This is a genomic window from Oleiagrimonas citrea (assembly GCF_012395255.1).
GTDB lineage: Bacteria > Pseudomonadota > Gammaproteobacteria > Xanthomonadales > Rhodanobacteraceae > Oleiagrimonas > Oleiagrimonas citrea.
The window spans coordinates 1-57671 of the sequence record NZ_JAAZQD010000007.1 but is presented as its reverse complement, the minus strand read 5'-3'; the positions used below and the strand labels follow the sequence as shown (position 1 = coordinate 57671).

Annotated in this window: 43 protein-coding genes (1 of these 43 running past the window's edge); 37 read left to right on the top strand and 6 right to left on the bottom strand. The window is 60.7% G+C overall.

Annotation, left to right across the window (positions count from 1 at the left end):
• The 6 genes from der to tadA form a co-directional block, all read left to right on the top strand.
• Positions 1–1371, top strand: partial view of a ribosome biogenesis GTPase Der gene (gene der / locus HF690_RS14700; protein WP_168609988.1) — the 3' portion only. It extends 27 nt beyond the left edge of the window; the window shows 1371 of its 1398 coding nt (coding positions 28–1398); its start codon lies beyond the left edge, outside the window; the stop codon is at positions 1369–1371.
• A gap of 125 nt (positions 1372–1496) precedes the next feature.
• Positions 1497–2363, top strand: coding sequence for a bifunctional methylenetetrahydrofolate dehydrogenase/methenyltetrahydrofolate cyclohydrolase FolD (gene folD, locus HF690_RS14695; protein WP_113064902.1), 867 nt, complete (start codon positions 1497–1499; stop codon positions 2361–2363).
• A 76-nt stretch (positions 2364–2439) separates the two neighbouring features.
• On the top strand, positions 2440–4041 hold the full coding sequence (locus HF690_RS14690; protein ID WP_168609987.1) for a sulfotransferase: 1602 nt from the start codon (positions 2440–2442) through the stop codon (positions 4039–4041).
• Positions 4042–4115: 74 nt separating this feature from the next.
• Positions 4116–5570, top strand: a complete 1455-nt coding sequence (gene guaB, locus HF690_RS14685; RefSeq protein WP_113064904.1) for an IMP dehydrogenase — start codon at positions 4116–4118, stop codon at positions 5568–5570.
• A 125-nt stretch (positions 5571–5695) separates the two neighbouring features.
• A complete protein-coding gene (guaA, locus tag HF690_RS14680; RefSeq protein ID WP_168609986.1) occupies positions 5696–7255 on the top strand; it encodes a glutamine-hydrolyzing GMP synthase in 1560 nt (519 codons plus the stop codon).
• 90 nt (positions 7256–7345) lie between these two features.
• Positions 7346–7828, top strand: coding sequence for a tRNA adenosine(34) deaminase TadA (tadA, locus tag HF690_RS14675; RefSeq protein ID WP_168609985.1), 483 nt, complete (start codon positions 7346–7348; stop codon positions 7826–7828).
• A 12-nt stretch (positions 7829–7840) separates the two neighbouring features.
• On the opposite strand, the gene HF690_RS14670 is transcribed toward tadA, so the two are convergent.
• A complete protein-coding gene (locus HF690_RS14670; RefSeq protein ID WP_146742305.1) occupies positions 7841–8086 on the bottom strand; it encodes a hypothetical protein in 246 nt (81 codons plus the stop codon).
• Between the two features lie 134 nt (positions 8087–8220).
• Between HF690_RS14670 and pxpB the strand changes: the two genes are divergently transcribed.
• From pxpB to HF690_RS14655, 3 genes are read left to right on the top strand one after another with little or no spacing between them, the layout of a single operon-like run.
• Positions 8221–8931, top strand: a complete 711-nt coding sequence (pxpB, locus tag HF690_RS14665; RefSeq protein ID WP_240151798.1) for a 5-oxoprolinase subunit PxpB — start codon at positions 8221–8223, stop codon at positions 8929–8931.
• Positions 8928–9902, top strand: a complete 975-nt coding sequence (locus tag HF690_RS14660) for a 5-oxoprolinase subunit C family protein (RefSeq protein ID WP_168609983.1) — start codon at positions 8928–8930, stop codon at positions 9900–9902. Before pxpB ends, HF690_RS14660 begins: the two co-directional genes overlap by 4 nt.
• Positions 9899–10660, top strand: coding sequence for a LamB/YcsF family protein (locus HF690_RS14655; protein WP_168609982.1), 762 nt, complete (start codon positions 9899–9901; stop codon positions 10658–10660). The genes HF690_RS14660 and HF690_RS14655 overlap by 4 nt, the downstream gene beginning before the upstream one ends.
• A 28-nt stretch (positions 10661–10688) precedes the next feature.
• Here the strand turns inward: HF690_RS14655 and HF690_RS15175 are convergent, their stop codons facing one another.
• Positions 10689–10796 carry a hypothetical protein gene (locus HF690_RS15175; protein ID WP_425495917.1) on the bottom strand — a complete coding sequence of 36 codons (108 nt, stop codon included), beginning with the start codon at positions 10794–10796 and terminating at the stop codon, positions 10689–10691.
• A gap of 333 nt (positions 10797–11129) precedes the next feature.
• On the bottom strand, positions 11130–11489 hold the full coding sequence (locus tag HF690_RS14650) for a hypothetical protein (protein ID WP_168609981.1): 360 nt from the start codon (positions 11487–11489) through the stop codon (positions 11130–11132).
• Positions 11490–11545: 56 nt separating this feature from the next.
• Between HF690_RS14650 and HF690_RS14645 the strand changes: the two genes are divergently transcribed.
• Positions 11546–11845, top strand: a complete 300-nt coding sequence (locus HF690_RS14645; RefSeq protein ID WP_113064914.1) for a 7(1) septoil knot domain-containing protein — start codon at positions 11546–11548, stop codon at positions 11843–11845.
• Here the strand turns inward: HF690_RS14645 and HF690_RS14640 are convergent.
• On the bottom strand, positions 11825–12394 hold the full coding sequence (locus HF690_RS14640; RefSeq protein WP_168609980.1) for an SPOR domain-containing protein: 570 nt from the start codon (positions 12392–12394) through the stop codon (positions 11825–11827). The two genes, HF690_RS14645 and HF690_RS14640, sit on opposite strands and share 21 nt — an antisense overlap.
• A gap of 260 nt (positions 12395–12654) precedes the next feature.
• Between HF690_RS14640 and HF690_RS14635 the strand changes: the two genes are divergently transcribed.
• Positions 12655–13665 carry a sigma-54 interaction domain-containing protein gene (locus HF690_RS14635; protein WP_113064916.1) on the top strand — a complete coding sequence of 337 codons (1011 nt, stop codon included), beginning with the start codon at positions 12655–12657 and terminating at the stop codon, positions 13663–13665.
• A gap of 51 nt (positions 13666–13716) precedes the next feature.
• Here the strand turns inward: HF690_RS14635 and HF690_RS14630 are convergent, their stop codons facing one another.
• Positions 13717–13926: a hypothetical protein gene (locus tag HF690_RS14630; protein WP_168609979.1), complete on the bottom strand. Its 210-nt coding sequence runs from the start codon at positions 13924–13926 to the stop codon at positions 13717–13719.
• A 452-nt stretch (positions 13927–14378) separates the two neighbouring features.
• Between HF690_RS14630 and tssC the strand changes: the two genes are divergently transcribed.
• The 17 genes from tssC to HF690_RS14545 all read left to right on the top strand — a co-directional run bounded on the left by tssC (position 14379) and on the right by HF690_RS14545 (position 38005).
• Positions 14379–16745 carry a type VI secretion system contractile sheath large subunit gene (tssC, locus tag HF690_RS14625; protein WP_168609978.1) on the top strand — a complete coding sequence of 789 codons (2367 nt, stop codon included), beginning with the start codon at positions 14379–14381 and terminating at the stop codon, positions 16743–16745.
• Between the two features lie 35 nt (positions 16746–16780).
• Positions 16781–17347 (top strand): Hcp family type VI secretion system effector, encoded by a 567-nt coding sequence (locus HF690_RS14620; protein ID WP_113064919.1) that lies wholly within the window; start codon positions 16781–16783, stop codon positions 17345–17347.
• Between the two features lie 35 nt (positions 17348–17382).
• Positions 17383–17775 (top strand): GPW/gp25 family protein, encoded by a 393-nt coding sequence (locus tag HF690_RS14615; RefSeq protein ID WP_168609977.1) that lies wholly within the window; start codon positions 17383–17385, stop codon positions 17773–17775.
• Positions 17772–19592, top strand: a complete 1821-nt coding sequence (gene tssF, locus HF690_RS14610; RefSeq protein ID WP_168609976.1) for a type VI secretion system baseplate subunit TssF — start codon at positions 17772–17774, stop codon at positions 19590–19592. The genes HF690_RS14615 and tssF overlap by 4 nt, the downstream gene beginning before the upstream one ends.
• The gene (gene tssG, locus HF690_RS14605; RefSeq protein ID WP_168609975.1) at positions 19556–20680 is read left to right on the top strand and encodes a type VI secretion system baseplate subunit TssG; all 1125 of its coding nucleotides are present in this window, start codon (positions 19556–19558) and stop codon (positions 20678–20680) included. Before tssF ends, tssG begins: the two co-directional genes overlap by 37 nt.
• Positions 20677–23262, top strand: coding sequence for a contractile injection system protein, VgrG/Pvc8 family (locus tag HF690_RS14600; protein ID WP_168609974.1), 2586 nt, complete (start codon positions 20677–20679; stop codon positions 23260–23262). Before tssG ends, HF690_RS14600 begins: the two co-directional genes overlap by 4 nt.
• Positions 23263–23269: 7 nt before the next feature.
• Positions 23270–25861, top strand: coding sequence for a DUF2169 family type VI secretion system accessory protein (locus tag HF690_RS14595; protein WP_168609973.1), 2592 nt, complete (start codon positions 23270–23272; stop codon positions 25859–25861).
• Entirely contained in the window at positions 25858–26925 is a 1068-nt protein-coding gene (locus HF690_RS14590; protein WP_168609972.1) for a pentapeptide repeat-containing protein, read from the top strand. Before HF690_RS14595 ends, HF690_RS14590 begins: the two co-directional genes overlap by 4 nt.
• Complete coding sequence (locus HF690_RS14585) at positions 26925–27479, top strand: DUF3540 domain-containing protein (protein ID WP_168184698.1); 555 nt, start codon at positions 26925–26927, stop codon at positions 27477–27479. The genes HF690_RS14590 and HF690_RS14585 overlap by 1 nt, the downstream gene beginning before the upstream one ends.
• A 7-nt stretch (positions 27480–27486) precedes the next feature.
• Positions 27487–27885: a DUF4150 domain-containing protein gene (locus HF690_RS14580; protein ID WP_113064927.1), complete on the top strand. Its 399-nt coding sequence runs from the start codon at positions 27487–27489 to the stop codon at positions 27883–27885.
• Positions 27885–28358, top strand: a complete 474-nt coding sequence (locus HF690_RS14575) for a hypothetical protein (protein WP_168609971.1) — start codon at positions 27885–27887, stop codon at positions 28356–28358. Before HF690_RS14580 ends, HF690_RS14575 begins: the two co-directional genes overlap by 1 nt.
• Positions 28359–28367: 9 nt before the next feature.
• Complete coding sequence (gene tssK, locus HF690_RS14570) at positions 28368–29786, top strand: type VI secretion system baseplate subunit TssK (RefSeq protein ID WP_168609970.1); 1419 nt, start codon at positions 28368–28370, stop codon at positions 29784–29786.
• A gap of 9 nt (positions 29787–29795) precedes the next feature.
• A complete protein-coding gene (locus tag HF690_RS14565; protein ID WP_168184699.1) occupies positions 29796–30572 on the top strand; it encodes a DotU family type IV/VI secretion system protein in 777 nt (258 codons plus the stop codon).
• Positions 30569–34522, top strand: a complete 3954-nt coding sequence (locus tag HF690_RS14560) for a type VI secretion system protein (RefSeq protein WP_168609969.1) — start codon at positions 30569–30571, stop codon at positions 34520–34522. The genes HF690_RS14565 and HF690_RS14560 overlap by 4 nt, the downstream gene beginning before the upstream one ends.
• Positions 34523–34547: 25 nt before the next feature.
• Positions 34548–35765, top strand: coding sequence for a type VI secretion system protein TssA (gene tssA, locus HF690_RS14555; RefSeq protein ID WP_168609968.1), 1218 nt, complete (start codon positions 34548–34550; stop codon positions 35763–35765).
• 76 nt (positions 35766–35841) lie between these two features.
• Positions 35842–36909, top strand: a complete 1068-nt coding sequence (locus HF690_RS14550) for a GNAT family N-acetyltransferase (protein ID WP_205300847.1) — start codon at positions 35842–35844, stop codon at positions 36907–36909.
• Entirely contained in the window at positions 36899–38005 is a 1107-nt protein-coding gene (locus tag HF690_RS14545) for a hypothetical protein (RefSeq protein ID WP_168609966.1), read from the top strand. The genes HF690_RS14550 and HF690_RS14545 overlap by 11 nt, the downstream gene beginning before the upstream one ends.
• Before the next feature lie 126 nt (positions 38006–38131).
• On the opposite strand, the gene HF690_RS14540 is transcribed toward HF690_RS14545, so the two are convergent.
• Complete coding sequence (locus HF690_RS14540; RefSeq protein WP_168609965.1) at positions 38132–41272, bottom strand: alpha-amylase family glycosyl hydrolase; 3141 nt, start codon at positions 41270–41272, stop codon at positions 38132–38134.
• 1370 nt (positions 41273–42642) lie between these two features.
• Between HF690_RS14540 and HF690_RS14535 the strand changes: the two genes are divergently transcribed.
• The 9 genes from HF690_RS14535 to HF690_RS14495 form a co-directional block, all read left to right on the top strand.
• Complete coding sequence (locus tag HF690_RS14535; protein WP_168609964.1) at positions 42643–43410, top strand: thioesterase II family protein; 768 nt, start codon at positions 42643–42645, stop codon at positions 43408–43410.
• 85 nt (positions 43411–43495) lie between these two features.
• Positions 43496–44350 (top strand): 3-hydroxyacyl-CoA dehydrogenase family protein, encoded by an 855-nt coding sequence (locus tag HF690_RS14530; RefSeq protein ID WP_168609963.1) that lies wholly within the window; start codon positions 43496–43498, stop codon positions 44348–44350.
• Between the two features lie 23 nt (positions 44351–44373).
• The gene (locus tag HF690_RS14525; protein WP_168609962.1) at positions 44374–44625 is read left to right on the top strand and encodes an acyl carrier protein; all 252 of its coding nucleotides are present in this window, start codon (positions 44374–44376) and stop codon (positions 44623–44625) included.
• Positions 44537–45901 (top strand): acyl-CoA dehydrogenase family protein, encoded by a 1365-nt coding sequence (locus HF690_RS14520; protein WP_338042931.1) that lies wholly within the window; start codon positions 44537–44539, stop codon positions 45899–45901. The genes HF690_RS14525 and HF690_RS14520 overlap by 89 nt, the downstream gene beginning before the upstream one ends.
• Positions 45898–46596 carry a 4'-phosphopantetheinyl transferase family protein gene (locus HF690_RS14515; protein WP_168609961.1) on the top strand — a complete coding sequence of 233 codons (699 nt, stop codon included), beginning with the start codon at positions 45898–45900 and terminating at the stop codon, positions 46594–46596. Before HF690_RS14520 ends, HF690_RS14515 begins: the two co-directional genes overlap by 4 nt.
• A 59-nt stretch (positions 46597–46655) precedes the next feature.
• Positions 46656–48482 (top strand): fatty acyl-AMP ligase, encoded by a 1827-nt coding sequence (locus HF690_RS14510; RefSeq protein ID WP_168609960.1) that lies wholly within the window; start codon positions 46656–46658, stop codon positions 48480–48482.
• Between the two features lie 55 nt (positions 48483–48537).
• The gene (locus HF690_RS14505) at positions 48538–49647 is read left to right on the top strand and encodes an HAD-IIIC family phosphatase (RefSeq protein WP_168609959.1); all 1110 of its coding nucleotides are present in this window, start codon (positions 48538–48540) and stop codon (positions 49645–49647) included.
• Between the two features lie 81 nt (positions 49648–49728).
• A complete protein-coding gene (locus HF690_RS14500) occupies positions 49729–51426 on the top strand; it encodes a cyclic peptide export ABC transporter (protein ID WP_168609958.1) in 1698 nt (565 codons plus the stop codon).
• 82 nt (positions 51427–51508) lie between these two features.
• The coding region (locus HF690_RS14495; RefSeq protein ID WP_168609957.1) for a type I polyketide synthase at positions 51509–57671 on the top strand (6163 nt) is incomplete at its 3' end.

The following is a 57671-nucleotide window of genomic DNA, read 5'->3' as shown; positions in this document are numbered from 1 at the left end:
CGCCCGAATGTCGGCAAGTCGACTCTTTTCAATGTCCTGACGCGCAGCCGCGAAGCGCTGGTGGCCGATCTTCCGGGTGTGACCCGGGATCGCCACTACGGCGTCTGCCGGCTCGGCGATGCGCCGTTCGTGCTGGTCGATACCGGTGGTCTTTCCGGTGATGAGGACGGCCTGGATGGATTGACGGCTCGTCAGGTTCGCCTGGCCATCGAAGAAGCCGACGCCGTGGTGTTCCTGGTCGACGGACGCGACGGCCTGGTTGCCCAGGACCATGCCATCCTCGACGAGCTTCGTCGCACCGGCAAGCCGATGCTGCTGGCCGTGAACAAGACCGATGGCCTGGACGAATCCGTCGCGATGGCGGATTTCGCCGCGCTCGGGTTCGCCGACATGCTGCCGCTCGCCGCCGCGCACAGCCGCGGCACCGACGTGTTGCTGAAGGCGTTGCAGCCGTTGCTCCCCGAGTACGTCGAGCCGGACGAAGAGGAGAGTGACGACAGCATTCGCGTGGCCATTCTCGGCCGCCCCAATGCCGGCAAGTCGACTCTGGTCAATCGCCTGCTGGGCGAGGAACGCGTCATCGTCTCCGATGTGGCCGGCACCACGCGCGATTCGATCCGCGTCGCGTTGGAGCGGGATGGTCGCAAGTACACCCTGATCGACACGGCCGGCGTGCGCCGGCGAGCACGCATCGAGGAAGCGGTCGAGAAATTCAGCGTCATCAAGACGCTTCAGGCCATTGCTGCGGCACAGGTCTGCGTGGTCATGGTCGACGCGCGCGAGAATCTGGCCGACCAGGATCTGACCCTAATCGGCCACGTGCTCGACGAGGGCAGGGCGCTGGTGATTGCGGTCAACAAGTGGGACGACATGGAAGCCTACGACCGCGAACAGTGTCAGCGTGCGCTGGATCGCCGGCTCGAGTTCGTCGGCTGGGCCAAGCGTGTGTTCATCTCCGCACTGCACGGCTCGGGTCTGCGCGAGTTGATGCGTGCCGTCAACCGCGCGCATGCTTCGGCCAACTACACGATGACTTCCTCGCAGCTCACGCGCACGCTGGAGAAAGCCTACGAGGGTTATCAGCCCCCGCTGGTGCGCGGCCATGCGCCGAAATTGCGCTATGCGCATCCCGGCGGTCACAACCCGCCGACCGTGGTCATTCATGGGACGCGAACCAAGCATATTGCGCCGGCGTACCGTCGCTATCTGGAAAATACCTTCCGCAAGCGCTACCGCTTGGAGGGTACGCCGATCCGGATCGAGTTCCGCGACAGCGAGAACCCGTACGCAGGCCGTCGCAACGAGCTCACCGAATCGCAGAAGCGCAAGCGGCAGCGCATGATTCGCAACGCCAAGCGCCGCAAGCACTGAGTCACATGCGTTCTACATGCGCCGGCAAGACGACCGGCGCATGCGGGTGTGCGCCATGTGGCCGTCGCATTTGTGCGATTTGTTCCGAACCCGGATAATGCGCGCTTTCCCGGCACGCATTCGATATGACCGCACGCATTCTCGACGGCAAACGCATCGCACAGGAAGTTCTTGATCGCGTCGGTCGGCGCGTGGCGGAACGCGTCGCTGCCGGCGACACGCCCCCGGGTCTGGCCGTGGTACTGGTCGGTAGCGATCCGGCGTCGGCCGTGTATGTGCGCAACAAGCGCCGCGCCTGTGAGCAGGTCGGGTTTCGTTCCTACGATTACGATCTTCCGGCCGAGACCAGCGAAGCCGAGCTGTTCGCGCTGATCGACAAGCTCAATGCCGATCCCGATGTCAGCGGCATCCTGGTGCAATCACCGTTGCCGGATCACGTCGATGAGGACGCGCTGGTCGATCGTATCGATCCGCGCAAGGATGTGGACGGTTTTCACGCAGTCAATGTGGGGCGACTGGTCCTGCGGCGCCTCGGACTCCGTCCCTGTACGCCGAAGGGCGTGATGACCTTGCTCGGTCACACCGATCGTCCGGTGCGCGGGCGTCATGCGGTCATCGTCGGCGTGTCCAATCACGTCGGCAGACCCTTGGCTCTGGAGCTTCTGATTGCCGGCGCCACGGTGACCTGCTGCCACCGTTTCACGGCCGACCTCGCCGCACATGTGCGTCAGGCCGACATACTGGTTGTGGCCGTCGGCAGGCCCGGCCTTATCAAGGGCGAGTGGATCAAGCCGGGCGCCGTGGTTGTCGATGTCGGCATCAATCGTCTCGAGGACGGACGTCTGGTCGGCGACGTCGAGTTCGACGTCGCGGCAGAGCGCGCATCATGGATCACGCCGGTGCCCGGTGGAGTCGGTCCCATGACGGTCGCGACCTTGATCGAGAACACGCTGGAAGCGGCCGAATCACGCCAGGCGCGATCCGTGGCCTGAGTGCTTCCGGACCGTGGTCCGGTGACCGCTTCGATGCATTCGGACTGAAACGAACGGAATCGCAAATCGCCTCATCATGCAGCGAAACAAGACACCGTCCTCGCCATTGAGCGAAACCTTGCCGTCCGCAGCTCAGCAACGCCTCGCGCAGGCCATGGATGCCTTGCGGGGAGGACGACCCGACGAAGCGCTTCGGTCCCTGTCGGGAGCGCTGGCGATGGCTCCGAACAGCATGCGCATCCGCTATTTCATGGGCGTCGCGCTGCACATGCAGGGTGATTTCGCTTCCTCGATGCGCTGGTTCGAGGAAGTCGTGGCGCACGAACCGGAAAATGCCGCCGCGTGGATGGGACTCGGTGTCGCGCGGCACGACCTGCATGCCGACGAGGAGGCGCTGAACTGTCTGCAACGCGCCTGTTCGCTGCAGCCGGATTCGATTCCGTACCGGTACAACCTCGGCAAGGCCATGCACGATCAGCGGAAGGCGCCTGCCGAAGTCGGCCGGGTCATGCTCGATGTGCTGCGCAGTGCGCCCGAGCATATCAACGCACGCGTCACACTGGCGGATACCCAGATCAGTACCGGATGCATCCGTGAGGCCGTGGAAAACTACCGCGAAATCCTTCGGCGGCAACCGACGCATGCCAAAGCCTGGCTGGGGCTGGCCGACATCAAGACCTTCTCCTTTTCCAGCGAAGATCTGAAAGGTCTGCGCGACGCGTGGCGACAGACGCCCGAGCGGGCCGAGAGCCGAATCACGCTCGGGTTCGCGCTGGCCAAGGCTTACGAGGACCAGGCCGATTACGCTTCGGCTTTCGAGACCTTGCGCAAGGCCAATGCGGCCGTGCATGCGCGTGAACGGTGGAATGCCGAAGCCGAGCGCGCATATGTGAAGGCCATCGAGCGCGCATTTCCATCCGGGCAGGGAGGCGATGCGGATCCTTCCCGAGGGGAGGAGATCATTTTTGTCGTCAGCCTGCCGCGATCGGGGTCGACACTCGTGGAGCAGATTCTGGCTTCCCACCCGGAGGTCGAGGGCGGGGGAGAGATTCGTGATCTGCAAGCGGTCATCGACGAAGAATCGGCGCGGCGCGGCCATGCATTCCCGGACTGGGTGCCGCACGCCACACCCGAGGACTGGGCACGGCTCGGACACGTCTACCTTGAACGTACCGGATACTTGCGTGAGAAGCGTAGCCGTTCGACTGACAAGAATCTGCTGAATTGGAAGTTGGTCGGCGCAGTCCGGGCCATGCTTCCGGGCGCGCGGATCATCGATGTGCGACGCGATCCGCTGGAAACCTGCTTGGCCTGTTATCGCCAGTATTTCCGGCAGGGGAATCATTTCAGCTACGATCTTGAGGACATGGCCGGTTTCTGGAAGAACTACGACCGATTGTCCCGTCATTGGGCCGCCCTGTTTCCGGAGTCTTGCCTGCCGTTGACTTACGAGAAACTGCTGGACGCGCCCGAAGCGACGATTCGGCAGTTGCTGGACTTCTGTGGTCTGCCGTTCGATCCCGCCTGCCTTTCGTTCCACGAAACGGAGCGCGTCGTGCGCACGGCCAGCGCTGCGCAGGTCCGTCAGCCCCTGCAGCGCGATACAGCCCGCGCCCATCATTACGCCGAGGCGCTGGAACCCTTGCGCACGCTGCTGAAGGTGGAGCACGGAACATGAGGGTCGTTGGCGATCTGGCCCTGCGCTAGGGCTATCCAGTACAATAGGCTGATTTACCTGCGGGACTACACGCCATGCGCATTCTTGCCGAGGCTCTCACCTACGACGACGTCTACCTCGTCCCCGCCCACTCGACCGTGCTGCCGCGCGATGTGGACACCTCCACGCGACTGACGCGAAACATCCGTCTGAACGTGCCCATCGTCTCCGCGGCGATGGATACGGTCACCGAAGCGCGCCTGGCCATCACCATGGCGCAGTGCGGTGGCATCGGCATCATCCACAAGAACATGACGCCGGAGCAGCAGGCTGCGGAAGTGCGCCTGGTGAAGAAGTTCGAGGCCGGCGTCATCCGCAACCCGATCACGGTCGGGCCGGACACGTCCATCGACGAAGTCATGCAGATCACCCGCGCCAATAGCATTTCCGGCGTGCCGGTGGTCGAGGGCGACGCGCTGGTCGGCATTGTCACCAGCCGCGATCTGCGCTTCGAGAAGAAGCACGACGACCCGGTCCGCAATATCATGACCCGCAAGGACAGGCTGGTCACGGTGGGCGAGGAAGCCAGTCACGACGAAGTGCTGGACCTGCTGCATCGCAACCGCATCGAGAAGGTGCTGGTGGTCAACGATGCCTTCCAGCTGCGCGGACTGATCACGGTCAAGGACATCCAGAAGGCACGCGACAATCCGTACGCGGCCAAGGACGCCCATGAGCGCCTGCGCGTGGGTGCGGCGGTCGGCGTTGCCGGCGACACCGAAGCGCGCGTCGAGGCACTGGCCGAGGCCGGCGTCGACGTGATCGTGGTCGATACCGCGCACGGACACTCGCAGGGCGTGATCGATCGCGTCTCGTGGGTCAAGAAGCACTACCCGGATCTGCAGGTCATCGCCGGCAACATCGTTACCGGCGATGCCGCACTGGCGCTGCGCGATGCCGGTGTTGATGCGGTCAAGGTCGGCGTCGGCCCCGGTTCGATCTGCACCACGCGCGTGGTCGCGGGCGTGGGCGTGCCGCAGATCACCGCCATCGACATGGTCGCCACGGCGCTGAAGGACGAGATTCCGCTGATCGCCGACGGCGGCATCCGCTATTCCGGCGATGTGGCCAAGGCCATTGCGGCCGGAGCCTCCATGGTCATGCTCGGCTCGATGTTCGCCGGCACCGAGGAAGCGCCGGGCGAGGTCGAGCTGTTCCAGGGCCGTTCCTACAAGAGCTATCGCGGCATGGGTTCGCTGGGCGCCATGCAGCAGGGCTCGAAGGACCGCTACTTCCAGGACGAGGCCGACGCCGACAAGCTGGTGCCGGAAGGCATCGAGGGCCGCGTGCCGTATCGCGGTCCGCTGCGCAACATCGTGCATCAGATGATGGGCGGCCTGCGCGCCTCGATGGGCTACTGCGGTTGCGCCAGCATCGACGAGATGCGCAGTCAGGCTCAGTTCGTGCGTGTCACCGGCGCCGGTGTGCGCGAGGCGCATCCGCACGATATCCAGATCGTCAAGGAAGCGCCGAACTACCGGCTCGACTGATATCTCCGCCGGCGTTCGGAACTCGGGAACCGAACGTCGGCGGCGCGACGCGATCCAATCGTGTCGGGTACTTCATCCACGCAGCGTGACCGGGAGCCCGAGTCCCGGGCCAACCCGAGTCCCGCATGCAGAATATCCATAGCGACAAGATCCTCATCCTCGACTTCGGCTCGCAGTACACGCAGCTGATCGCACGCCGCGTACGTGAGATTGGTGTCTACTGCGAGATCTGGGCATGGGACCACGATCCCGCCGAGATCGCGCAGTTCGCGCCCAAGGGCATCATTCTTTCCGGCGGTCCCGAGTCGGTGACCGAAGCGGATTCGCCCCGTGCGCCGCAGGCCGTCTATGATCTCGGCGTGCCGCTGCTGGGCATCTGTTACGGCATGCAGAGCATGGCCGTGCAGCTCGGCGGCAAGGTCGAGAGCGAGCACCATCGCGAATTCGGCTACGCCAAGGTGCACAGCACCGATTCGTGCGAGCTGCTGGACGGCCTCATCACCGCCAACGGTGAGCTGGACGTCTGGATGTCGCACGGCGACCGCGTGACTGCGCTGCCCGAAGGTTTCACCGGCGTGGCCGCGACCGAGTCGGTACCGCTGGTCGGCATGGCCGACGATCGCCGCAAGTACTACGGTTTGCAGTTCCATCCCGAAGTGACGCATACCCAGCGCGGTCTGGAGCTGCTGCGTCGCTTCGTGGTTGAGCTCTGCGGTTGCGAGACGCTGTGGACGCCGGGCCGCATCATCGATGACAGCATCGAGCGCGTGCGCGAGCAGGTCGGCGACGATCATGTCCTGCTGGGGCTGTCCGGTGGCGTGGATTCCTCGGTGGTGGCCGCCTTGCTGGAAAAGGCCATCGGCGATCAGCTGACCTGTGTGTTCGTCGACACCGGTCTGCTGCGCTACCAGGAAGGCGATCAGGTCATGGCCACCATGGCCGAGCACATGGGCGTGCGGGTGATCCGCGTCAACGCCGCCGAGCGCTTCTTCAAGGCACTGGAAGGCGTCGAGGATCCGGAGGACAAGCGCAAGGTCATCGGCCGCCTGTTCATCGAGGTGTTCGACGAAGAGGCCGGCAAGCTGGAAGGCGTGAAGTGGCTGGCACAGGGCACGATCTATCCCGACGTCATCGAGTCGGCCGGCGGCAAGACCGGCAAGGCCCATGTCATCAAGAGCCACCACAACGTCGGCGGTCTGCCCGAGCGGATGAACCTGAAACTGGTCGAGCCGTTGCGCGAGCTGTTCAAGGATGAAGTGCGCCGCATCGGTGTCGAACTCGGTCTGCCGCGCGAGATGGTCTATCGCCATCCGTTCCCGGGTCCCGGTCTGGGCGTTCGCGTGCTCGGCGAGGTCAAGGCCGAGTACGTCGAGTTGCTGCAGAAAGCCGACGCTATCTATATCGAGGAGTTGCGCCGGCACGATCTCTACGATCGCGTCAGCCAGGCCTTCGCCGTCTTCCTGCCGGTGAAATCGGTCGGCGTCGTTGGCGACGGGCGCGCCTACGATTGGGTGGTCGCGTTGCGCGCCGTGGAGACCATCGACTTCATGACTGCGCACTGGGCGCAGTTGCCATACGAGTTTCTCGACCACGTATCTCGTAGAATTATCAATGAATTACGTGGTATTTCTCGCGTGGTTTATGATATTAGTGGCAAGCCGCCGGCGACGATCGAGTGGGAGTAGGGAAATCAATAGCTTGCATGGTCAGTCTGCAGCGATGCGTGTTTCCGCAGCGGCATGTTTGTCAGGCAAGTCATTGAAAGAAAAGTGCTCATGACTTCGGATGCTGCTACCTGTTTCAGCGATCAGGACCGCGCCTGGATGCAGCGTGCTCTGGCGCTGGCCGAACATGCTCGCGATGCCGAGAACGAGGTGCCGGTGGGCGCCGTTCTGGTCGATGCGGAGCAGAACGTGCTCGGACTTGGCTGGAATCGCAACATCACGCTTCACGATCCGACGGCGCATGCCGAAATCGTGGCCTTGCGCGCGGCCGGGGAGAAGCTTGGGAATCACCGCTTTCCGGGCAGCACGCTCTACGTCACGCTGGAACCTTGCGCCATGTGCGCGATGGCGCTGGTGCATGCGCGCATTGCACGCGTCGTATATGCCACCACGGATCCGAAGACGGGCGCGGCCGGCAGTGTCTTCGACACGCTGGTGTCCGAACGCCACAACCACCGGATCAAGGTCGAGTCCGGTCTGCTTGCCGATGTCTCGGCAACCATGCTGCGCGAGTTCTTCCGTTCGCGGCGCTGAGTGCGAAGTGTTTCAGGAAACCTGATCGGCGTCGGCTTCTGCGTCTACGCCGACATTCTTGTCGATAGCCGTCGCTACCACATGCCGGATCGCCTCGACTTCGTCGCCGTCGATCGCTTCGCGCTGGAGTTGGCCCTTGGGCCGTCCCATGACGTGGCCGTCCTGACTGATCACCGCGCCCCAGAACACCGTGTCCTGCTGCACGCTCCAGAAGGCATCGTAGCGATAGCCTGAATGCGAACCCTGTAGTTGTGCCATGACCATGCGCTCCGTGTGACCCGTTCCCATCCTGGGAGGTCATGCATGAATCTACCGATAATTTCGCTGTCGTTGACTGAACCAAGGCTGCATTTGCGGCTTGGCGTCACGTTCTACGCATGTACGATGACGGCATGAGTCTTCAACTGGAAGCCATGGGCGAGCATGCCTTCATGCTGCGCCTGGGCGACACAATCGATCCTGAAACCAATGCCCGCGTGCATGCGCTGAGCGAGCGCATGCGCGCTGCCGGTCTGCCGCGCCTGCGCGAACTCGTGCCGGCGTATGCCAGTCTGCTGTTGCGCTTCGATCCGCCGCCTCCGGGCGACGATGACGACAGTCCATGCCTGGAGGCGCGCATCCTCGACCTGGCCAGCGGCATCGAGACCTCGGCGATCGCGAAGGCGACATCCATGGTGCACCGCGTGCCCGTCTGCTATGACGCGGCCTGCGGCGAGGATCTTGGCCCGGTTGCGCAGACGCTGGGGTTTTCCATCGAAGAACTCGTGCGTCGGCACAGCGCGCCGATCTATCGCGTGGCCATGATCGGTTTCGCGCCCGGTTTTGCCTACCTGTTGGGCATGGATCCGGCCTTGAGCATTCCGCGGCGTGACACGCCGCGAACCCGGGTACCTGCTGGCTCGATCGCCATCGGCGGTGCCCAGACTGGCATCTATCCGCGTGAATTGCCCGGCGGCTGGCAGTTGATCGGGCGGACGCCGTCACGCTTGTTCGATCCGACCGATGTTGCACGCCCCTGTCTGCTGGCACCGGGCGACCGGGTGCGCTTCGAGCCCGTATCGCACGAAACTTACGCGCGCTTGCTCACGGAGCAGGGCGCATGATCGAAGTGCTCGATCCCGGCCTGTTGAGCAGCCTTCAGGATCTCGGACGCCCCGGATGGGCCCATCTGGGCATCGGTCGAAGCGGCGCGGCCGATGCGCCGGCGCTGCGTCTGGCCCAGGCACTGGTCGGCAATCCAGCCGATGCCTGCGGTATCGAATGCACGCTGCGCGGTCCGAAGCTGCGCATCGAGGCCGGTGCGCACGTCGCCTTGACCGGCGCGCCCACGCCGCAGGCGCGTCTCAATGGCGAACCGTTCTCCGCCTGGACCTCGGTCTGGTGTCCGGCTGGGAGCGAGCTGGATATCGGTCCGATGGCCGCAGGTTGCCGCAGCTACCTGGCCATCGAGGGCGGCATTGATGGCCCGCCATGGCTGGGCAGTCGAAGTGTCGACCTCAATGCCGGTCTGGGGCCGCTGGATGGTCGGGCACTGCGACGCGGAGATCGGTTGCCGCTCGGACCGCGACGTCTGCCTGAGCGCGCGACGTCCAACTGGTCGCTGGATCCTCGGCCGTGGTTCATCGATGTGGCTTCCCACACGCCGATGCGGTTGCTGGAATCCCGTCACACCGCTGTGCTGAGCGAGGCCTCGCGCGATGCGCTCACGCAATCGACGTTCCAGGTGACCGCCGACAGCAACCGCGTCGGCATTCGACTGCAAGGCGAACAGGCGCTGCAGCTGCGCGATGCCACCGAATGCATCAGCGAAGGCGTGGTCGCCGGCGTCATGCAACTTCCGCCCGGTGGAAAGCCGATCCTGCTGGCGACCGAGCATCCCGTTACCGGCGGTTATCCACGCATTGCGCAACTGGCAGCGGCCGATCTTCCTCGCCTCGGTCAGTGCCGGCCGGGCGATGCGTTGCGCTTCGAGTGGGTCGATCTGCAGCAAGCGCGCCATCTGCTTGCCGCGCAGCGCCGAAGTCTCGATGATCTGTGCAGGAACATCGCGCGACGACTGGAGCAGGGCACATGAAGCGCATCGATCTCAATTGCGACATGGGCGAATCCTTCGGTCCCTGGAACATGGGCGCGGACGCCGAAGTCATGCCGTGGATCACCTCGGCGAACGTCGCCTGCGGATTCCATGCCGGCGATCCCTCGATCATGCGTAGGACCGTGGTTCTGGCGGCGGAGTCCGGTGTTGCGGTCGGCGCGCATGTGGGATTGCCCGATCTCGCCGGATTCGGCCGACGCGCCATGGCGCTCAGTGCTCAGCAGGTCTACGACCTTGCCGTGGTGCAGATCGGGGCCTTGAGCGCGGTCGCGCGCACGCAGGGCGTGAAGGTCATGCACATGAAGCCGCATGGCGCGCTCTACCACATGGTCGAGCGGGACGAGGATCTCGCCAAGGCGCTGGCACGCGCCGTGTACGACATCGATGCGAGCATGCGCCTGCTCGGCCGTTCCGGCGGCCGGCTGGTTGCATGCGGTCAGCAACTCGGATTGTCCGTCGCACACGAAGCCTTCGCAGATCGGCGTTATCTGTCCGACGGACATCTGGTGCCTCGTGGCGAGCGTGGCGCCGTCATCGAGGATGTGAACATTGCAGCCGCGCAGGCGGTGAAACTGGCGGAAGAGGGCGCCGTCGAAACGGTCGACGGAACCCTGCTGTCGCTTCGCGCGGACACCATCTGCGTGCACGGTGATCGACACGACGCGGTGGCCTTTGCCCGTCTCATGCACCAGCAGCTCAGGGCATCAGGCGTTGAACTGCGCTCGACCGAGCATTGAGCCGCCAGAGCGTCCGACAGCGCGTTCATCACCGACGCTTTTTCCCCAACATGCTGCGAAGTACGCCGTCACGGCGTATCAGAGCGTGATACAGCGCGGCGTCGACGTGCCCGAGGATGACGACGAAGAAAAGCATCGCCAAGATGATATGCGTCTGCCGGTTCGCTGGTGCGGCGCAGATGTGAACGCGCATAGACCACGGAGCGGGCCGGAAGCAGCGGATCGTCGGAGATGCGGATGCCTTTCGGGGGCGCGGCCGGGTCGCAGTTGATGTCGCGGCACGTTCCCGTGGTTTACGACGTGTTGGCGGTCAGTACCAGGGTGCTCGCGTCTACTTGCTGCGGATTCGCGGACCACACGCGGGTAGCGTCGTCGGTGGAGTTGTCGATGAAGTTGCCGGCGTGCCGGAATGCGCCGCCATCGTCCTGATGGATGGACGATGAAGGTTGGAGACCTGCGATGCGAAAGATCAGGCGTCGCCGCCTTCGAGCTCGGAATCGATGTACAACGTGACCTGTACGCGCTGATCGGCCTGGCGGCGCGACATCGGTTGCGGACCGGGTGCGCCGTTCAGGCGTGCGCGAAGTTCCGGATCGAGGCGATAGGAAAGCGCCGTCTGCAATCGCGGCGGCAGCGGTTCGTCGATCGTGGCCAGTTCCTGCTTGCGCGGATTGGCATGCGAAGGGCCGGCCTGCATGGCTGCGCGTGCGCGGCGGTCATCCTCGACCGGCTCGGACTTGCCCAGTACAGGGCGACTGGATATCGGCAGCTTCAACACGCTGATACGTCCTTGCGCGACACGTCCCCCGCGATGGATGGGTGACTTCATGGTCGAACCTCGGCGATGATCGGAAAAGACATCCTGCACGGGGAATAGTGGAACCGATGGCACGCATCTATCAAGTCTGGACCATGGGAGAGGCGGATGTGCGCGTCGCACTGGTGCACGATCGCGGCCAGGCCGATGTGTGGGTGCATCGCGTATCCAGCTGGGGGTTGGCCCATGGCGACACGCGCTGGTTCATCACTCGCGAACGCAATGATGCGACCGCCTGGGTCTACTTCTGCAGTATCGGCATGGCGCAGGTGAAGGTCTGTTTCGTGGACAGCTACGGCGAAACCGGCTGGCGCGATCCCGAGAAGGCTCGACGAGGCCTGTTCGCGTCACGACGCGGGTTTTCCTGAGGCAGGAAGGCGAATCACCGAAAGGTTGCGCATGCCGAGGATGCTGGCAATGCGGGCGGACGATTGCTGTGCGTCCGCCGTCGACGGGAAGCGTCCCACGGCGACCACGATCCAGCGATGGCCGCCTGCATCGAGCACGCTGATCCGAGTCAGCGGCAGGTCGATGCCCACGGTTTTCACGCGGCGCTCCTCATCGTCGGCGGCCCGCTCGGAAACATACATGCCCAGTTGCAGCGCATACGCCGTCGCGCCTTTCTTCGGCGCGGGATGCTTCACGGTGGAGGTCACCAGCAAGGCGTTCAGCGTGGCTGTCGTGGATGCGCTGGGCGGTGCCGAGGCGGAGGCGCCGACTGCAGGATTCGATGCCTTGCCGGCGGTCAGCTGCGGCGTAGGTATGCCGGGTGGCGGGGTAGACGAAGACACGCCGGGCAGGTGCCCGACCGCGCTTTCGATGCGCTGCTGCCAGGCGTCCGGGGCCATCACGCCTGCCACGAACATGCACGCGCCGAACAGAACCACCAGAAGAATCAGCGCCAATTTCGCCAGCATGTTGCCATCCCTGTCGCAGCGATCGTCGCCACCCGCGGTCCATGGTGCCATTCCGGTCGCGGCAAGGCGAGGGGAGGCGCAATGCGAATATTTCGCATTGAATATGCGAATGGCTTCGTGGTACCACTTGCACCTCGTTCGATATCGAACTCGGGGAGCATCGGACGCGTCGCAGGTTCCATTCACAGGTGCCGGTTCACGCCGGAAGCCGTGGCAAAGCGACCGCTGCAATGGTCTCCCGTACAATTCAGGGGCGTGTCATGGATGATGCATTGCGATTCAATCTTCTCGGTTCTTCGCCTCAGTTCGCCCATGTGCTGGCGCAGATCCGTCGCGTGGCGCGGTTCGACATCACGGTGCTGGTCAGTGGGGAAACCGGCACAGGCAAGGAACTCGCCGCTCATGCCGTGCATTATCTCGGCGACCGCGCCGGCGGCCCCTTCATCCCCATCAACTGCGGTGCGCTGTCCGAATCGCTGGTCGAGAGCGAGCTGTTCGGACACGAACGCGGCGCCTTCACCGACGCCCGTCAGGCCGCGCCGGGACTGATCAGCGAGGCTGACGGCGGAACGCTGTTTCTGGATGAAATCGACGCCTTGTCGTCCAAGGCGCAGGCGTCGCTGCTGCGTTTCCTGCAGGACGGTACCTACCGCCGAGTCGGCGGTACGCAGATGCGGCAGGCCGATGTGCGCCTGATCGCCGCCAGCAATGCGGATCTCGATGCGCTGGTCGAGTCGCGCCGTTTTCGACGCGATCTGCTGTATCGGCTCAAGGTCCTGCCGCTACACATGCCGCCGCTGCGCGAACGCGGGGAGGATGTCGTGGAGCTGGCGCAGACCTTTCTCGACCGCCTCAATCAACGCTACATCGACGACATGCCCGGCAAGCGGTTCCATCCGCGCACGATTGCGGCGCTGGCCCATCACGACTGGCCGGGCAATGTGCGCGAACTGGAGCATTTCGTGCAACGCGAGTTCCTGATGTGCGAGGACAGGGTGATTCACGCGATGCCCGACCATCACGCCAGCGATTCGCGCTCGCATGCCGCCGAACCTCGTTTCAATGGTGCTTTTCGTGAGGCCAAAGCCAGGGCCATCGCGGAATTCGAGCGCCGTTACGTGGCCAGCGCGATGAAGCGTGCCCACGGCAATATCTCCGAAGCCGCGCGTATGGCCGGCCAGGATCGCAGTGCGTTCAGCAAACTTGTGCGCAAATATAGGGAAAAGGCCGAACCCGCCGTGAGGCGGGAGAAGCATTCCGTCGATCCATGAGCCCAACAATGACAAGAGGAGCTTCTTCAGCTTCCGATCATGGCAAGCAAGTCACCACCCGAGACCGCAACCGGGGATGAGCGCATTCATGCAGTAGCCGATGCCATCGCATCCCATCTGCAGCGGCATCCACGCAGCGCGGATACCGTTCGAGGTATCCGTCAATGGTGGCTGCAAGCTGTTGCCGTGAATGCCTCCGATGCCGAGGTCGAGCAGGCGTTGTCCCTGCTGGAAGCAAAAGGCATCGTGGAGTCGTTGCATGTTGGACCGCAACGGCTCTGGCGTCGCCGTCGACACCGCTGACGAATACTTCGTTCGATTCACTTCCTGCGCAGAACTTCATGCCGTCCGGAATCGGAGCGGTGATGTACGACTGTGCCCGGGGAGCGAGCCGGGGCATTTTTCACACGCCGTGTAAAAACTGACACACCCCGCGCGAATGTCATACACAGGAAATACGGTAAGTCATGAAAGCGCATGCTCATGTGCTTTCACCTCGTGCGCGGCGATTCCCGCCATCTCGATGCTCATGTTTCGAGTGGGTGGAAAAGCACACGGCGGAAGTGGTTTTCCCAAAGGGAAATTTTGTAAAATCCAATGAAAACAATAAATTAAATAGTTGGCACGCATCTTGATAACAGTCATCGCACGGCTACATCGGGCGGCATTCGAACGAACGGAATCCGCAGCCTTCCACCAACCGAGGCGCGAACATGACTGTCGAGAGTATTCAGAAGAAGTTGTTGCGTGTGCGTCCGCCGCGCGTACGCATCACCTATGACGTGGAAACCGGCGGTGCCAGCGAGAAGGTCGAATTGCCCTTCATCGTCGGCATCTTCGCCGACCTGTCCGGAGAGCGGAGCGCGGATTCGTTGCCGGCGGTGAAGGATCGTCGCATGCGCGACATCGATGCGGAATCCTTTGACCGGATCCTGTCCGAGTGTGGACCGACGATCCGGCTGGATGGTCTTCCCGACCTGATCACCGGCGATGGCAAGAAGCTCAATGGGCCACTGACCTTCAACTGCCTGGCCGACTTCGAACCGTTGGCCGTGGTCAACAAGGTTCCCAATCTGCAGCAGCGCTACAAGGCGCGTGGCGATCTGCGCAGTTTGCAGTCGATGGCCGAATGCAACGATTCGCTGGCGAGCCTCCTCGATCAGACGATCCAGGATGCCGACGCGATGGGGGCGCTGAAAAAGCTGTTCCCGACCGACAACGCCGAGGACTGGGTCAAGGTCAATGTGGCGCCGTCCTCCGCGCCGGCGCAGGGGCCTGTCGAAGGCAAGGACGTGCCGGTCGCCCTGATGACGCAGTTGGTGGCGCAGATGGGTGATAGCGTCAAGACGGCCGAGGCTGCGAAGGATGCCGCCGACGCCGCGCAGGAAGCTGCCGAAAATGCCAAGCAGGCGGCCACGGACGCGGATGCCGCGCTGGAAACGGCCAAGAAGGCGGCCAAGGATGCCGCCGATGCGCTGGACAAGGCCGAAACGGCCGCCAGCAAGGCCACCGGCGATACGGCTATCGCCAACGCCAACAAGGCGTTGATCGAGGCGCGCAAGACCAAGGACGATGCCGACGCCGCGTTGCTGATGGCCCAGTCCAAGGCCGACGCCTCCGATGCCATGGCCGAACAGGCTACGCAGACCGCCAGCGATCGTCAGGAAGCATTCCTGTCCATCGACCCGCTGTCGCGTGCGCGCCGCCTGTCGGCCCGTCTCGCCCACGAGATCATCGTGCCGATGGAGAGCAAGGACCTGACGCACGTGGAGCTGGGCTGCAATGGCCTGATCGACGAACGCGTGGGCGGCATCGACGTGCAGATCGGTCACCAGCTCGACGTCATCATGCATGCGCCGAACTTCCAGAAGCAGGAAGCGACCTGGCGCGGGCTGTTCTATCTCGTGTCGCGCTCCGAGACCGGCACCATGCTCAAGCTGCGCGTGTTCAACGTCAGCAAGGACGATCTGCGCAAGGAGCTGGAGAAGGCGGCCGATTTCGATCAGAGCTGCATCTTCAAGATGATCTACGAGGCCGAGTTCGGCACCTACGGCGGCATGCCCTACAGCATGCTCGTGGGCGACTACGAATTCGGTCGTCTGCCGAACGACATGTCGCTGCTCAGCAACATGACGACCATTGCCGCGTCCGCGCATGCGCCGTTCGTCGCTGCGGCCGCGCCTTCGCTGTTCGGCCTGGACGGCTTCGACAAGCTGGCCAAACCGCGCGATCTGGCTCAGTTGTTCGAGTCACCGGAAATGCAGCAGTGGGTCGAGTTCCGCGGTACCGAGGACTCGCGCTATGTGGCGCTGACGCTGCCGCACGTGCTGCTGCGTCTGCCGTACGGCAAGGACTCGCGTCCGGCCGAAGGGCTGCACTACGAGGAAACCATCACCGGCAAGAACGGTCCGGAACACAACGCCTTCCTGTGGGGCAACGCCGCCTACGCACTGGCCGAGCGCATCACCAATGCGTTCGCGCTGTATCGCTGGACGGCGGCGATCCGCGGTGTCGAGGGCGGCGGCCTGGTCAGCGGTCTGCCGATCTTCACCTATCGCGATGACGCCGATCTGGTGAACATGATCTGCCCGACCGAGGTGTCCATCACCGACCGCCGCGAGAAGGAACTGAACGATCTCGGTTTCATCTCGCTGTGCAACTGCAAGGGCACCGGGCAGGCCGCGTTCTTCGGCGGTCAGACGGCCAACCAGCCGCGCCAGTACCTGACCAACGACGCCAACGCCAATGCGCGTCTGTCGGCGATGCTGCCGTACATGCTGGCCGCCTCGCGTTTCGCGCACTACATCAAGGTCCTCATGCGCAAGAAGGTCGGCGCATTCCTGACCCGCGGCAACGTCGAGGCGTATCTCAATACCTGGATCACGCAGTACGTGCTGCTGGACGACAACGCCTCGCAGGACGTCAAGGCCAGCTATCCGCTGCGCGCCGCACAGGTCAACGTGACCGACGTGCCCGGCGAACCCGGTTCGTACAAGGCGACGGTCTTCATCAAACCGCATTTCCAGCTCGAAGAGCTGACCACTTCGATCCGTCTCGTCGCCGACCTTCCCAAGGGCTGATCGCCTAGGCACCGGATCCCATACAAGGAGCGACCATGGACCTCATTCTCTTGCAACCCGGCGACCCGTCGATCTTCGGCGGCAAGAACAGCTGGGACAACGGCGGCAGCCTGATCGACGATGAGTGGCGCGACAAGGTGCTCAAGCTCGGTCAGTGCATGGAGCTGGTCTCCGTGCACCACGGCATGAAGCAGCAGATCACCACCGACGTCAGCAATTCCGCGCGCACGTCCGGCCGGCCCATCATCACCGAGTTCACCTGCGTGAAGTACGTCGACAAGACCTCGGTGAAGATGTACGAGGCGTGCCTGGCGGCGAAGACGCTCGGTTCCGGGGCGAAGAACCCGACCAAGATCTACATCGCCCGCAACTCGGGCGAGAGCACTGCCAACATCATGACCATCGAACTGCGTGACGCGATCATCAGCGAGATCCAGTTCCAGTCCAACGCGGACGACATGCCGACCGAGCAGTTCAAGCTCAACTTCACCGAAGTGCTGTGGACCTACACGGTCCAGCGCGCCGACATGAAGTCGGCCGGCAATCTGTCGGCAGGCTGGAGTATCTCGCGCAATCGTCCGATCGGTCAGTTCACCTCCTGAAGCCGTCGCCGCGTGCCGGCGAAGGGAAGTCCGCGATGCAGTTTCTGCTCGAAAAGCTGGTCAACCGGGATGAACCCGGCATGGGCAAGGCGCCGCCGTTCGAGCTCGCTGCGGCGGTGGCGGAGCAGATCCAGCGTCTGGTGCAGTGCCGCCCTAGCGTCGCTTCCGGCGACATCCGCATCGATGACTTCGGCATGCCCAGCATCGTCGAATTCGGCGTCGGAAGCAGCGACCGCGAGCGTTACGGTCGCTGGCTGATACGTGCGATCGCCCATTACGAGCCGCGTTTGCTGGAACCCCGGTTGGAGTGGGTCGAAGGCGATCGCGACTCGTTGACGGCGGCGTTGAAGATCCACGGTCGGCTGCCTGGCGAGAGCACGGCACGCGAGTTCCGCTTTGCCGTGCCCCGGGCGGAGCAGCGTCGATGAATCTGGACACGCCGCGCCTGAAAATGTGGTTCGAGAGCGAGCTGGCTTCGCTGCGCGACGAGGCGGACGAGTTCGGCCGTTCGTTCCCGGCCATCGCCCAGAACCTTCAGCTCAGCAACGGACGCAGCGGCGACCCGCATGTCGAGATGCTGATGCAGTCCTTTGCCTGGTTGACCGGCCGTCTGCGCTATCAGCTCGAAGCCGATCAAGCCGTGTTGCCGAACGCCTTGCTCGGCATCCTGTATCCGCATCTCGAGGCACCCTTGCCGGCCATGCTGCTCGGCGAGATCGACGTACGTGCCGACGGTGCGAATTTCGTGCACGGCGCAGCGCTGGAGCGGGGGCGGCTGGTGTCCGCGACGGCGACCTCCGAGGATGGCCAGCAGATTCGCTGCCGGTTCCGCACCTGCTTTCATACTCCGCTGTGGCCACTCAAGATCATGCAGCTGGGCACGGTCGCGACCAATGCCTTCGCGCTCGATCCTTCCGACACGCGCACGGCTTCGGTGCTCCGGGCGAAGGTGCGCGCCTTCGGCAAGGACAGTCTGCAGGCCCTGAAACCGCCATTCCTGCGTTTCTGCATCCATGCCGAGAACAAGCATGCGTACCGTCTCTACGATGCGCTGGCGCTGCATCTGGTGCGCATGGCCGTCCGTATTCCGGGGCAGGAAGAGCTGCGCTACATCGAACCCGAACATCTGCGCTGGTGCGGTTTCGACGAGGACCAGGCTGTGCTCGACGCCCACCCGTTGACGCATCCGGGCTATCGGCTGGTGCAGGAGTACTTCGCGTTTCCGCAGAAGTTCATGTTCTTCGAGGTCGACGGGCTCGACCTGAGCGGTGGCGACAAGGAATTCGAACTGCTGTTCCTGCTCGATCTGCCGCCGATGAAGGCGGCGATGGACGCTTCACTGCTTCGCCTGAACTGCTTGCCGCTGGTCAATCTGTTTCCACAACGCCTCGAACCGTTCGTGCTGGACCAGCAGAAATACGAATACCGGCTGATCGGCGACGAGCAGCATCATCGCTTCTGCGAGATCTACGCGCTACGCGAGCTGGTGTCGATCCTGCCCGGCAAGAGTCCTCGGCCGATTGCGCCGTACTTCTCGATGGACGAGGCGGCGAATCTGGAAAGTCAGGATTATTTCTATGCCTCGCGGCGCGGCATCAACCAGACCGGCGCCGTGCACGGCACGGAGACCTACATCTCGTTCCTCGATCCCGACTTCGCGCCGGCGCACCCGGCGGAGGAAATGATCGGCGGCACCGCGGTGTGCACCAACCGCAGACTGCCGTCGCGCTTGCGCGCCGGAAAACTGCTGTACCTGGAGGGCGCGGGCGCGGTGTCTTCGCTGACTGTGGCCAGCAAGCCGACGCCGAACCAGCCGCCGCAGATGATCGGCGATCGGCCGTGGGCGCTGGTTTCCCAGTTGTGTCTGAACCATCTGTCGCTGGTCGACAGCGACAACGGCCCCGAGGCGCTCAAGAACCTGCTGCGCTTGCATGTGGGCTCGGCCAGCGTCGACGGCCATCGCCAGATCGACGGCATGCGCGGGCTGCAGACCCGACGGGTGCAACGCGCCATGCCGAAGGGGGCAACCGTGCGCGGTTTCACCGATTGCCTGCAGATCCGCCTACAGGTCGACTTGGGGCATTTCGAGGGCGCCAGCGCCGCGCTCTTCGCATCCGTGCTGCGGCACTTCATGGCGCTCTACGCGGAGGTCAACACCGTCGTTGAACTGATTCTGGAATCGACCACCCATCGAGGGGAACTGAAGATATGGCCTCCACTGACTGGCGCACAGGCGAACCTCTAGCCGCGCGCCTGCAGGCGCGGCCGGCGAGTTTCGACTTCTTCCAATGGGTACGACTGGCGTCGTGGCCCGATGCGGACAGCGATGCAGCCACGCGCGAGCAGGGCGCTTCGCGCGTGCATCCGAATCTTCGGTTCCGAGGCGAATTGTCATCGGCATTCCCGGGCAGCGAGATTTCGGCGGGTCGCATGCGCATACCGCGGCGCATGATCGGCGAGAAACGCCGCAAGGAACTGTTCGTCTCCAATTTCACCGTGCTCGGCATGCTCGGTCCGATGCCCGACAGTTTCACCGAATGGGTACGTGAACGACTCAACGAGCGCGACGCCGGCATGGCGGAGTTTCTCGATATCTTCAACCACCGCATCAGCACGCTGCGCTACGAACTGAAAGCGTCCAGCGTGCCCGCTTTCGATGCGCTGCGTCCGGAGCGCACACGCTATGCGGCGGCGGTCGGCGCCCTCATGGGGCTGGTCGCATTCGATGGCGCTGCCGCCCGCATTCTGGACCAGCGAGTGCCCCTGCCGCGGCGTTCGCTGCTGGCGCTGGCCGGTCTGCTTTCGAGCGGACGGCGCAGCGCGGCCACGGCGGCCCGCGTGCTGACGCTGTACCTCGGCGCTCCGGTTCGGGTGCGTTCGCTGCTGGGCGGATGGCGCGACATCGAAACCCGCGACCGTACGCGGCTCGGACACCGTCGTCTTGCCGATCCGGCGCCGCTGGGGCGTCGAGTATGGGTCCAGCATGCGCGTGTGGGCATGGATATCGGTCCGCTCGACTACCGGGCGCTGTGCGCCTTGCTTGCCGACCGTGCACCGAAAGGCCTGGATCAGCGCAGTGACACCTTCGGACGCAATCACGGTTCGCTGGTGGCCATGCTGCACTATCTTTTCGATCGTCGTGTCGACGTCCTGGTTACGGTCTCGCTGCACGACATGCACTTGCCTGAGGCGATACTGCGTCTGCCGCGCGGACGCGCCGAAAGCCACGGCCTGCGTCTGGGTCAAACGGCCTGGTTGCGTGGAACACCACGCGCCTCGCGCAAAGTGCAGTTCCTGGTGCGCGCCGACGGCGACAGGGCGGTGGCCGCATGAGTCCGCGCAGCGAGCACAAGGTCGGTGTGACCCATGTCGATACGGTCGGCCATGCCGGCGAACCGGATTCGCCGCTGCTGTGGCTGCATTGCGCCATCGCCATGCCGGGCAATCGCTGGCTGGGGGACGAAACTTTCCGGCTGATCGACTTCAAGGGGCAGGAGAGCATCTCCCAGCCCTTCGAGTACCAGTTGGAGCTGCGCGGCAACACGAATCCGTCCGCGCCGCTGGAACTGGACTTCAGTGCGCTGATGGGTCGACCCATCACGGTCGGCATCAACGATGCGATCAAGAGCGACCGACCCGATGCCGCCGCGCGATTCGTGCAGGCGGTGAAGCAGGGTAGTGCGCCGGGCATGAACGTCTTCAACGGTGTGGTGACGTCGTTCTCCATGGCGCAGCCCGCGGTCTACAAGATCACCATGAAGCCGGCGCTGTGGAAGCTGACGCTGACCAACAACTACCGCGTATATCCGCAGATGAGCGTGCACGACGCCATCGAGCAGCTGATGCGCCGTCACTACCTGGACTATTCGCTGGAGGACATCTCCGGGCAGAACAATCTCGCGGTGGCCCGCGTGCAGGACTGGTTGCAGTCGGGCGAGAGCGACTACGCCTTCCTGCAGCGCCTGATGAGCAAGGCGCACATCTTCTACTACTTCAAGCACTACGGGGACCGGCACGTGGTCGTGTTCTCGAACCGTGCGGTGTATCCCCAGGCATTCGGCGACCGGCCGCTGCGCTACACCTACACGTCGATCGACGATCTGGGTCGTCATTTCAACGATGTGGTCTACCAGTACAGCTACGAGCAGTCGCTGGCCAGCAGCGGCGTCAGCGGCGGTTTCGTGCACCAGGAAAGCGCCTCCGAGGAGGACACGGTCGCCGATTACCAGACCTTCTCGTCGCAGATGCCGGCCGATCCCGGCGAGCTGCCGTTCAACCAGTACCGGACCTACGAATACGGCTTCAGCAACGACAGCGCACAGGAATACGTGAAGAACACCGCGTCGTGCCTGGCGTCGTCGGCGAGCCAGCTCAACGGCGGCAGCATGTGCTGGCATTTCCGCGTCGGTCACCGCTTCACCCTGCGCGGCGACATGGACGAGGGCACCTCGCCGCGTCCGGTTCGGCCGACGCTGGAGAACCGGCAGTTCGTGCTCAGTCAGGTGCAGCATTCGGCGTCCAGCCAGGGCAGCTACACCAACACATTCGAGGCGACCGAGGCGGAAGGGCTGCTCAGTCCGTTCTCGGTCCAGGATACCCAGCAGGGTGCGATCATCGCCCGCGTGGTCGATGTGGAAGGGCAGCGTCCGCAGGACTGGCGTTTCTATGAACCGCAGAACTTCGACCCGGAGTCGGCGCGCCTGCGCGACACCCAGGCCTCGCCGACGGATCTGATGACCAAGGGCGTCTACGTGCAGTTCTCCAGTCCCGGTTCGCCTGGCGATCCGGTCTGGGTGAAACTGGCGCCGCACATGCAGACCGTGCCGGAAATCGGCGTCATGGTGCTGGTTTCCCGCGCCAATGACGAATCCGAGCTGCCCGAGGTACAGAGCATCGTGCAGGCCAACGGTTCGCTGGTGGTCACGCCTTCCGGCTGGACCGCGAACACGAACGTGGGCAGCAGCTACTCGACCAGCTACGGCGACAACCAGAGCATCCGCTTCGGCCTGCATTCGGACTACGACCTGGACAAGGCGGTCAATATCGTCACGTCCAAGTACGACACCGGCGACTATCGCGACACCAGTTATTCGCAGGGTGGAAGCTACAGCTACTCCACGTCCGAGAACGGCAAGGACGGCCTGCTGAGCCGGTCCGATTCCTTCGGTTGTACCTACAGCACGCACGAGGGCGCCGAGGTGTGGAGCAAGAGCACCGTCGGCAAGACGACCTCGTACTCGACCGTGACCGGTGACAGCTACAGCGAGGACATTTCGCAGGGCACGGCGACGCGCAAGTCGACCCAGAACATCGTGGTCGGCACGTCCACCACGGCGATGCAGACCAACATGTCCGCGACCGGCATGAACAGCTCGACCGAAACCGTCGGCGTGACCACCAGCGCCTCCGCGATCGGAGTCAGCACCGGCATGTCGATGACCGGCGTCGCGCTGCAATCGTCGGTGACCGGCGTGCGCACCGAGAGCTCGTTGACCGGCATGGTCACCAGCGCCTCGCTGACCGGCATGAGCAGTTCGGTTTCGGCGACCGGCTCGACGGAAGCCGTGTCGGTGACCGGCAGCGCGATCGACACGCGCGTCACGGGGTCGAGCATCACGACCTCGGTCACTGGCAGCAACATTCAGACCAACGTCACCGGCTCCAGCGTCGATACCAGCGTGGTCGGTGCGTCCACGCGTCTGAACGTCGTCGGCGAAAGCACCGGCATCTCGGTCACCGGCTCCAGCACCGAGATCGGCGTGTCTGGCTCGGAGACCCACATCGGCGTGAAGGGCGATACCACGTCCGTGGAAATCGTCGGCGGCGGCATCGCTTTGAACGTGGCCGCGGCCCGCATGGCCGTGGACATCACCGGGATCAGCATCTCCATCCCGATCACGTACATCTACGTATGAGGCGCGCATGAAGATAGTCAAACCCATGACGCTCGGCCTGATGCACCGCCCGTACCGGTGGCGCGGACGCGACCGCCTGCTCACGGCGACCCTGCAGTTCTTCCAGCTGGGCGGGCGCGCGGAAAGCCTGCTGCGCGACAACCTGCAATGGCGCAAGCTCATCGATCAGCTTCCGATGGGTCGGCCGCTCGATGAATTGATGCCCAAGCAGCGCGGCGAAGTGTTGCTGACCGGGCAGGCGCATGCGGCGCATGGGTTGGCCACCACCGAAATGACGGTGCGGCTGACGCTGGGCGAGATCGACAAGTCCGTGCGCGTCATCGGCGACCGGGAATGGATGTACGGCATGCTGCCACTTTTGCAGATCACGCCGCCCGCGCCTTTCACCAGCATGCCGCTGCGTTGGGAGAACGCGTTCGGTGGCGATCGGCATCCGGGCAATCCGAAGGGGCGCGGATACCTTCCCAAACGACTCGCCGCGCTGGTCGGCCGCAACCACGGAAGCATGCCGAATCTGGAGCGCGTCGGTGAGCCGGTGCGCAATCATCGGCGTGTCTACGAGCCCGCCGGGTTCGGCCCGCTGGACGTGAGCTGGATGCCGCGTCGGCAATGGATCGGCACCTACGACAAACAGTGGCATGCCAAGGGATTCCCTGGACTGGCCGACGATACCGATCCCGAATTCTTCAATGCCGCGCCGCTCGACCAGCGTATCGAGGGCCTGTTCCAGGGCGGGGAAAGCTATCGGCTCGAAGGCATGCATCCGCAGCATCCGGTGATCGAGGGATGTCTGCCCGACATGCGTCCGCGTGTGTTCCTCCACCGCAAGGGCGCCGCGGCCGATGTGGTCGAAGAAGTGCCGCTGCGCTTCGATACCGTCTGGTTCTTTCCGGAAGTCGAGCTCGGCGTGGCGATTCACCGCGGCGAGGCGATGACCCAGGATTCCATGGCGCTCGACATCGACGCGCTCATGTGTGCCTACGAGCATCAGTCCGACGCACCGCGCCCCGTTCAGCACTATGGCGAAACGCTCGCCGTGCGCATGAACCGGGATACGCTCGCGCGGCACGTATTCAACGAGTCCCAGCTCACGCCCGACCTCGATGCCGCCACACAGGCCCGGCACGCGCACGAAGAGGAACAGGAGCGTGCGAAGAAGCGGCGTGCACGGGAGACGCGCGAGGCGGACATGCGCGCCGAATTCGAGGCGCACGGAGGATTGCCGCCTGCTGAGGCACCGCAGGAAGAGGAGGATCCGGTCTCCATTCAGACACCTTCGGCAGCAGCGTTGAAGCGTGGCGATTTCGACTTGGGTCCGCTTCTGGACAGCGCGCAACAGGCGGCCGAGCAGGCGCGCCAGAAGGCCCAGGCGCGGCGCGAGGAGGCGCTGGCGAAATTCGGCGAACTGCCGGAAGCCGCACCGCCCACCGCGATGAACGAAGCCGAGGCCCTCGACCTGGCGCAGCACGGCGATGTCGCGCTGGGCATGTTGTCCGAAATCGGCGACACGCAGCCATCGCCGCCGCCTATCGCACAACTCGAGGATCTCCAGCGCAAGGCGCGTCTGGCCGCGCCTACACCCACGGCGCCGGTGCGGCCCCTGACGTCCGCCGCCGCCACGGCGATCGGACAATGGATCGTGCAGCGCGTGCGCGAGGGCGAGTCTCTGCGCGGATGCGATCTGGCCGGCGCCAATCTGCGCGGCGCGATTCTGTCCGGCGCCGATCTCAGCGGAGCATTGCTGGAATCCTCCGACCTCAGCGGAGCGCGACTGGAAGGTGCGAACTTCAGCGAGGTGGCGTTGACCGGCGCGTGCCTGGACGCAGCCGACTGCACCAGCGCGATGTTCGACGGCGCCAACCTGGCGCGAACCAGAGCGCGTCGCACTGTGTTCCGAAGCGCCAGCTTCAAGGGCACCCAATCCGCCGAATCGGACTGGCAGGACGCCGATCTCAGTGGTGCGCACATGGATCAGTGGACGGCGTCCAACATCAACCTGGTTCGTGCCGACCTGCGCGGCACCCGGCTCAGCGACTGTGTACTGCTGCATGCACGCGGGCAGGGCAGCCACTGGGAGCACTCGCACTGGGAGAGAACGGTCGCGCTGGGTTCGGATTTCAACGCCAGCGACTGGAGCGAGGCCGCGCTGGAGCGCAGCGTGCTGATGGAATGCCTGCTCACTGACAGTCGCTGGTCCGGAGCCCGGTTGATCCGGGTCCAGGCCGGTGGCGGCGCCGACTGGAGTCGTGCCGACCTGCAGCGCGTCGATGCCGACCGCAGCAGCTGGCGCGATGCCACGTTGCTCGATGTCGATCTCACCGATGGTGAATTCCGGCAGTGCGATTTCAGTGGCGCCAATCTGGCTGGGTCCACGCTCCAACGCTCGCTGTTCTACCGTTCGCTGTTCATGGGCAGCGATCTCGGCAGCGCGCGGGCCGAGGCCGCGGACTTCTATCAGGCCATGTGCCGACGCGCGGATTTCCGCGACGCGGATTTGCACGGCGCCAACTTCATGCAGGCCGATTGCACCGAGGCGCACTTCGATCACGCCTGTCTGGACGAAGTGCGTCTGGAGCCGGGGCGGAGGTTGCCGCGATGACGAGTTGGGAAGACATCGCCCGTCTGCAGCGCATGGGCAAGCCTCTGCACGACGTCGACCTGGGCGAACTCGACGGAAGCGGCCGGCACATCGACGGACTCGTGCTGAGCAAGGTGCGCTGGCGCAACGCGCGTCTGCGCGGTGCGACGCTGAATCGAGTGACCTTCATCGACTGCGATCTCGAAGGTGCCGATTTCGAGGCGGCGAACCTGGAAAGCTGCAGCTTCACGAAAACCCGGCTGGGCGGTTCTTCCTGGTCGAAGGTGAAGGTTGCGCAGAGCGCCTTCACTGCATGCGCACTGCCCGCCAGCACCTGGTCGAAGGCGGAGTGGTCGGTCAGCGTCGCCACCCGCAGCGACCTGCAGCGCAGCGACTGGAGTGCGGCGACGATGCATCGAAGCGTGTTCGCCCAATGCGAACTCGATCAGGCCGCATTCCGAGGCGCGATACTGGACCAGTCGGTGCTGCCGGATGTCGATTTCCGCAGCCTTGACATCCTGGGTCTGCACGCGAAGGCCTGCGTGCTGAAGCAGGCCCGTTTCGACGGCATGGACCTGCGTTCGGTGTCGCTGGAGCGCTGCCTGCTGGAAAGCGCATCCTTCGTCGGCAGCGATCTTCGCGGCACGATTCTGCGCGAGGCGAATCTGCGCAAGGCGCACCTCGCACAGTGCAGGGCCGAAGGCGCCGATCTGAGCCGCGCGTTGCTGCTGGAATCCGTGCTCGAGGATGTCGACGCCCGCGATCTGTGCGCACCCAACGTGATCTTCCAGGGCGCGGAGCTGCGCCATGTACGCCTGGACGGCGCGAAGCTCTCCGCCAGCAACTGGGACGAAAGCCGTCTGCAGGATATCGATTTCACCGGCGCCGATCTCACCTACGCGCGATTCGAGCATGCCCGCGGCGAGCGCGTCGCCTTCGATCACACCGATTTTCGTCACGGCAACCTTCACGACGCACGTCTCGCCGATGCGTCGTTCGAGGATGCCCGATGTACCGGCCTCCGCGGCACCTCGGCACAACGCCTGGCCGTCGAAGCCCGATCCCTCTCACTGGAGATGCACTGATGTTCGCCACCCAACGACGCCGATTCACTCGTGCGCAACAAGCACCCGAATGGTCCGAGGCCGTAGTCCGCGAAGCGCTGGACGGCGGCATCTGGTTGATGCAGGACGGACGCAGCGCACGGCAGGCCGTGTCCTGCCTGATCACGCCGCAGCCCGGCGACGTAGTCCTGCTGGTTCGCACCGCCGAAGGCCGCTACCACGTGCTGCATGTGCTCGATCGCGAGGAACGTGAGGAGGTGGTGATGGCCGTGCCCGGCGCGCAGCGTCTGTCGATCCGCCAGCCGGACGTGGACGTGACCGCCGAGAAGACCATCTCCATGCGCGCCGCCGACACGGTCGACATCACGGCTGCGCGCGGTCCGCTTTCGCTCAATGCGCGCAACGTGTTTACCAGCGCGGCCGAGTCCCTGGTGCAGACGGCCAGCCACTACGTCGGTCAGGTCGAGCATTTCCTGGTTACTGCACGGCAACTGCTGCGCATCGACAGCGAGCAGGCCCTGATCACCGCGCGGCAGGATGCCAAGATCGACGCCGAGCGCGTCAGTCTGGGGTGATCGGAAGATGTTCGCGAACACCAACCTCGGCGTGATGAGCCTCGCTTTCCCGGACGTCTGCAATGTCCCGATCGCGGGCGTGCCGACGCCGACGCCGTTCCCGAATATCTCGCTGTCGTTCATGGACATCCCGGTGCAGTTCGAGATCATCATCGGCGGGGGGCTGGGCGAGAACCTGCTGACCATCAGCAGCATGACGCAGGGCGACGAAGCCGGCCTGCAGGGTGGCATCGAGTCGGTCATGTTCATGGGGCCGGGGCGCACGCTGCTGGGCAGTTTCACGGTGTATGTGGGAGGCATTCCGTGTTCGCACCTCTTCGACCTGACCGGCCAGAACGGCATGCTGCCGAACGCCGAGGGTACGTCGCTGACGCCGGCGCAGATTTCCGTTCTGGTGTTCAGCTGATGCGCCGCCGTATCGCCATCGTCACGTTCACGCTGATGGTTCTGACCGGACTGTCCGGCTGCAGTTTCCTGTCCAAGCTGGTGCCGTGGGGCGGCAAGACCGCGGCGGTGAAGGACATGCGCGTGGTCGCGGTGCCGGACGCGAATGCCGATTCGGCCACGGCACTCGATCTGGTGTTCATCTACGACAAGACGGCCATGGCGCTGATACCGAAGACATCCCCGGACTGGTTCAAGAAGAAGGCCAGCCTGCGCAATGGTCTCGGCACGTCCGCCGACGTCGTGTCCCTGCAGGTCACGCCGGCCTCGATGGTCGATGCCGTCAAGCTTCCCAAGCGGCACGGCAAGGCCGTCGCCGTCTATGCCTTCGCCGGTTACCTGAGTCCGTCGGGGCAGGGACGCATCGACCTGACCGGATACAAGCACCCCACGATCTGGCTGGAAGCGTCGGCCGTCCACGTTAGCGAACCCTGAGGTAGAACCATGTCCGCCGCCGACTCCACGCAATTGCTTCCCGAGGCCGTCTCCTGGACGGAGGGCATGCTGCTCTCGCCGCAGCACTTCCAGCAGAACGATATCTACTGGCACGCCACGCTGCGCCAGCGCCTGGCTGCCGTGCAACCGAACTTCTGGGGCATCCAGGAGTTGGCGCTGGACATGACCGAACTGGTCAAGGGCAGGGTGGTCGTCGAGCGTTTGCGCGCGGTGATGGGCGATGGCCTGGTGATCGATTACCCCGGTCACTATGCCCCGCAGCCGCTGATGCTCGATCTGTCCAAGCACGACTGGACCGGCGCGCCGAATGTCTCCGTGCACCTGCGGATTCCGGTCCGCGGAAGGGGCGCGGCCAGCAACATCGGCGACATGCAGCGCTACACCACCGAGCCGGGTGCGCTGGAAGCGGACGAAAGCAATGTGCAGGACGAGATCAATGTCGACCGGCTGCGTCCGCGCATCGGACTGTACGCCGGCGACAGCGTACCCAAGAGCTACTGCTCGTTTCCGCTGCTGCGACTGCGCGGCGACACACGAGGCGTGCATCTGACCGATTTCCACCCGCCCATGCTCGATCTGGCCGCGAGTGCATTCCAGGGCGATGTGTCGCTGCGCAATCTACTGGACAATCTGTCGGCCAGATTGTGGGCCAAATACCGCGAACTGCTCGGGGTGCGTATCGGCGAACAGCCGCGCTACGGCGAGGACAGCGTCGCACAGGTCTACGCCGCGCGTTGCCTGGCGATGGCCTTGCCGGCCTTCGATGTGGCGCTGAAGTCCGGAGTCGCGCATCCGTACGAGTTGTACGTGGCGCTTGCGCAATTGGTCGGCTTTGTCGCGGCCACGCCCAGTGCGCCGCAACCGCCGGCCTTGCCCGGTTACGTGCACAACGACTGCATGCCGGCGTTCCAGCAGGCCATCCGCTACATCACGACCCAGATCGACCAGCTCAATGCGGACTACCGGGTACTCGAATTCGAGCCGGTCGGCCGTTCGGGCTTCCGTTGCCGTTTGCCGGCGGGCACGCGTACCGACTCGCTGTTCATCGAACTGCGTCCCCGTTCCGGCCAGACCGGTCCGGCGCTGGGCAACTGGTTGCGCAACGCGCGCATCGCCGCGCATGAAATGCTGCAGACGCTGCTCCGCCGACGCTTCCCCGGTGCCGGCGTGCGCGAGGCCGACGCCACCAGGATCGCTGCGCTGAATCTGCGTCCGGGATCGTTCGTGTTCGAGATCCGCAATGCCAACATCGAACTCGACGAGGGCAAGACCCGACGTCTGATCGTGGACGATGACGAACTCGTGATCCTCGGCGAACCCGGCGACGAAGTGCCGGCGTCGATTCTCCTGTATCTGCCACGCACGCGCGAAGCCATGCCGGCGGCGCCATCGAGTGGAGACGGTTGATCGATGTTGATGAGGCGATCCGACCGGAATTTCCTGCTCGAGCATTTCTCGGCGTTCTACGAGGAACTCGCGCGGATCAAACAGGCTGCACGCAGTCAGGAACTGACGCGCCTGCTCGAACCGGATACGCCGCATGCGGAAATCGATCCGCACGTGATGGCCGAGCGCGTCGCCGCGCGGCTGCTGGCCGTGATGGATGCGCAGATGCATGAAGTTCGCGGCACCGCCACGGGTGCGGAAATGGATGCCTATCGGCGCACCCGCTACGTGATGGCAGCGCTGGCTGACGAGATCTGCATCTTCGATCTGTCGCGTCCCGGAACCAACGACTGGACCGCGCACTGGACCGAACATCTCATCGAATACTCGATCGCACGCAGCCGCATTGCCGGCCGCCAGTTCTTCGCGCTGGCCAAGGCGCTGGTGGAATGCCGTGCGCCTTCCGTGCTGGAAGCGAATCTGGCGGCCGTCTTTCTGCTGGCCCTGCAGCTCGGTTTCCAGGGCATGTACCGCGGTCCGGAAGGTCGCAATGTCCTGCGTGCCTACCGCAGCCGGCTGTACAAGCTTGCCCGCCTGGGCGACATCGGAAAGCAGCGCGAGCATGCCTTCCCGCAGGCCTACGACTATGCGGTGCAAGTGGATGAGTCGAGCGTGCAGATTCGACCGGCGCTGTCGCCGTGGCTGCGAGCGGCCGCCTATGTCACCGTCGGCTACCTGCTGGTGTCCTCGGCCATCTGGCTCACGTTGACCTGGTCGGTGGTGAACACTCTGGGTGGTGCGCCATGAGCACGTTGTTCATCGTGAGCTTGGTCGTCGCGGTCGTTGCACTGGCACTGATCGTGGTCCTGATGTGGCGGGCACGGCGCGCCAAGCGCCCGCCGAAACCTTCGGTCGCACCGCAGCCCAAGCAGAGCAGATGGAAAAGTCTGTTCGATGCCTTGCGGCGGCGTTTTGCCGTGATCGAGCGTGCCGTTCGCTATGTGCTGGCGCGCCGTGACTGGCGCTATCGCAGCCCGTGGCTGCTGCTGATGGGACTGCCGGGCGATGGCAAGAGCAGTGTGGCCGCATCCATTCCACCAGCGATGCTGCATCGAAAGACCCGCAGCGATAGCCGCCAAGAAGCCTACCTGAAGTCCTGCACGCCCTACGCACACTGGCACTTCCTCGATCAGGGCATGCTGCTTGACCCGGAAAGCGGCGTGAGTCTGCCGCCCGGCAATACCGAGGTGGATGCCCGCTGGAACAGCCTGCTCGAAGACATCGACAGCCTGCGCCCGGACCGCGCGCTGGACGGCATCGTGTGGGTCGTTTCGGCCGAGCGCCTTCTGCGCGGCGACGATGCGGCCTTGACGGAGGACGCCGCACACGCGTTCCGGCGCATCCAGGAAGTGCAGGAAGCCTTCGCCTTTGCGCTTCCGGTCTATGTCGTGGTCAGCCACAGCGATGCCGTGCAGGGATTCGATGCGTTCTGGAAGGCGCAGCCGGAGGCATTGCGCGCGGAGATGATCGGCTGGTCGAGTCCCACCATCAACGACAACGGCACGCCCGATGCCTGGGTCGAAGAAGCCTTCGGCAAGCTCTCGCGCGGACTGCGCGATCTGGTGCTCGATGCTGCCGCCAGTCACGATCACATCGACGACGTCGACGATTTCTTCCTGTTCCCGCGTGCGATGGGCGGATTGCAGTCGGCATTGCAGCGCTATCTGGGCATTGTCTTCAAGCCCAACAGCTACGAGACACGCGCATTCTGCCGCGGCATCTATTTCACGGGCGCCATCCGTGCGGAGAACGTCAAATCCGACTCCCCGCGTCGTGACATCGCTTTCGTCGAAGGTTTCCTCCGCGACAAGGTCTTCGCCGAACGGCGTCTGGCCCAGCGTACCCAGCGTGGCTTCTTTGCCCGCAATCGCCTGATCCGCCGCATCCAGGTCGGCATGGTCGCCGCAGCCCTGTTGCTGGCAGCGGCATTGCCCTGGTCGACATGGCGGCTCCATGCGCAGGTCGACGCTTTGCGCAGTGCGCTGGTCGACATCCATCTCAGCGCCAAGGCGCAGCATGAGGGGTGCCTGGGCCGCGATCATGTATACGGATTGATTGCCCAGGTGGCACAGCTGGACACGCATATCGGGCGTGTGGCGATCCCGTTGTCCTGGGTCGATGATCGCGTGAGTGACGGCGTGGCACGGGAAGTGTCCTCGAAGACGCTGGGGTCCGTGGTCTTTCCGGCGCTCGCATGCCAGCTCCGGCAGCGCATGCTGGAACTGTCGCGCACCACCCTGACCACGAAGAACGGGAACAGCACGCCGGGGCAGGACTTCGATGCCGAGCGCGGACAGCTGACGCAGATGCTCAACGCGCTGTCGACGCTGGAAACCAATCTCGACCGCCTGGCCCGACTGTCCGAACCCGGCTTGCGGAGCCGGCGCAAGGCAGAGTTGCAGGAATTGTCGGCACTGGCTCTGTACGTATACGGAAAACCCTTGCCGGCCGTGGCGATGCGTCCGCGGAGTGCGTTGACGACGGCCCTGGCCGAAACCACCTACGGCAATGCGCCGCATCTTTCGTCGCAGCAGCGCGACAGCTACACGAAGCGCATCGATTCGATGGTGCGGCAAGTACGCGACGACCTGCTCGATGACGTCGATTCCGGACCGCGCTTGCTTGGCAGGCTGCAGGCGACACGCGCACCGATCCTGGACCCGCTGCGCAACTTCAACGACTGGCTGGACTGGATCAACAGTTCATGGCTGACGTCGACCGCCTACGACAACCCGTGCGAACGCACCCGGCGCGCCATCACGCCCGGTATCGAACAGCTGATCGGCATTCATCACTACGATGACTCCCTGCGCAATGCGCTGAGCTATCTGAACGAAAAGTCGTGCTACCAGCCTGCCGTGGACAGTCTGCGTCAGGCGCATCTCGCACCCTACGGTTCCCTGTTCGTGGTCGATGCGGCCACCGAGCAGCTGCAGGGCATCAGCCCGGGGTTCCAGCGTGAGGCAACAGGATTGAAGGCACTCGCCACACTGGGGTTTGCGCAAGTCAAAACACTGCAACCCTTCAGTTGCGACGGCTCGGTCAGCGGCTGGAAGTCGGGCACCTTCACCGAAGTGCTGACGCAATTGCGCGACTACCAGAATTTCATCGCTGCACAGCTGCCGCCGAGCGGGCAGAGCGGAAGCGACGACACACCGCTCTATCAGCGTCTGGCACTGACCCAACTGGATGCGGTGGCCGAGAGCGATATCGCACAGAACCAGCTCGGCGCACCGGATACGCAAGATGCGGCGGGACTGGACGCGACCTCGCAACTGGATCGGGAACTCGCCGCCGAGAGTAATCATCTGTCCACGGCACTGGGACCGATCCTGCAGGCACAGCAGCAGCTTCGACAGTTGCAGCTGACGCCGCTGGCGAATCGCGTCGGCCAGTGCATGCGCAACTACGCTTCGGATCGTCTGGCTGACGTGTCGGGTCTGGCCGTCGCCAGCCAGCTCTACGATCCGCCGGTCCAGTCCGCCGACGACAGCAGCAACAGCGTGTTCGACCTCGGCCCGCCGGCCGTGGTGCAATCCTATCTGAGTCGTCAGCTGGAGCGCGTGCAGGTACTGGCCGGCTATGCCGCTCCGTTCGTGACGTTGCTGAAGAACTCCACCGGCACCAACGACAGCCAACGCAAGAACGACCAGACCGATGCGTTCTGGGGCAACACTATCGATGCGCTCAACAGCGCGGTGCAGTTTTCCGATCCGGCAGGTCAGACGGCCAAGCTCGATGATTTCTTCGTCAAGCAGTTGCAGCCGATGACCTACGACAACTGCGCCGCCACGCTGGCCGCCTACAAGGGTTCGACGCTCGGCAACGACCTGTTCTCCAAACGCCGCGAGGCGATGGAGAAGGTCGCGAGCATGGCCTGCACTGGACACGGGCAGTCCAGCATGGATCTGCATTACTACCGTATCGCCATGCTGTTCAACAGTCAGATCGCCGGACGCTATCCATTCGGCGCAGCGGGTACGCACGATGTCTCACTGAGCAATGTCCGCGCGTTCTTCGTCTACTACGACAGCGAGAAACCGGAGCTGGAGACCTGGCTGAAGACAGCTCAGGGCGACAAGGCCGCGAAGATGCGCGACTTCGTCGCAAAGCTTGATGCCGTGGAGTCCTTCCTCGCGGGCAACCTGCTGGCCAAACCGCAGCCGAAGCCGCTCGATCTGGGAGTCGGTTTCCGGGCCATGCCACAGAAATCGCCGTACAGCGACCAGTTGATCGCCTGGAATCTGAGCTCGGATGGCAGCGCGGCGACGTGGCCGAATGGCGACAGCACGCTTCCATGGAACTACGGGCAATCGCTCACACTGTCGCTGCAGTGGGCAACGGGTTCACGCTTCATGCCGTTGCCGGACGCGAGCCAGCGCGATCTCCAGGTCAGCGGCGACGACGCCTTGTTCAGCGCCAGCGGTCCCTGGGCGCTGCTGCATCTACTCGATCTGCATCACGCCAGTAGTGTGACTACGGACAGCATGAATCCGGGACGGCAATGGCTGCAGTTCAACGTGCCCATGATCCACCGGGACAGCACCGGCAAATCGTCCGCTTCGGCATCCACCACGTCGCCGCAGCGTGCCACGTTCTACCTGACCCTGGACCTCAGCGCCCAGGACCCGAAGACCAAGAAACCCACCTCGCTCGATCTACCCGTGTTTCCGCAGAACGCGCCGGTTCTCTGGTGAGCCGTTCAGCGATGAGGATCCGACCATGAATCAGCCCGCACATGCCACGCCATCGCCCTCGACATCGGACGCAGTTGCTTCACCCGCTCATGATGCCCGGGTTTGCGATTATTTCGTGCGGCACCTCGGCGAGGACGCCGCACGTCTTCTTGATACCATCGATGGTTCGCATCCGGCCGGACAGAATCTGCGCGGTACCCCCACAATGCGTGCGATCGAGGAGGCGCGGCGCAGCGATGATCCGACCCTGCCCATGGGGCCGTGGGCGGTGGAGCTCAAGCATGCCAACTGGCCGAGCGTGTCGAAGCGCATCGTCGATGCACTGTGCACACGCAGCAAGGATCTACGACTGACCGCCTGGCTTCTGGAAGCCGAAATCCATCAACGCGGATTCGCCGCCCTCGCGCCATGCATCGACCTGATGCGCGAAGTCTGTATCCGCTGGTGGGACGACCTTCACCCGCATCCTCTGGACGGCGACCAGGAACCGCGCGCCAACATCGTGCGCTGGGTCAACGACAAGCTGCTAGCCACGCTGTCACTGGTGCCGCTCGTGCAGATCGACGAACACGTCGCCAGCTGGTCGGGCTGGGAACTCGCGCATCACCATGAGCGTATTCGTGCCGCCAACGGCTCCTTGCCCGAGGAAGCCGAAGAGGTCGCTTCGCTGGAAGATCTGCAGGCGCTGCTGGCCCAGGTGTCGCCCACGCTGCTGCGCAGTCGCCATGCCGAGATCGCCGGTGCACGCGAGGCGATCGCCGCGCTGGATGCCGCCTTACGCGAGTTCATGCACGACGACGCACCGACGTTGCACAAGATGGACGGACTGCTGGCTCGCATGCAATCGCTGTTGCGCGGAGAACTGTCCCGTCGTCACGAACCGCTGGAAGAACCCGAGGCTACGCCAATCGCGAACATGGATGAAGCCGAGGTCGAGACTTCGGTTGTACGCGCCGAGAAGGCAGACGACAGCCATCCCGCCACCGGTGCACGACGGACGACCGGCAACCGCGAACAGGCCTATCGAGAACTGGCTGGCATCGCCGAGTACTTGATGCAGATCGAGCCGCACAGTCCGGTGCCGTATCTTCTGCAGCGAGCCATCGATTGGGGCCGCCTCGACGCGGCCAGCCTGTACCACGAGCTGTTCCTGAAGGCCGGCGGGCAAGTCAGTATTTTCGAGCTGATGGGCCTGGCCGGCACCGAGGCGGTCGACGAGGAAGGAGAGGGCAGCGATGGCTGACATCTGCCTCGCGGAGCGCTCGATTCATCCCGTCGACACCGGCCCTGACGAGGGGGCGTTTCGCGCACCGGGGCAGGTGGCGCATTTCCTGCCTCACGTATCGGCGCGGCCGCCGGTCCCCGAACAACGCGGTGCTCGTCTCGTTGCGCTGCGCGAACAGCTGCACGACATGCCGGAGTTGCTCGAGGCGAAATGGCATGCCGACCTGCGAGGGCATCTGTTCGCGCATGCATGCGCATGCGATGACTGGCCGCTGGTCGCTCACCTGGGCTTCGTGATGGACGCGTTCGGAGAACTCTCCCCCGATGCACTCTGCCGAGTCGCCGAAGCATGCTGGCGCATGGGAGACATTGCATCGACCGTCGATCTTCTACGGCGGGTTCTCCTGCAGACGCCACGACATCGGCAAGCGGTGCTCCTCTCCGATGGCCTGCATGCCTGGTTCCAGGCCAGCCGTCGGGCAGGGCGCGATATCGTCATCGACGACGACACGCTGAGTCTGCAGCCGCTAGAGCACCATCACGTCGACGACTTCCGCTGGCACTACGCGGACCCGGGCATGATCGACCTGTGTTGTCTGCCCGATTTCGTCGATGACGACGACTGGCACGACTGGCTCGATGAAATCCATCAGGAGGGCGACCAGGCGCTATTCGGCATATGGCATCGCTACTGGGGATTCATGGGCTGCGTGAGTCTGATTTTCAGCGGTGACCTTGGGCTTTTCTATTATTGGATCGGTCGTGACTTTCGTGGCGCCGGTCACGGCCCTCGGGCCGCTCAGTTACTTCTAGAACACGCCCGGACAGAGTGGGGCATGCGCGCATGCTACGCCAAGGTGTACGCGCACAATCATCCCTCGCTGCGCGCTCTGGCCAAGATCGGATTCGTGCACACCGGTATACCGATCTTGCGCGCCGGCGCCGCACCGGAACATCTCGTGCGCTGGCCGGAAGCCGATGGCGTGTTCGACGAGGAAGCCTGGTCGTTTCTGCAGAAGATCGACGCGACGACTCAGGTGCTCAGTCTGGCTGCCGGAAACGAAGCCCTATCACACTGCCGTCATGCGTTCCGTCGCGGCGTTGTCATGCCCGCAGGCGGTTCGCTGAGCGAGATGCTCGGAGTGGATTGCCATGTTCAGTAGTTCACGCAAGCGAAAATTCAGCGAGATCAGTTCATCACCATCGACCATCTCCAAAATGAGAAGCCTGGAGCCGCCCAGAAAACGACGAAAGCTCAACCCGAAGCCGAAATCGAAACCATTCAACTTCAAAAGCCTGGATCTGAAGCAGACCGTCAACGAGTCCGGTCTCTGGCACATGGACTCGACGCAGCTCGGACTCCTCGACAAACAGCGTCCGACATTCCTCAGCACCACCAGCCCCAAGAGCAGCGATATCCGCATCACGTCGTCCACGGGGTTCAATCAGCAATGGGGCAACAGCGCGGACGAGAACGTGCGCACCCAGTTGCAACGCGATCAGCGCAAGCACATGACGCGTGACGAGGCCGAGACGGTTTTCAATCAGCGCAGCCAGCAATCCGCATTGGTCTGGAAGACCGGGTCGGAGACTCTGACCCAGTACGGGGATGAATCGGATACGTCCGAGCCGATTTCCGCGCATACCCCCGGCGTGAAGCACGAAGTCATCGGGGGCACCAAGGGCGCGATGACCAAGGAGCATGGCCGTCGCGACATGCGCCGGCAGTCCATCGTCAAGACGACGCTCGATGACGAGGATCGAGGCCCCCATGACACGGCCATCATGTCCAGACTGGCAACGATCCAGTTGATGCAATCACCGAAAGAGGAGCTGCAGACCGTCAAATCGCAGGTGCTCTCCTCGAAGAAACCGATTTTTTCGCAGTTCACGGACATCAGTCAGATCTCCGGCAAGACCAACGGCGCCAAGTTCGACAGCTTTACCGATCGGCTTCAGGTGATTCGCGAAACAGACAAGATGCATGTGGCGAAATCGTTACTGGTCCGCGGTCTCGACGAGTTGGTGCCAGACACCCACAAGACCTTGCTGAACCAGTCGGAAGGAAGCGTTCCCGGTGCGATGAAATTGCTTCACAAGCAGAGCATCAGCTCCAAGCCGAGCATCCCATTCAATACCAAGACGAAATCGGATACGGAGCGGCTCGACCGACGGGGAAGGAGCCTGCATCGAATGAAGAAAATAGATCGACCGCTCAGCCCACCCCGAAAGGTTTCCTCGTCGGGATTCGAATTCTGATCCCTAGTTGGATCGGTTGCGGCGGCGCCTGAAAACCACCCTGTTCCAAGCGTTTTGCTGACATTTCATGGCGTATTCAATGCATCGCTTCCCGTGATGGAAACGACGGCATCTGCCGAGTGGGTATCAATCCTGCATGTGCGCGTACCGGATCCGCTTGTATGCAGTGATCGCCGAATAGATCGCACGATACTCCGAGAAGGCGGAAGACCAAGAGAAGTCTTCCCGCCGGGCTCGGTGCGATAGGGTTCGAAGTTCGTCTCTCTGATGTCGAAGTTTATGTAAGACATTTTTGAGCAGGTTTTTAAGGACTTCTATTTCGCCCTCGACGTCGCTGGTGTCTTCCCAGTCGTAGTAAAAGCCGTTGCGAACCTTCCCGAGACCACCGGTTCGGCGTGCAATCACGATGGCGCCGTAGCGACTGAACTCGATGTCAGTCAAACCGAAGGGTTCGAATTTGCTTGGGATCACGGTGAAATCCGCGGCGAGCAGGATGTCCTTCCTTGTCTGATGATCAATGAACTCAGGCATGAACCAGAAGGACTCTTGGAACGCATCTTTCATGTCGAGCAGCGCCTGCATTCTTTCGGCGGTCATGCTCTGGTCCACGGGGCCGGCAACGATGACGCATCCACCGCTTTTCAGTATGAGACGCACACTCTCGGTGATTGCGGCGATATTCTTCTGATCGGTGAGACGGGTGATGATGGCGCACAATGGACGACTCGGGTCTGTTCCAGGCCATAAAAGTTCCAGGAGCGCGGTCTTTGCAGATCGCTTGATGCGGGCTCCTTTCGCTTCATCGGCGTCGATGGGGAATTCCTCGCAATCGAAGGCCGAGCCGTTGTTCACGCCGTAAAGTAGCGGGTAGATCACATGCCCGCTGGGAACCAAGAGATTGAATGGGTCCCTGGCCATCTTCCCATGGGTCCGCTCGACGCAGTTCATCAAGTCATCCCATGTGCGAGAGAGCTCCCGTTCGTATGCCACGCTGACCGGCAATCCTCCGACAAGATTGTGGGAGGCTACGAAGCTGGTCGCTCCCTTCAGGATATTGATGGCGCCCTTGTGCTGGAAATGCTCGATCGCCAGACACAGGTCGATACCGAGGATACGGGAGAAATCATCAACCGATACAGGCGCCTTCTGGAAGGCATCCGAAGAATGATCCATGCCGCTGTAGTACGGCAGCGTCATGGTGCTGACATATGCCGCACCGGCATTGTGGATGCTGAGCGTACTGACGACTCGCGGATCGATGAAGAAGGGAACGAGCGACGTGTGGTAGTCATGCCCATGGTAGATGGTGCAATCCAATAGCTCGAACAAGCACGCCAGTCCTTTGTTGAACAGGCGTAGGAAAATCATTTCGTCGCGGTAATCTTCTGTGTAATACACGTTTCGTGCATGCGTGCCGCTGCGCGTCGACCGACGCAAGAAATGAGGGTGACTGAGGAAGTAGATCCGGGCATGCGGTTCTGCCGCATGACAGTAAACCTTCATTTCCTCGATGCTGTCCTCAACGGGGATCTGGAAGGATGCGACTTGCGACAAGGATTCGGGCGGGATTCCGGCATAGAGCGGAAATGCGAAGAAGCACTCCTCGCCATACTTTTCGAGAAAGTCTGGATATTCCCGGATGATCTCGCTGATGACTTGTCCCAGACCGCCTACACGCACATCGATCGCTTCGCCATCGGCTCCGTGCAATCCTTTGATGTGACCGAACTCCATGGCGGCCATGAGCACTTTCTGTGCCGATGACCGTGGTGCCTGCAGCATGTCGCTCCAGATGCCGAGTTCGGAGAGCACTGCAGGAACGGGCAGGCGAGCTGTCGACTCGACCACTTCGAACACAGCACAGCCCAACCCGGTACAGGCAACGTGCAGTATGTCGTCCCGGCTTGCTATCTCACATGCTTGTCCCAACGACACGGCGACCTGCATATCGGTGTCCCGAAGGATCGCACTGAGATCGAAGTTCAGCTCGACATTGTCCTCAGACCGATTGATAAAAAGGAATAGCCGTCTCCCCTGCACGGATTTTGCCGCGAGCAGGGTATCGTCCGTGACGTAGTATTCCTTGGTGTCGCCGAACTGGGGAGACGACTGATATGGCCCCAGTATCGATTGCATGGCCTCGATCACATCGTTCACGATGCCTGAGGGTGATATCGCGTCGACATGTTCGCGAGCATGCTCGCGCTTCATGAAATCCTCGCCGCCATGGAACAGCATCGGTGCGCATTTGCTGAAGAAGTGCGTGACGGCAGACATCGCCAGTGCCCAGAACTCGCTCGACGGCAACGTCGTCGAGTCGTGACTTTCCACGAACGGAACCAGTCGTTCCAGAGGTATCAGCGGCGATTCCCGATCATGGATGAAGCGGACGAATCGTTTGAAGGAGGTCGATCTGTCCTGCAGCGCCAACACGGCGCCGTTGAGCGGGAAATCCAAGAAATATACTTTCGCGTTCGCAGGGACTTGTTCGAGCGTTGCATAGTAGGTGCACGCAATGGAGGTATATCGCGATCCTGCCTCTTCCAGTAGGAAGCAGACCTCATCGTCCTTCGCGCAACGGGCCAGGGAGGATATGAATTCCACCAGGAAGTTCATGGAGATGTGCCGCGCGGAGTCGACCCGAAACGCACGTATCCCCAACTCGATGTACCGCTTGTGAGCATCGATGATGTACGTGCGTGCAGCCAGGTCGCAATGATTCAACGACGGCATGTTGTAGATGGCGTACTTCGCGATCTCTTCGCGTAGCGAGAGCTGGTCCCGATAGGATGAAGCGCTTTCGACATCCTTATACAGATGCTCGGGTGGGTTGAGGTCGGCCCGGTAGCAATCCGCCCGGGAGAGATCATGCTGTTCCAGCACGGACGCGCTGGCTCCACCGTATCCGAAATGCGTTACGACCAAGTCCAGGATCAGATCTATATTTCGAAGCTTTGCAAGTCGAAGAAGCTCCAGGAAACCCTCTTCGCCTCCCAGTTCGTCATCAATAGAGGCATGGTCCGATGGCCAGTACTGGTGGTCATTGGGTGTTTCCTTATATTTCTTGCAGGACTGCGGATAAATTGGGCTCAGGTGTAGCTTTCGGACGCCAAGGCACTGTAATGTATCTATATTATTTGTTATGTCTCGAAAGGTGCCTCGGCCCAGCTTCCTCGTGAAGATCGAGTACGACCGACCGAAACGATTTTCCTGCTGGAACGAGGATATGGATCTTTCCCCGGAGGGAGAAGAGGTGGCCTGGCACATTCGCTATCCTTGATGACTGCAGACATCCGCTTGTCTGTGTGCTGATGTTATGGACGGGATGCTGAGAACATCAGCAACACCTTCACATGTTCTGTATAGCCATCACGTTGCCAGGGAGATGTTTCTCCCACCGGCCCGTTCAATGGCCCTTCCACTTCACGATCTTCCACGATCGAACTCTCGCGAGTTTGTCATGGAGACATTCTTATGATGTCCTGGCGAACATCAGGGGGCGCTCACCGAAAATTCGGAGGGAAGCGTTCCATGCCACTCTGATGCCTGTAGCCATCTGTGATATCGCTCACGGGTGACCAGTTTGTCGTACAGGAATTCGCAGCCAGTCCTTGTGCTTGCGTACCTTTGAGTGTTCATCGACGTCACAGGTTCCCTAGTAGTCAGAGGTTCTTGGCGGTAGCGTCCAACGACCTCGGCAGGACGAAGCCAAGAGCCTGCACAAAACCACAAAGGACACCAGCTGGCGCTTGATGTCAATGGGATGTGCCAATGCTGCCTACCCAGTCACACTGTTCCAATGTCTCTACAAAGCATCAGCGAGGCTTTTAGAATGCGAAGTAGCGCGTTGCTGTAGGCACTTACAGTCCTATTGTGGGCGCGCGAGGGGCGGTGAGCGGGATGCTGTTATGGCTCAGCCTAGTAGCCAAGCGACGCCTTACATACGCATTGGTGCTCCGACGATATCGCGCTTTGTGACGCTGAACGCGGTTGTTGGATGTGGAGTGCTATATAAGTGAGCTTGATCTGTTTGCTAGTGACAGGATATGCGTGGCAGGTGTTGTCGTGTAGGAGCGTTCTGCATCTTTACATGACGGATGGAACTTTATCCCAAAGCTGGACTCTATAGATGTACTTGGCTCTCTGGGTTCCAACCCATTGGGTTGTTGCGTCTCGATTGCGAAACATGAGGCTTTGTGCCCAATTGCTTTGTTTTTTCTGGAGATTTTAGCTTGATTGACGATCCCGAAGATGATGGTCTTGACATAAGCTCACTCAGAAGTGTAGCTTCGATCAGGTTGATTTTAAAAAGACTTGGCGGTAGACATTCGAGCGTTCTTGACGCGAAGAAATGGCTTCCCGTAACGCATATAAACTAGTTTTGTAGCGTGATTTACATTTTTTTTGTAATTTCCGCAGTTCACTGTAAATCCCTTTCTAAGTAAAGCCCGTGGCTAAATAGGGCTTGCCATGGGGCGTGAAATTGGTTCAATTGTGGTCAGCTCTCGGCATCCAGTTCTGTGCATACATGACTGCAATGGTAATGTTTACTACACAGTTGTCTTGATTTAATTTCAAGCGTGACTTTAGCTGGTGTTGTGCTGAGGTCTTCAATTTAATTTCAAGGGGCAAAGGAAATGCCTGATACTTGGCTGCAGATTCATAATCAAAATGATAAGGCATCAATGCGCCTTATTTGTTTTCCGTTTGCCGGCGGCTCGGCTCAGGCATACCGAGACTGGTCTAATTTTTTACCAAAAGACATAGAGTTGTGCGCTGTGCAACTTCCGGGGCGAGAAATGCGCCAGCGGGAAGCGCCCATTGACAATACTTTCGACATCGTCGATGCATTAATGCCTGAATTGACCCCCGTGCTGGACCGTCCATTTGCGTTGTTTGGACATAGCATGGGAGCGATTATCGCTTTCGAATTCGCGCGCCGGCTGCAGCAAGAAGGAAAGTCTTCTCCTGAAGCGCTCATTGTGTCGGGAAGAGTGGCACCGCATCGACCCTTGACACGTGCTGCGATCAATCACCTTCCGCGTGAAGAGTTCATCGACGGACTCCGTCAATTGAACGGCACCCCAGCTGAGGTTCTTGAAGACAACGACCTGATGTCTTTGATCGAGCCGATGCTGCGGGCCGATCTCGCCGTTCATGAAAGCTACGAGTACACGGACGAATCAAGGCTGCAGAACGATATTCTTGCATTTGGTGGTCTCTGCGACCCCGAGGCCGGCCGCGAAGATGTCGCAGCCTGGCGTGAAGTGACCGACGGTTCATTTGACATGCAGATGATGCCCGGCGACCACTTCTTCATCCGTTCCGCTCAAGTGCTTTTCCTACGTGCACTATCTATCGAGTTGCGTGAAATGATGGCGCGCGTGACGGCTCTGGAATCTTGAGCTGGTTGACAGATTGCGTGTTGTGCAATCGAGGCGTGCTTAACGTTTCGTAATTATTTGATTATTTGTGTCAAGGAGTGATGAATTGTCAGACCTAAATGTCATTGGCGTCGTGGGCGCGGGTGTGATGGGGCGTGGTCTAGCTCAGGATCTAGCCCAGCATGGACATAAAGTGCATCTCATCGATATCGGGAAAGAAATTCTCGATGACGCGATGAGATCGATTCGGCAAAACCTCCGGGCTCAGTTTCTTATGGGCAAGAAGGCGGATGGGAAGAGCGTAGACGAGATACTCTCGGCCATTAATCCATCGACTGATTTGGCGGTGCTGGAAGATGCTGATTTTGTTATCGAAAATGTAACTGAAAATTTCGATATCAAGAAAAGTATTTATCTAGAGATCGACAAGATCTGTCGCCCGGACACAGTTTTTGCAGCAAATACTTCGGCGGTATCGATTACACGAATCGGCTCGCAGACGGAACGGCCGGATCGAGTGCTTGGCATGCACTTCATGAATCCGGTGCCGATGAAAAAGACGGTTGAAGTCATCCGTGGGTACCACACCTCTGACGATACCATTGGCACCGCCAACAAGCTTCTAAGCCAATTTGGCAAAGAGTCCGTGGTTGTTTCGGACTCGCCTGGTTTTGTGTCGAATCGGGTGCTGATGCTGACTGTCAATGAAGCGGCATTTCTCGTGCATGATCGTGTTGCACCGCCAAGTGATATCGACAAGATTTTCATTGAATGCTTCGGTCACAAGATGGGGCCTTTGGCAACTGCCGATCTTATCGGTCTGGACACCATTCTTTATTCCATCGAGGTTCTGTACGAAAGCTTCAATGACGACAAATACCGTCCGTGCCCCTTATTGAAAAAGATGGTTGATGCCGGGTTGCATGGCCGAAAGAATGGCAAGGGATTTTTTGAATATTGATTCAGATCAGGAGGATTTTCATTATGGACGAATACAAGCAGCGGGTTAGGCAGTTCTTTTCGCGTTTTTTCCGTACCGACGGGCTTGATGATGCCGATGATGTATTCGCGGGAGGCTACGTGAATTCGTTATTTGCGATGCAGCTCATTGCCTGGCTTGAAAAAGAGTTCTCGATAGCCATCGAGGATGACGACCTACAGTTGTCCAACTTCAGCACCATTGACTCGATCGCACAGATGCTCGATCGAAAGCTCGGGGCAACGGCCTCCGCCTGAACATCAAGGAAGAAAACTTCAAGCTAATGCGTACATGAATAGGGGTGAGGTCGTGAACCAGGGAATGGATGAAAATTGCCGAAGAAGTGAATTTCGCCAGTTTGCTCAGACTAAAGTAAGTCCTTTTGCGGAAATACATGACCGCTCTCAGAAGTTATCCGACTCCATTCGGCCGGATCTGGCACGGAGCGGCTACTTCGCCCCGTTTCTTCCGTCCAAGTGGGGTGGGTCCTCCATGGATATGGTGACATACGGGGTCCTGCACGAAGAGCTAGGCAGAGCCTGCTCCTCGGTGCGCACGCTTCTGACCGTGCATGACATGATCGCCCACACGATCCTCAGCTGGGGCAGTACTCACTTGAAGGACCAGTGGTTACCCTTGCTGGCGAAGGGAGATGTCATCGGTGCATTAGGTGTCAGTGAGCCAAACGCCGGCAGTGACATCAATGCTGTTGAAACTGTCGCGGTAGCCGACGGAGAAGAATTCGTCCTCCGTGGCAAGAAAAAATGGATCAGCTTTGGTCAAATCGCTGATTTGTTTCTGATTCTTTGCAAATACAACGACCTGCCGACTGCTTTTCTTGTGGAGCGAGATAGGCCCGGGCTTCTCGTAGAGCCGATTGAAGGCATGTTCGGAACACGCGGGTCGATGCTTGCACTCCTGACATTCGAGGATTGCCGGGTACCCAAGGGGAACATGATTGCAAGGCCTGGGTTCGGGGCAACTCCCGTAGCCCAGACCGCTCTGGGACTCGGTCGTTATTCAGTGGCATGTGGTGCAGTGGGCATCGCGCAAGCGTGCCTCGATGCCTGCTACGAATACGCCAGCAATACCCGCCGCTTCGGTGTTCCGTTGAAAGATCATCAACTCATTCAGCAGATGATCACCGACATGATCACCGATACCGTCGCGGCACGGTTGCTGTGTCGCCAGGCAGGTGCCATGCGGGAATCCGGTGATTTCCAAGAGATCATGCACACCTTCATCGCCAAGTATCACGCATCAACGGCCGCGATGCGGGCAGCGGATCGAGCTGTTCAAATCCATGGTGCAAATGGCTGCAGCCAATGTTACGCGGTCGAGCGTTTCATGCGCGATGCCAAGATCATGGAGATCATCGAAGGCAGCACACAGCTTCAGCAGATCACTATCGCCAATTTTGGATTTCAGGAATTCGAACGGCAGAAACTCGTAAGCGTTGGCGATGTTCCAGAAAAGATGGACGAAGGAGTACAGGGCAGGGCGCATTTCAAACCCAGCGCGGTGACGGAATGAATGCTTTCGCTGTGGACGAGCAGGCTGTGGCCAGCCTGTTCGTTGCGCCGGTATCGGCGTGTATCGCTGATGCGGGCATGTTTTCCGCTCCTCTTTATCCTGAGGAGGAAGCCTGCATCCGTAAGGCGATACCGGCTCGGCGCCGCGAGTTCTCTGCCGGAAGAGCGGCGGCTCGCAGAGCACTCTCAGAAGCAGGTGCTGGAGAGGCGTGCTCAGTCATTGCCAATGCCGATCGCAGTCCACAGTGGCCAGCGAATTTCAACGGCAGCATCACGCATTGCGAAGGTTTCTGTTCCGCTGTCGTTGCGCGCTCGTTCGATGCGGCCGGCCTAGGTTTCGATGCCGAAGTGGCGCAGTCGCTCGAGAGTGACTTGCATCATTTGGTTTGCAGGCCGAATGATCTCGAGCACTTCTGCTCTCTGCCGCATATCGACGGAGTCGATTGGCCAAAGCTCGCCTTTAGCGCCAAAGAATCTTTCTATAAATGCTATTACCCCGTTGCGCAATCATTTCTGGGTTTTCGTGATGTTTCCGTTGTTTTTCATCATGTAGCGAAAAGCATGTATTCGGGAACATTTTCGATTGTTTTGGAAAATAAGAGCAAGCCCATGCCTCGTCACTCGAGTGAATTCGTTGGTCGCTGGGTCGTCGATGACGAGCGTGTGTATACCGGCGTGACACTGCCTCTAGCTTGAGCACTACAGCCGAGAGTGTGATCGACATACATGAATGGTCTTTCGATTGGAGTAGGGCAATGCAGGATATCGAACCTTTGAGTGCACTGGACTCTAATGCAGAACGTCGCGTACTGGTCGAGAAGGTGCGAAGTATCGGCCATACGACAGTGGGGGCATATTTCCACGCCTTGGCCGGGGTTCTGTCCGAAAGGGCGGCGGTGACCAGGCTGATTGATGGTGAGGTCGAAGGGGCGACCATGACCTTCGCCGAGATGGATCGCGAGGCGCGTTCACTGGCTGCCTATTTTCAGAGCCAGAAGGCGAAAGGCGATCGCGCAATGATGTTGTTCGATGCCGGTGCGGAAGTGATGCAGTCCTTCCTCGGCTGCGCCTATGCCGGCGTCATTGCGGTGCCGATGCCTGCCCCGCTTACGGGCAAGGTGGAGCGGTATCTGAACCGCGTCAAGGGTGTCGTCATGGATTGCGACATCCGCTTCATCCTGACAACGACTCCGATACTGAACACCTTGCGCGATGTTGCCAAGACCATCGATGGACTCGCCGATGCAGAATGGATCGCGGTCGATGCGCTGGCGGATCGATCCGATGCCTGGGTCAAGCCCAAGCAGGAAGCGGAGGACATCGCCTACCTGCAATACACCTCAGGGTCCACTTCGACGCCGAAAGGCGTGATGGTCACCCACCGCAACCTGATGAAGATTATCGAATACAACGGTATTGCTTCAGGTTGCCCCACTGTCGGCACGAAAGCCGTTTGTTGGATGCCATATTTTCATGATTTCGGCCTGATCGACGGACTGCTGGTGCCTTTGGCGTTCGGTATGCCGGTCTACGCCATGACCCCGTTCGAGTTCGTGAAAAATCCGGCTAGGTGGGTCAATGCGATCCATCGCTATCGTGCGTCCCACAGTTCCGCACCAAACTTTGCATTCGATCTTGTTGCACGAAAAACGACTGCCGAGCAGCGGCGACATCTTGATCTGAGTTGTTGGCGCAGAGCCAACAACGCTGCCGAGCCAATTCGTAACACCAGTGTCAACCGGTTCCTTGAGACGTTTGAGCCGTGTGGTTTCGCACGTGACGCCATGGCGCCGTCCTGGGGTCTTGCAGAAGCGACACTATTGGTCACGTTGGCCGATGCGGGGCCGAAGTATTACTCCTTGGATGCTGCCTCCCTGCAGCATCACAGGGTTCGTCCCGCTAGCGAGGGGCAGACTACGATCGTGATGATGGGGTGCGGCCGCATCTGGCCGGGCCCATGGGAGATAGACGTAAAAATCGTCGATCCAGACACGTTCGAACTGAGTCCTTCGGGCGAAACCGGAGAAATCTGGGTCGCTGGAGATCTCGTCGCAAAAGGCTATTGGAAGCGGCCTAGTGATACGGCGGAAAAATTTCATGCAGAGATCAAGGGGTTCCCTGGCACATGCTACATGCGCAGCGGCGATCTCGGTTTCATGGATGGCGATGAGCTTGTGTTCACAGGCCGCAGCAAGGACCTGATCATTATCGAGGGGCGGAATCACTATCCGCAAGAAATCGAGAAGACCGCCGAAGCCAGTCACCCGGCATTGCGCCCTGGTTGCACTATCGCGTTTTCCGTCGACGCAGACGATAAGTCCAGGCTCATCGTAGTCAGCGAAATCGTCTCCAAATATGGGCTAAGCGACGTCATCAGTGATGACAGTCAGGCTATGTCTATATCGCGACGCGACCTCGAAAGAGCCATTCGAAGTGGCGTGGCGGACGAACATCAGATACGTGTGCATGAAATCGTGTTCATTCCTTCCGGGCATATTCCCAAAACAACCAGCGGAAAGCTGCAAAGAAAGCTTTGCCGGGAAAAATATGTGAGTCAATCCTTGCATGCCCTTGGAACGTGAATAAAGAAGCTTTGTAATCACCTGCTTTCGCTCTATTTTCAATGGAGGAATGGAAATGTCTAGCAATGCACTGTTGGCCGAGCTGGAAAAGGACAAGGAAGAGCGACAAACGAAATCCGTGAAGGTTGTCGTCTGGGACCTCGATAACACAGTCTGGGACGGCGTTCTACTCGAAGATGATTCCGTCACTCTCAACCCGGGAGTGGTGGATGTAATCAAGGAGCTCGATCGTCGGGGCATCCTTCAATCGATTTCGAGCAAGAATGATCATGCGACGGCTATGGCCAAGCTGCGTCACTTCGGTATCGAAGAATACTTCTTGTATCCACAGATCAATTGGGGATCCAAGGCTGCTTCGGTGCAGGCGATTGCGACTGCAATCAATGTCGGCATCGACACAATTGCCTTCATCGACGATCAACCCTTCGAACGGGAAGAGGTGGCCTGCTCACATCCGGAAGTGTTGTGTATCGATGCAGTCGAATTGAACTCCATTCTTGAACGCAGTGAATTCATTCCGCGCTTCATCACGGATGAGTCCAAGAGTCGCAGGCTCATGTATCTCAGCGACATTCAGCGAAATACCGTGGAAGGGGAATTCGAGGGGCCGAAAGAGGAATTCCTCGCGACACTGGATCTTGAGTTGACGTTAGGCAGAGCGACTGAGAAAGACCTTCAAAGAGCAGAAGAACTTACCAAGCGAACCCATCAGTTGAACACCACGGGGCGCACCTACAATTACGATGAACTCAAAGCCATTATGGCTTCACCCGATCATGACCTGTTAATTGCCGGGCTGAAAGATAAATACGGCACCTATGGAAAAATCGGTTTGTGTCTAGTGGAGCGTGGATCTGAATATTGGACAGTGAAATTGCTATTAATGTCCTGCCGGGTCATGTCGAGGGGCGTAGGGACGATCATTATTAATTATTTGATATCCGAGGCGCATAAGGCCGGGGTTTCATTGCGCGCCGAATTTATTCGAACGGACCGAAATAGGATGATGTACATCACCTACCGCCTAGGAAATTTCAAAAATATTGGCGAAGAGGATGGTATGGATATCCTCGAAAATGATTGCAGTGAGGTATCGGACTACCCGTCGTACGCATCCGTTCGGATTGTGGATGGAATCAGGAGTTGTCAACATGAGGTTGCGTAGAGACGGGATCAAAGCACCTCCTTGTTTCCAAGTAAATTCCATTCACGATCATGTTGCTGAAAAGGCCAGGGGAGGTGCGTGATGAGGGTTTTTCGTTTTCTTTTTGGATATGCTCCTGGCGTTATCATTTTTACGACTATCATTTCAGCTATAACGGGCCTGACCACCGTTTTGCTGCTAATGATATTCAATGCGCATCTCAAGGGGACTGTTGACGGCACGGGCGATATTTGGCAGTTCGTGGGTCTTTGCATTGCAACTGCAGTTGCGAGTTTTGTCGCCAAGATCAGCATCTCGAAGCTGACGCTATGGTCATCGTTTCACCTCAGGCTGCAACTTGGACGGCAATGGATCAACACGCCACTCATCGAGTTGGAGCGTGAAGGGAATGCCAAGCTGCTGTCCGCAATTACGCAGGACGTGGATCACCTTTCGGATTCGATGCGTGCTCTGCCAGCCTTGTTTGTCGATTACACGGTCACCATTGCGTCCTTTTGTTACCTCGGTTATCTGTCGTGGAAGTTGCTGCTCGTGCTTATCGGGTTCATGGTAGTCCTGACCATCACGCGTGGATTTCTTAAGAAAAAATTCGAGGAATCCGTTCGCGAGGCGCGCAGCTTCGCCGAGATGATGCTTGCCACATATAATTCTATGAGTGGCGGAATCAAAGAGCTAAAAATGAATATCGCCAGGTGGAATGGCTTCTACTCCGGTGAACTGTATGACGTTTCCGCAAAGTACAGGGACAAAGGCTATAGCGCCGAAATTTTGTTCGGAATGATATATGGCTACTCTGAAGTCGCTTACTTCATTTTCGTGGCCCTGCTTATCTATGGCGGAAATCTTATCGGCGGCATATCGCATGACCTCATGATCAGTTTTGCGGTCACGCTTCTCTATATGAAGTCAAACATGGACCGCGTCATCGAGAGTGGTGGTCAAATCATGCGGGCTAGTGTTGCATTGGATCACCTTCAGGCTCTAGGCGTGTTCAAGCATACGGCTTCCATGTCGGTGTCCGAACTGCATTCGAAAACTGCCCGTGAAAACGTTGCTGCATCAGTGGCGACTGATATCAACCTCAACAAAAATCCATGCCATTCTGATTGCAGTATCCGATTGAATGGCGTCGGGCATACATACGGGGGCGTTGGTGATGAAGCTGGCTTCAAGCTAGGCCCTATCGATATCGATATTGGCGCAGGCGAGCTTCTATTTATCATCGGCGGAAATGGTAGTGGAAAAACGACGCTCGCCAAAATTCTTTGCGGGCTTTATGAGCCGCAATCCGGAGAGATACTTCTTAACGGCGTGAGGATCGACTCGAGCAACCGAGCTTGGTATGCACAGCATTTTGGTACCGTTTTTTCCGACTCCTATCTTTTCAGCAAATTATATGGTGCTGACGATCTGCCGCAGACCGATTCTTTGATCAGGGAGTATCTGCGGGAGTGCCGTCTCGAAGATAAGGTCGAAGTGCACGAAGGGAGGTTTTCTACAATATCGCTGTCGCAAGGCCAGAGAAAGCGCCTGGCCTTGGTTACTGCTTACGTCGAAGATCGGCCCATTTATTTGTTTGATGAGTGGGCCGCTGACCAGGATCCTGAATTCAGGCAGTTTTTTTACTGCAAGATCTTGCCGAAACTCAAGGCCAAAGGGAAGACCGTTATCGTCATCAGTCATGATGATCGTTATTACTATGTGGCGGACCGAATTATAAAGCTTGAGCGCGGCCGTCTTGCGCATGAAGTGACTCAAGATGAGGCTGTTCCTGCGTGAAGTTTCGGCGTTTATTTATTAATTGGTCAAGGTGCTATTTTTGACCAATTTTAATTAATGAATCACAAACGATGGGTGCAAGATGCGTGCTATAGAAAAGGATTTTATCGGTCAGTGGCTCGTCGAGCATTTGGTGGAAATCATCGGATGCAAGACGTCTGAGATCTCGTGGGATGACTCCTTTGCGGATCTCGGGTTGTCTTCTAGCGAAGCCACAGGTCTGGCTGGCGAGTTCGAGCGCTGGCTGGAAACTGAGCTGCCTGTCGAGTTGTTTTTCGACCATCGCTCTATTCGGGAAGTGGTGGAGCATGTTTCAACTATTGGTAATGGACTGTCCAAGCGATCCTTCTCGCCCAAGCCCGCCGCATTGCCTGCGCAGGAACCTATTGCGATCGTCGGCATGTCCTGCCGGTTTCCGGGTGCGCAAGATCTTGAGGGATTCTGGGAACTTCTGAGTTCCGGCACGGACGCCATCGCCGTAGTGCCCTCGGAGCGCTGGAATCTTGATGATGTCTATGACCCAGTAGCTGGCACCCCTGGAAAGATGAACACTCGCCATGGTGGTTTCATCTCCGACATCGAAGAGTTCGATGCAGCTGCGTTTGGTATCGCGCCCCGGGAAGCGGAGCGAATGGACCCCCAGCAGAGAGCGATGCTCGAAATTGCTTGGGAGGCTTTCGAGGATGCTGGCCTCAATCGACAGGCTGTTCGAGGCGCTCCGATCGGAGTTTTCGTCGGCCTGTCCAATCAGGAGTATCGGGATCGGCAATTCAGCGATCGCTGCTCGATCGACGCGTATGCAGGAACAGGAAATTCGGCGAGTATCGCCGCCAACAGAATTTCGCATTTCTTCGATTTACGCGGTCCGAGCTTATCCATCGACACGGCCTGTTCCTCGTCCTTGACCGCGATTCACATGGCTTGCCAGAGCCTTCGCAGTGGCGAATCGAAAATCGCGTTGGTGGGCGCAGTCAATTTGATGCTGTCGCCGGAATACACCATCGTCTTTTCCCAGGCGGGACTGTTGTCTCCCGACGGGAAATGCCGGACGTTCGATGCGGATGCAAACGGTTACGTTCGTGGCGAAGGCGCCGCTGCACTCATCCTCAAGCCCTATTCGAAAGCGCAGGAAGATGGTGATCGGGTCTACGGACTGATCCGCGGAAGCGCAATCAATCAGGACGGCAGAACGCTGGCGCTGACCAGTCCGAATCGTGAAGCACAGGAAGCCATGCTGACCGCGGCCTATGAAGCTGCAGGCATCTCGCCGGGCGAGGTCGACTATGTCGAGGCGCATGGCACGGCGACGCCGATCGGCGACGTGATCGAAGTTGCCGCGTTGTCATCGGTGCTACAGCAAGGCAGGTCAGTTGACAACAAATGCTTGATCGGATCGGTCAAGACCAACATCGGTCATCTGGAAGCCGCTGCCGGCATGGCCGGCGTCATCAAGACCGTCCTGTCGATGAAACATCGCCAGATTCCCGCCTCTCTCAATTTCGAACAACCGAACCAGCGCATCGGCTTCGAGAAAACGCCGGTTCGAGTTGTTACATCGTTGACGCCCTGGCCGGAGACATCCCGGCTACCTCTGGCCGGAGTCAGTGCATTCGGTTTCGGCGGCACCAACGTGCATGTGGTTCTGGAAGCCGTACCGACTACTTCGGAGAAAGAAGCCCGCGATACTTTCAGGGCCTTCCCGGTTTCAGCACGAACCGCCAATGGACTCGAGCGCGCATGTGGTGTTGTTGAGCAGAGACTGCAAGACGGCGGGATGCTTCCTCTCGATGATCTGGCCTATACGCTGACCAAGCGCGAGGTTTATGACTATCGCGCGGTCGCCGTTTCCGACGCAGCGCAGGGAAGTAGGCCGGTTTTTGCAAAGTCGGAACGAGTGCTATCTGCGGATATCTTGCCGGCATTCGTCTTTGCCGGAGTAGGCGATCACTATCTGGGCATGGGGCAGGGTCTTTATCAGGCCGAGCCGGTGTTCCGGCACTGGGTGGACTATTGCTGCGACTGGCTGAAGCGCGAGCTCGACACCGATCTTCTGGATGTTTTCCAGACTCGGCCCTCAAGAGAGGCAACAGCGAGCGATGCATTCCGTCGTGCGGTCGGCGGAGAGAGGGATCTTGGAATCCTGGCGCAGACTGAATTGGCGCAACCGGCCGTGTTCATTCTGGAATATGCGTTGGCGCGACTGCTGGAAGCATGGGGAGTCGTGCCTGGCACTTGCGTGGGCTACAGCCTGGGGGAATATACAGCAGCCACTCTCGCCGGCGTCTTCTCGCTGGAAGACGGACTCAGGATCGTGGCGACGCGAGCTCGGCTGATCGACGCGTTGCCTGCTGGTGCCATGCTGGCGGTGCCCTTGGGGGTGGAAGCGCTCGGTGAATATCTCGATGTGGATGCAGACCTCGCGGTCGGGATCGTAAACGGTCCGCGTTTGAGTGTCGTGTCGGGTCCGCTCTCGGCCATCGATGTCATTCAAGACAGGTTGCAAGCTGATGGCGTCATCAGCCGCCGTCTTGGGACTTCGCACGCCTTCCATTCTCCGATGATGCAGCCGGCAGCGAAGGCATTGGCGGATCTGATCGATGGCATGACGCTTTCTGCTCCGCGCGTGCCGATTCTGTCGAACGTAACCGGCGACTGGTTGCGCGACGAGGAAGCGACGTCCTCTGCTTACTGGGCCCGCCATCTTTGTGAAACGGTGCAGTTCTCGGATTGTCTTGCAAAGCTCCTCGAGCCGGAAACTGGCGCATTGATCGAGATCGGTCCAGGACAGAGCCTGAACTCGCTCGCGCGCCTGCACCCCGACTTCAGCCCGGAAAGGAGCCTGATTCTCTCCACGTGTCGTGGCGCTTTCGATCCTGAAGAAGATCAGGCCGTATTCCTCAAGAGTCTTGGCGGATTCTGGTGCGCCGGCGGTTCCGTAAATTGGAAGAATCCTTTCGAGGATGCTCCCGGTACCCCGGTCTCTCTGCCCAGTTGGCTGTTCGATCGGCAGCGCTATTGGATCGAGTCCAGACAGCCGGATGTTTCGTCTGCCCAGGGCGACGAAGGCAAGATCGCGGACATCGGAAAGTGGTTCTACGGCGAAACATGGACCGAAGCATCGCAGGAATCATCCGATGAGGATGCCGCAAAGTCGAACTGGCTCGTGCTGTTTGCGGATACGCCCGCAGGTGAGGCATTGCGCGTCGATTTGCCCGGAGGCTCGACTCGGTTTGTGACGACCGAGGTGGCGAAGGATCCGAAACGTCTGCAGCACGCCCTCGCCGAGATGCGTAAGGAAGGTTTTGTGCCGGACCGGATCGTGCACCTCGGTGCACTGAAGTCCGAGGAGGATTTCGAAGCAGTACAGGCGAGCGGATATCACAGCCTGCTTGCATTGATGCGAGCATTGGGCGAGAGCCGGATCTCAACGCCGATCCAATTGGACATCGTTTCAAGTGGTCTCTATGCCGCCCTGAAAGAAGATGCGGTGAGCGCGGCGAAGGCGACCATGATCGGCGCTATCCGCACCGTTCCGCAGGAATACCAGAACGTCACCGTGCGCAGCATCGACGTGGATGATGCCGGGATGGGGCGATTGCTCGCGGAGCTTCTGTCACCGGTGAAGGACCTGGCCGTTGCCTGTCGCGGCGACATCCGATTGGTACAGCATTACGAGTCCGAGCCGCTGGAAGAGGTCATGACGGATCGCGATGCGTTGCGTCAGGGCGGCGTCTACGTGATCACAGGCGGACTCGGCAATGTAGGACTGACGGTGGCTGGAATGCTGGCCCACCGTTATGCAGCAAGAGTCGTGCTGCTGTCGCGCCGAAGCTTCCCCGAGCGTGAACAATGGGGGCCGTGGCTTGCCGACCACGATCAAGACGATCCGGTCAGCCGGCAGATTGCCAAGTTGCTCGACATGGAAGCAGCCGGTGGCGAAGTCGTGGTGCAGACCGCGGATGTCTCCGACGAAGCGAAGATGGGCGAGGTGTTCGCCTGGATCGACCAGCACTATGGTCAGGTACACGGCGTGTTCCATGCCGCCGGCCTCATCACGGCGAAGCACAACAAGATCATCGCCGAACTGACCACAGAACAGATCGATGCGCATTTCGATGCCAAAGTTCGTGGCACACAGATCCTTTCCCGCCTGTTGGAAACGCGGGATGCGGATTTTTGTCTGGTGTTCTCGTCAATCTCGGCCGTGCTGGGCGGTCTTACTCTTTCGGCTTATGTCGCGGCGAATGCATTCGAGGACAATTTCGTGCTGTCCCGGCGCAATACGGCCGGTACGCGCTGGGTTTCGGTGAACTGGGACGCCTGGGCGCGGGACCAGGGCGAGCAGGACAACAAGGGCACCACGCTGGAAGCCTTCCTGATGTGGCCCGACGAGGGCGTGGAAGCCGTGCGCCGGGTGTTGGGGGCGAGCCGCTCTCCGCGACTGATCAATTCGACAGGGGATCTGTGGGCGCGCCTCGAACAATGGGTCTATCGCAAGGCCGAACCCACGGAGGTTGGCAAGACAAAACGCAAGATTTCCCACTACGCACGTCCGGCGGTGAGCACCGCCTACATCGCGGCCAACAGTGAGATCGAGAAGCGGGTAGCACGCGTATTCCAAGATGTGTTGGGGATCGAGGCCATCGGTCTCGAAGACAATTTCTTCGAGCTTGGCGGGAATTCACTGGTCTCGTTGCAGATTCTTGCGGAGTTGCAGCGTGAATTCGATATGCAGCTCTCACCTATCCTGATTTTCGAGGCCCCCAGCATCAGGGCCGTCAGTCAGCATCTGGCGTCACTGAATGGAGGCGAAGAGCAAGCCCCCACTGCTGGGATTTCGGTCAGAAGGCGCCGAAAGATCAGAAGCGATTCGAGCGCTTCCGCGATCGCCATTATCGGTATGGCGACGCGATGTGCGGGAGCGCCGGATATCGCCACGCTTTGGGGCAATGCCTTGAACGGCGTCGAATCGTTGACGCGGTTCAGCGATGAGGAATTGCGTGGCGCCGGGATTGCTCCGGACCTGGTGAGTAACCCCAACTATGTGAAGATTCGCGGCATCGTATCGGACATCGACCTGTTCGATGCCGGCGTCTTCGGCATCAGTCCGCGCGAGGCGGAACTGATGGATCCGCAGCACCGACTGATGCTGGAAACGGCCTGGGAGACGTTGGAGCATGCCGGCTATGATTCTCATCGTTACGATGGTGCCGTCGGTGTCTTCGCGGGTACTACGCCCAGCGAATATCAAGCGAGCCTGTTTGCCGATCGTGCCCTGTGGAAAGGCCTCAATGGCTTCGACACCTATCTGGCCAACACCCAGGACTCGCTCGCGACCCGTATCTCCTACAAGCTCGATCTGAAGGGACCGAGTCTCTCCGTCGGCACCTATTGCTCGACCTCGGGCGTGGCGATCCATCTGGCGTGCCAGAGCCTGCGCGCCGGTGAGTCCGACATGGCGCTGGCCGGCGGCATCTCGTTGAGCGTTCCGAATCACGGTGGATATTTATACGAGCCCGGTAACCAGGCTTCGCCGGACGGCCATACGAGGACTTTCGACGCGCGAGCGCAGGGAACGGTGTTCTGCGACGGTGTCGGCATGGTTCTGCTCAAACGGCTGGAAGATGCGATCGAGGACGGCGATACGATCCATGCCGTCATCCGCGGTACCGCGATTAACAACGATGGTTCGTTGAAGGCCGGTTACACCGCTCCGAGCGTCGAGCAGCAGGCAGAAGTGGTTTCTCTGGCACTAGAGAATGCCGGACTGAGTGCCGAGGATATCCATTACGTCGAAGCGCACGGCACGGCCACGGAGCTCGGTGATCCCATCGAGGTGGCGGCGCTGACCAAGGCCTATCGCGAGAGCACAGATAAAGTGGGCTACTGCGCGCTGGGCTCGATCAAGCCCAATATCGGCCACACCGACCGCGCCGCCGGCGTGATCGGCGTGATCAAGGCAACACATGTGCTGAAGTCGGGTCACGTTCCGCCGACGCTGCATTTCGAGCGGCCGAATCCCAAGATCGATCTGGCCAACAGCCCGTTCATCGTGAGCAACCAGCGTCAGGAACTTCCGGTCACGGATTCGCCGTGGCGAGCGGGCGTGACGACATTGGGGGTCGGCGGAACGAACGTGCACTTCATTCTGGAAGAGGCACCGGAAGTGGAGCCGTCCAGTCCCTCGCGAGAGGCGCAGCTGCTGCTGCTATCGGCCAAGACCCAGGCCTCCCTGGATGGTTTGG

What these genes read in the sequence shown, in the direction of transcription:
- folD (WP_113064902.1), top strand. Translation starts at nt 1,497, where the DNA reads ATGACCGCACGCATTCTCGACGGCAAACGCATCGCACAGGAAGTTCTT.
- HF690_RS14690 (WP_168609987.1), top strand. Translation starts at nt 2,440, where the DNA reads ATGCAGCGAAACAAGACACCGTCCTCGCCATTGAGCGAAACCTTGCCG.
- guaB (WP_113064904.1), top strand. Translation starts at nt 4,116, where the DNA reads ATGCGCATTCTTGCCGAGGCTCTCACCTACGACGACGTCTACCTCGTC.
- guaA (WP_168609986.1), top strand. Translation starts at nt 5,696, where the DNA reads ATGCAGAATATCCATAGCGACAAGATCCTCATCCTCGACTTCGGCTCG.
- tadA (WP_168609985.1), top strand. Translation starts at nt 7,346, where the DNA reads ATGACTTCGGATGCTGCTACCTGTTTCAGCGATCAGGACCGCGCCTGG.
- HF690_RS14670 (WP_146742305.1), bottom strand. Translation starts at nt 8,086, where the DNA reads ATGGCACAACTACAGGGTTCGCATTCAGGCTATCGCTACGATGCCTTC.
- pxpB (WP_240151798.1), top strand. Translation starts at nt 8,221, where the DNA reads ATGAGTCTTCAACTGGAAGCCATGGGCGAGCATGCCTTCATGCTGCGC.
- HF690_RS14660 (WP_168609983.1), top strand. Translation starts at nt 8,928, where the DNA reads ATGATCGAAGTGCTCGATCCCGGCCTGTTGAGCAGCCTTCAGGATCTC.
- HF690_RS14655 (WP_168609982.1), top strand. Translation starts at nt 9,899, where the DNA reads ATGAAGCGCATCGATCTCAATTGCGACATGGGCGAATCCTTCGGTCCC.
- HF690_RS15175 (WP_425495917.1), bottom strand. Translation starts at nt 10,796, where the DNA reads ATGCTTTTCTTCGTCGTCATCCTCGGGCACGTCGACGCCGCGCTGTAT.
- HF690_RS14650 (WP_168609981.1), bottom strand. Translation starts at nt 11,489, where the DNA reads ATGAAGTCACCCATCCATCGCGGGGGACGTGTCGCGCAAGGACGTATC.
- HF690_RS14645 (WP_113064914.1), top strand. Translation starts at nt 11,546, where the DNA reads ATGGCACGCATCTATCAAGTCTGGACCATGGGAGAGGCGGATGTGCGC.
- HF690_RS14640 (WP_168609980.1), bottom strand. Translation starts at nt 12,394, where the DNA reads ATGCTGGCGAAATTGGCGCTGATTCTTCTGGTGGTTCTGTTCGGCGCG.
- HF690_RS14635 (WP_113064916.1), top strand. Translation starts at nt 12,655, where the DNA reads ATGGATGATGCATTGCGATTCAATCTTCTCGGTTCTTCGCCTCAGTTC.
- HF690_RS14630 (WP_168609979.1), bottom strand. Translation starts at nt 13,926, where the DNA reads ATGCAACGACTCCACGATGCCTTTTGCTTCCAGCAGGGACAACGCCTG.
- tssC (WP_168609978.1), top strand. Translation starts at nt 14,379, where the DNA reads ATGACTGTCGAGAGTATTCAGAAGAAGTTGTTGCGTGTGCGTCCGCCG.
- HF690_RS14620 (WP_113064919.1), top strand. Translation starts at nt 16,781, where the DNA reads ATGGACCTCATTCTCTTGCAACCCGGCGACCCGTCGATCTTCGGCGGC.
- HF690_RS14615 (WP_168609977.1), top strand. Translation starts at nt 17,383, where the DNA reads ATGCAGTTTCTGCTCGAAAAGCTGGTCAACCGGGATGAACCCGGCATG.
- tssF (WP_168609976.1), top strand. Translation starts at nt 17,772, where the DNA reads ATGAATCTGGACACGCCGCGCCTGAAAATGTGGTTCGAGAGCGAGCTG.
- tssG (WP_168609975.1), top strand. Translation starts at nt 19,556, where the DNA reads ATGGCCTCCACTGACTGGCGCACAGGCGAACCTCTAGCCGCGCGCCTG.
- HF690_RS14600 (WP_168609974.1), top strand. Translation starts at nt 20,677, where the DNA reads ATGAGTCCGCGCAGCGAGCACAAGGTCGGTGTGACCCATGTCGATACG.
- HF690_RS14595 (WP_168609973.1), top strand. Translation starts at nt 23,270, where the DNA reads ATGAAGATAGTCAAACCCATGACGCTCGGCCTGATGCACCGCCCGTAC.
- HF690_RS14590 (WP_168609972.1), top strand. Translation starts at nt 25,858, where the DNA reads ATGACGAGTTGGGAAGACATCGCCCGTCTGCAGCGCATGGGCAAGCCT.
- HF690_RS14585 (WP_168184698.1), top strand. Translation starts at nt 26,925, where the DNA reads ATGTTCGCCACCCAACGACGCCGATTCACTCGTGCGCAACAAGCACCC.
- HF690_RS14580 (WP_113064927.1), top strand. Translation starts at nt 27,487, where the DNA reads ATGTTCGCGAACACCAACCTCGGCGTGATGAGCCTCGCTTTCCCGGAC.
- HF690_RS14575 (WP_168609971.1), top strand. Translation starts at nt 27,885, where the DNA reads ATGCGCCGCCGTATCGCCATCGTCACGTTCACGCTGATGGTTCTGACC.
- tssK (WP_168609970.1), top strand. Translation starts at nt 28,368, where the DNA reads ATGTCCGCCGCCGACTCCACGCAATTGCTTCCCGAGGCCGTCTCCTGG.
- HF690_RS14565 (WP_168184699.1), top strand. Translation starts at nt 29,796, where the DNA reads ATGAGGCGATCCGACCGGAATTTCCTGCTCGAGCATTTCTCGGCGTTC.
- HF690_RS14560 (WP_168609969.1), top strand. Translation starts at nt 30,569, where the DNA reads ATGAGCACGTTGTTCATCGTGAGCTTGGTCGTCGCGGTCGTTGCACTG.
- tssA (WP_168609968.1), top strand. Translation starts at nt 34,548, where the DNA reads ATGAATCAGCCCGCACATGCCACGCCATCGCCCTCGACATCGGACGCA.
- HF690_RS14545 (WP_168609966.1), top strand. Translation starts at nt 36,899, where the DNA reads ATGTTCAGTAGTTCACGCAAGCGAAAATTCAGCGAGATCAGTTCATCA.
- HF690_RS14540 (WP_168609965.1), bottom strand. Translation starts at nt 41,272, where the DNA reads ATGTGCCAGGCCACCTCTTCTCCCTCCGGGGAAAGATCCATATCCTCG.
- HF690_RS14535 (WP_168609964.1), top strand. Translation starts at nt 42,643, where the DNA reads ATGCCTGATACTTGGCTGCAGATTCATAATCAAAATGATAAGGCATCA.
- HF690_RS14525 (WP_168609962.1), top strand. Translation starts at nt 44,374, where the DNA reads ATGGACGAATACAAGCAGCGGGTTAGGCAGTTCTTTTCGCGTTTTTTC.
- HF690_RS14520 (WP_338042931.1), top strand. Translation starts at nt 44,537, where the DNA reads ATGACGACCTACAGTTGTCCAACTTCAGCACCATTGACTCGATCGCAC.
- HF690_RS14515 (WP_168609961.1), top strand. Translation starts at nt 45,898, where the DNA reads ATGAATGCTTTCGCTGTGGACGAGCAGGCTGTGGCCAGCCTGTTCGTT.
- HF690_RS14510 (WP_168609960.1), top strand. Translation starts at nt 46,656, where the DNA reads ATGCAGGATATCGAACCTTTGAGTGCACTGGACTCTAATGCAGAACGT.
- HF690_RS14505 (WP_168609959.1), top strand. Translation starts at nt 48,538, where the DNA reads ATGTCTAGCAATGCACTGTTGGCCGAGCTGGAAAAGGACAAGGAAGAG.
- HF690_RS14500 (WP_168609958.1), top strand. Translation starts at nt 49,729, where the DNA reads ATGAGGGTTTTTCGTTTTCTTTTTGGATATGCTCCTGGCGTTATCATT.